Origin of the sequence: Dyadobacter bucti (assembly GCF_005869225.1) — a bacterium.
Taxonomy (GTDB): Bacteria; Bacteroidota; Bacteroidia; order Cytophagales; family Spirosomataceae; genus Dyadobacter; species Dyadobacter bucti.
Genome location: NZ_SWFP01000019.1, coordinates 1 through 49,367, shown reverse-complemented (window position 1 = coordinate 49,367; position 49,367 = coordinate 1). Strand labels below are relative to the sequence as shown.

Genomic DNA, 49,367 nt, shown 5'->3' with positions numbered 1-49,367 from the left:
ATTCCTCTTTGAACTATTTAAATCCAGCAGCTTTTGAAGCCGAATATTACCGACAAACTGGATAAGAATTGAAGTTTTTAAATATTTACTAACCCGCAAAAGTGTAAACCAAAAGGGAACCACGTCATAGTGAGGTTTTGAGGGGGCCAGCAATTAAAAATTCAGACAATGTAATCATACCTAAAGGATATATTGAAACAAAAGAATATGGAAGTTTAAGGGTCAAAAAGTTTATAGGAAAGGAGAGAAATTTATATCCCGAGACATTGGTCAAAAGGATGGATGAAGTCATAATGGAGGTGTATGGAAATTGCTAAAAAGGGTTGGAAATAGGCTAGAACGAACCGGAACATGGATAAAAATCTTAACAGGATAAAAGACTAACATCATGAATAAGGCCGAATTTATCAAAAACTATAAAGCACAATTTACTAAAAACAAAGTATTCCAACTAAAATTCGAAATGGGTGGTAGTATAAAAATAAAAAATAAAAGAGTCGCGCAAGTATTAAATAGATTTGAAGAGGTTTCCAATACAATTTTCTTAAATGAGGAAATTTGGGTACTCCTCATTATTTGGGATGCCAAGAAGTCCAGCATATCCAAATTATTCAGCGAAGAATTTACTACAAATAACCCAAAAAAATACTACAAAGGTGAAATCAATGATGGACTTATAGAAACCAACAATTTTGATCAAGGAGCATTTGACGAAGCCGAAATATTCTATTTGCAATATAGTCAGTACTCTTTCGACAAGGTTATTAAACTTGTGTATTCAAGTGCAGGATTTGATCTAGCAATAGAAAATACCATTGGAATAACTGCTCACTACGTTTCCTTCAAAAGAGAGCCTATATTGTTAAATATATATGATGACAGAGGTATGGAATTATTATCGCCTGATAAGAATATAGTTGATTCAATAGGTGAAAAATTTAGTCAGTATTTATTATAAGAAATGTCTATTTTAAATAAACACTCCCCTATAAAACGCCACAGTAGAGATATGGGAAACGATTTCAAGCTATTCGTTTACTTTGAACAATCCGATCAATCTGATTGATCCGGACGGAATGGATGTGACAAACATCGACGGAGGAGTGAGACTCACAGGTATCGATGCTCAGCAGGAGCTTTCAAAATTACAAGAACAAGACGAACGAAAAAGGGACAACGAGGCAAATGAAAAGAATAACAACATTACCCCATGGGAAGTAGGTTGGGAATGGCTAAGTGGTTTGGGACCGAGGCACAGGGATTTTAAAGATGATGATGCCTTTACTAAAATACTCAAACAACATGAACACGTTGAACAAACACGAGCAATTATTAGAGCAGCAATATTAAAGGGAGGTAGATTGGAGCACAATAGGAATTATTCACTTGCTGGCCTCGGCGGTATCGGCAAATACATTCAGGATTAATCAACGCTTGCGACGGGCGGTTTAACGGGAAACCTTGCGGTCACATACCTTGGGTCATATAACTTATCCTATAAGGTTACTAACATCCAAAATAACACGGCAACTGTCGTATTTAAAGTAGATAATTCCTCCACCATACAATCAGCAACCCACCCTCCGGTAGTTGGATATACTAATTGGTGGACCAACAATATAGGAAGTTATTTAGATAAAACTTTTGAAACCGGACCATTATCAAAAACAACTCAAACGATAACATGGTCTGAACAAATCAAAATAAGATGAGAAAATTAAAACATTGTCTGTTATTTATAATGATGGGTTGTACGTCAACTGACCCAGTGAAGGAAGACTTTGAGGGCACTTGGTCGAATGCTTCTGGTGCCACCTTACAAATATTACAAGACGGAACTTTCTGTGGAAAAGATTTACCGACAAGGCTTCTAAGTACATTTGACACTTCTCGAACACGATTATCTGGACAAGGTGAATGGAGACTGATTGAAGATCAATCCCGATGGATTCTCAAACTAGGGTTTGACTCAACAAACGCTCGAGGTAATTATAGCTTCGGAACCACTCTTGAGATATCTGGAAGCGGCATATTAGAAAATAGGCGTCCATTTTATTTATTTCTCTGGGAAGGCGAGGAAGGAGCTAGTTATAGATTTTCGTTTTCAAAGAAAAATGAAAGATATGTTCCGCTAAACAAAATTTCCAAACAGGCTCCTAAACCACAGTTATAGGCATAGGTCCATATACCTACGGCAATGACAATCCGCTTATATTTATTGATCCGGACGGGATGTCATCCTGGCATTTTGAAGGAAAGCCTGCGGAGGAAATGTTCCGGGAAGTGCAGCGGGAGCAGGAGGAACGAGACAGGAAGCAGGGCTCGTCTAATTCGCCGAACGTTCGGGCGGCGGAGGCGAAAGCACTAGCAAACGACACTTTCGATCCGTCAAAGCCAAGGGCCGCGGACAAAATTGAAAATGACTATACACTTGAATCTTTCGCAATTCCGCTGGAAAGAGGCATTCGGACGTAACAAATCCCAAGACAGGGAAAAAAGTTAAAGAAATCGACTTTGAAAATAATCAAATCTGGCCGGACGGAGCCAAAAATAAAAACAAACGATGAAATCAAAACACGCATACACAGAATTAGAAAATACTCAATTATGGAAAGTAATTGAAGACAGCTTGAATGATCTGATTGAGAATCAGGACATAGCGTTAACAACGCGTAAAGAAAATGTCATAGGGTATATCTGCAAGAATCTTAAAAGCAATTTCAAATCATTTAAAGAATAGCTACGCCCATCCCCCTTTGAATCTCATTAAATATTGTTGGGCAAATGTATTAAAATGAAATTCAACGATTTGTACCATAAAACTGTTAATTGCTACCCATCTGAAATCGATGTTTCAGATGGACGATTTTTTGAGGAGACAAATGTATTTTTATCTAACAATTTGTCCAACGCGTGGAATAGAGCTAGGACATCTTTTGAAAATGAATGGAAAGAGCTTCTCATTTGGAACATTAATCAGATGCTTCATAGTAAAGCAAAGTCGCTTTACAAAAGCAACGAACCGAAGCTAATGATAGCCGATGCTGCCATAAATTTATCTGCTCTAGAAAAAGAGTATTTAGAGGCTTTGCATGTAGAAGGTTGCGAAGATATGTCAGAGGAGTACTTAAAGTAAATGATAACCGCTCCGAGCTTCGGAGCGGTTATTTATACGGCATACTGTCGTTTAGCTCTAAAATCCCTGATAAAGGCATCTAGCAGGGCAAAAACTGTTTTTTTTATCTTTGGGTAATTGTTCGATGGCTTGCAGCCGCTGAACATTTTTTTGTCAAGGGAAGCACTTTGTCCTTCACCTACCATGTAATCCAGCGTCACGCTCAAAGCGTCGGCGATACGCTTTGCAAATCCGTAGTTTACCAATAGCAGCAAATAGGCACTTCTGTCAGCCGTTCTTTGATGTTTTAACATTACTGTCCCTTCAGCCAGCTCACATCAACCGCGACAACACCCCGCCACAAGTCCAGAACTGGGTCAACAGGTATTTGTACAATGGAAAGGAATTGCAGGTCGGGTCATGGTATCTGGATTATGTGGCCAGGATGTTTATGGCCGAAATTGGGAGTGGTGGATGCGTTGGTGGAGAAAAACAACGACATGTCTGTCTATTTCTATGCTGTCAACCATCCCATCACTGACCCCTTCGGCCTGGATACATCCAGTGCCAACGCATCCCGTAAGTGTAAGTATCCCATCTCACAGTTTTCAAAAAAGCTGCTTTCATATCGCCGCTAAAACTTATTTTTACAAAGTTTTTAATCAAATTAGGGTGAAGTATCGTTTCTGTACTGAAACTCGCACGGCAGAGAAGAATGAACCCAATAAAGCGTTTGAGAAGAATTTACTTTCCTGCCATCCTTATCTTCATTACAGGCATCGCCTACGCTCAGCAAACTGCTGTCGACAGCAGCAAATCTGTCGTGATCGGAGAAGTGAAGGTAGAAGGCAATCACCGTACACATACCGGGATCATTTTAAGGGAAATGGCAGTCAAGTCCGGCGATACACTGAACATCAGGAGCTTACCCGAAAAATTAGAAATCGACCGGCGGAAAATCGTTAACACCAATTTGTTCGTAACCGTAGATTTGTTCCCAACCATAAATGAAGATTCCGTACGGACGGACATCAGGGTTGTGGTGAAGGAAAGGTGGTATTTTATTGCCCTTCCGGTTTTTCAGCTTGCCGACCGCAATTTCAATGAATGGTGGTACGAACGAAAACGAGATCTCCGCAGAACCACTTACGGCGTTTACCTGAGCTATGGAAATGTGACCGGGCGGGCGGACAAGCTCCGGTTTCTGGCTGAATTTGGCTTTATTCCCAAATTTGAGATCGCCTACTCCATGCCGTACATTGATAAGGCCAAGAAAACCGGGGTCACCGTCGGTACTTCGTATTCTATTAATAAATCGACTGCTTTCAGGACCTGGCGGGATAAACTGGACTACCTGAGCAGCGAGGACATCAACCGCAGGCGCTCTGTGACTTACGTCACGCTTACGCGTCGCAACAAATATTATACATTTCACTCCGCCGATCTCCGGTACAGCTATGCAAGCATCTCGGATACAATTGCTTACCTCAATCCTAATTATCTCCTGAACAGCCGGACGGCCCAGCGTTTTTTTCAGCTGACATACACATTCAGCTATGACAAACGGGACAATGTGCAATATGCACTTCTTGGGGAAAGTATCGGACTTCAGCTTTCGAAAATCGGGCTGCTGCCTGCGGATGACATCAACCAGATCTATTTTTATGGATCATACCGCAAATACCTGTCGCTTGGGAAAAACTGGTACTTCAACACAGGAGTCAGGGCCAGGCTTTCATTACCCAAAAAGCAACCGTACCTTCAGACTGTCGGCCTCGGATACAGAAATGACCTAGTAAGGGGATATGAGTTGTATGTAGTTGACGGTCAGGATTATGGATTGATCAAAAATGAACTTAAATACAGGCTCTTTTCATTCAGGAAACATTTTTCGTTTATTCCTGTCAAACAGTTCAACACAATTCCCATGGCCGCCTATATCAATACTTTTGCCGATGCGGGGTATGTTAAAAACAGTTATCCCGAATTCAGCAATACCCAACTTGGGAATTCTCTTCTCTACGGCGCCGGGGCCGGACTGGACGTGGTCACATTCTATAATATCCTGGCCCGTTTTAACCTCACGTTCAATGCAAAAGGAGAACAAAGGTTCTTTTTCAATGTGTCCAGGGAATTCTGAAATCAATTAAAAACATCAAATTATGGCTAAATTGCACCCCAGATGCACATTTCGACAACAAAGGCATAACTATTTTATAACCAATCATACCAGATGAAAATAACTTTTACACGCATGAAACTCTTGAAAATTGGGGCCTCGCTGGCTTTGGCCCTGACTGTGATGATGGGATGTGACACCAAGACTAATGAAAAAACAGAGCAGGTGCCCGACACCGTGGCCATACCTGCACCGGAAGAGGCTGATCTGAACAGCGACCAGTCGGCCCTGCTACAGAATATCCTGGGCACTTCTTATGGTGAGAACGCGAACGGGACTATTTTAAGAGGTGTTGCCTTCGGCGATCCGGTCTCGAAAGTGAAGGCATCGGAAACTTTTGAAATGTTTGAAGAAACACCCGACCACCTTGGCTACACCTCGGAAACCGCCAAGCTCGAAACAATAGATGTCCAGTACTTTTTGACTGCTGACAAAAAAGTGAACAAAATAACCGTCGATGTTTATCTCAATAGCCCGGAGGCGACAAAACAGCTTTGGAATGCGGGAAAACAGTATTTCAGTGAAAATTATGATGCCCCGAAAGAAGAACCGAAAAAGATTACTTGGAATAAAAAATCAGTCAGAATAAATATGGAGGATGTTTCGGTCGGAAAAGACTACGGCTTAAAATTCCAGTTTTTCCCGACCGATAAAAACGTACTCGCGTCAAATTAAAATGTATGAAAAAGAAAAGATCAGTAATCCTGGCCATCCTGTGCCTGTTTTCGTTAAATATCTCAGCTCAGAAAAAATCGAATAAAGACGAAGTGGTCACCATTACCACGAACCAGGGCACGATGAGGTTTATATTGTTTGATGAAGTGCCGAAGCATAAAGCAAATTTCATAAAACTGGCCAAGGACAAATTTTATGACGGGCTGCTTTTTCACAGGGTGATCGACGACTTTATGATCCAGGGAGGAGATCCTAACTCACGAAACGCGAAACCGGACGAAATGCTGGGAAAGGGCGATAATGGTTACAAGATCACGGCCGAGTTCAGCCCCAAGCTTTTTCACCAGAAAGGTGCTTTGGCGGCAGCCCGTGACAACAACCCGGCCAAGGAATCAAGCGGCTGCCAGTTTTACATCGTTCAGGGAAGAAAATGGAGCAAGCCGGACCTGGAAAAACAGGCGACCCGCGCAGCCCGGAAACTGACGGATGATCAGAAGAAAGTATATGAAACTCTTGGTGGTACTCCCCACCTGGACGGGTCCTATTCTGTTTTCGGACAATTGATCGACGGCATGGATGTGATCGATAAAATCGGTTCCGTGGAGCGTGATGAACGTGACCGGCCCGAAAAGGATGTGGCGATGAAGGTTTCTGTCAAAAAAATGAAGAAAAAGAAAATCACGCGCAAGTACGGGTGGAATTATGAGGCTTAATTCAAGATTCAGTTGAAAACGAAGAAAATCCTCATTACCGGTTCCAATGGTCTGCTCGGACAAAAGCTGGTAGAGCTTCTGGTCCGGAACCCGGCTATTGAAACAGTGGCAACGGCAAAAGGAGCAAACCGTCTTCCATTCCAAAATGGCTACTCCTATCTTGAAATGGACATTACCAATGCAGAGGAGGTTGACATGGTCGTTGGCAAAGTACTTCCCGATGTGATCATTCATTCGGCCGCGATGACCAATGTAGACCAGTGTGAATCGGAGAAAGACAACTGCTGGAAACTCAATGTCACCGCGGTAGAGACTCTGATCTCAGCCTGCAGAAAGTACGGTGTGTTTCTGGAACATCTCTCCACAGACTTCGTTTTTGACGGCACTTCCGGCCCGTATAAAGAAGAAGACCTTCCTAATCCCATCAGTTTTTACGGGTGGAGCAAGTATGCGGCCGAAAAGGCTGTGATGAGTTCCGATATCAACTGGGCAATTACCAGGACCGTGCTAGTTTACGGCATCGCGCATGATATGAGCCGGAGCAATATTATTCTTTGGGTGAAAAAATCGCTTGAAGAAGGAAAAGCTATCAAAGTGGTTACGGATCAGTTTCGCACTCCTACTCTGGCCGAAGATCTGGCCCAAGGGTGTTTTCTGATCGCAGATCATAAAGCCCAGGGCATTTTTCATATTTCAGGTAAGGATTTCCTGACACCCTATGAGATGGCGCTGATGACAGCTGATTATTTTTCGCTGGACAAGTCCCTTATTTCGCCTACCGACGCTTCCGCCTTTTCACAACCTGCCCGCCGGCCGCCACGTACCGGTTTTGACCTTAAAAAATCCCGGGACATACTTGGTTACGAACCGCATACATTCCGGGAAGGTATCGCTTTGCTGGCGGAGCAAAGCCAACTGTAAAAGACTACTTTTCAATCGCTGATAAATCAAGGACAAAGCCTGGGAACAACGGCTCACCGTTCAATTGAATATCTAGACTGTCAAACTCAATGATATTTTTGTTGGTTTGATAAACATATACTTTTTGATCAAACCGGTCGATCAGCCAGCCCAGCTGACATCCGTTTTCCATATATTCATCCATCTTATCTCTAAGATATTTCAGGTCATCGGATTTGGAACGTACTTCAATCACAAAGTCGGGACAAACGGGCGCGAACCTCTCTTTGTCTTCATTGGAAAGCAGGTCCCATTTCTCTTTCGCGACCCACGAAACATCGGGCGAGCGCACAGCGCCATTTGGTAAAGTAAAACCAGTTGAGGAATCAAACAACTTCCCTCCTACTTTGTGGCTATGCATCCAGATACCGATTTCGATCAGGATATCCGAGTTAAAACTGCCTGTAAAACTTCCTGTCGGCGACATAAAAATTATATTTCCGTCACTATCCCGTTCAAAGTCAAGCATTTCATTCATCCGGCAAAACCGGAAGAATTCATCTTCACTCATGATATCCCCAACTTTAATGGTTACAGGCGTATTCATCAATATTTATTGTTTGAGTAAGTTTTTCACGAAAGCAATTTAACCAATAAACGCTTCAATCTAAAATTGCCAATGTTCAGTGTTAATACAACTTCTCATAATATTCCCGCGCCATGCGGTCTGAGTTGAAATCTACATTTACATCGTTCATGCTGTTCAGCACCATTTGCTGCCACTTTTTCTGATCTGAATAATAAGTAGGAATAACGGTGTTTTCCAGCTTTTCCATCAGGTTGTCGCAGTCCTGTTTGTTGATATCTTCACCCTTTGCAACAGGCAGGATAAACGAGTTCTCGCCATCTTTTGCAAATTCACAGATCCACCCATCGAAAGTAGAAAGGTTCAGCGAGGCATTCATGGCCGCAGTCATCCCGCTGGTGCCGGAAGCTTCCCGGGTTACTACGGGATTATTCAGCCAGACATCCGAGCCGTCTTTCAACAATTTGGACAATGCGAGTTCATAGCCTGTGAGTACCGCCATATTGGGAAAAAGATGGCTGAGATAAAAAAGATGATTGAATGTATTCACAGCACCCTCATCTTTGGGGTACGGCTTTCCGGCCCATATCATCTGAACAGGACGGTCGGCATCGGCCATCATTCTGGCAAAGCGTTCCATATTCCAGACCAGCATATCGGCACGTTTATAGGCTGCAAAACGGCGCGCCCATACAATCGTAAGTACATCAGGATCAAATATTTTCCCACACTGATCCGCCACCGTTTTAAACAGAACGGCTTTCAGCTCCTTTTTCCGGACTGCTATCTTTTCAAGTTCCTTGTCTAGGCGGAATTGCTCCAGTTGTTTGTCGACCCAGTAAGCATTGTTCTGGGCATTGGTGATATGGTCAATTTCAGCGATCTGGGGATGCGCTTTCCACATATTACGGGAAACTTCCCCATGCAGCTTCGAGACCCCGTTAGCTTTCCTGCTCAAACTCAGCGCTGCGAGGGAATGATTAAATGTGTCATCTTTGATCCCACTGATTTTCCTGACGGTTTCCAAAGGCAGTCCGGAAAAGAAACCCAGGTTTTCAAGAAAATGAATATCGTGTTTTTCATTACCCGCCTCCTCAGGTGTGTGCGTAGTAAACACCACACGCTTCTTTACCTCCGGCACTTTTTTATATTTTTTGAACAAATGAAATATGGCTGATACCGCATGCGCTTCGTTGAAATGATAAACCTGCGGCTCGTAGCCCAGCTCTTCCAGAAGTCTGGCCCCGCCGATACCCAGGATCATACACTGAGCCGCCTTGTAGGTCACATCCGAATCGTAAAGATTGTAACTGATCGCCCTGGCAGATTCATCATTCCCGTCGGTATCTGTGGTAAGCAAAAACAAAGGGGCAGAATGGAAAACATCTGGCGGAAGATAGTATGCCGCTACCCAAACCTGTTTTCCAAGCAGGGGGATTTGAAAACGGATCTTCGTATCCACCAGAAACGAATACATCTTTTCATGAAATTCCGGCTGCATACTGCCATCCTTTTTCCGTCCCTGATCGTAATATCCATATTTCCATAGCATACCGATCCCGATCAGGTTCTGTTTCAGTGCGTAAACGCTTCTCATATGGGACCCCGCCAGAAAGCCCAGGCCACCCGAATAAATCTTAAGCGCCTGGTCCACGGCAAATTCCATGGAAAAGTATGCTACTGATTTCTGAAACTTTTTATCCGCCTTAAAGGGATGTTTGAAAGGAATGGAGAAGGTTTGCTGAGACATCAATGATGAAATTAAGTGAATAAAAACCGGCTGCGGGTTCGGCCCCTTGGCCTGACAGCTTTTTTAATTACAAAGTTGTGCCACTTCGATATGCTAATTATATAAAAAAGAAGCGTCCGCCCAAATCAACAGGCAGACGCTTCATATTATTTTTTGATTAAAATCTATTATTTGCCGAATAACCTGGCCCAGAAACCTTTTGCTTTGGTCTTGGTCTCTTCTATTTTTTCAGAAGCAGTTTCTTTCAGCTCAGCGAGTTCTTCCGTTGCTTTGGCTTTGAGCTCTGCGGCTTTGGCCTGAGCCTCCGCGAGTTTTTCCGCTGCCACTTCTTTTGCCTCTTCAAATGCTTCCGCAGCATCTTCCCTGAGGTCTTCAAACTTTTCGGCTGCCGCTTCTTTCAGGTCCTCTGCTTTTTCGCTGAGATCAGCGACAATTTCCTGCGCTTTGACTTTTCCGGCTGCGATATTCAGCTCAACTTCGTTTTGCAGCTGTCCCGCTTTTTCCGTGAATGCCGCTTTAATTTCGTCGACCTTATCAATTGCTTCTTCTTTGACTTCTTCCACCTTGGCCGTTGCTTCCTCTTTTACATCAGCAGCAGCTTCCTTCACCTCAGCAACTTTTTCTTCGGCCGCCACCGCTGCATCTTCGGCCTTCGCCTCCACGGTATCAGCCACATCAGCCACAGCTTCCTTTACATCTTCTACCTTTTCTTCCGCGGCAGCTTCTACTTCAACAGCTTTTTCCTCCGCAGCAGCTTTCACCTCAACAGCTTTTTCGGTAACCGTTTCCTTCACTTCTGAAACAGTTTCTTTGGCTTCTTCTATTTTTTCGTCAGCTTTCGTCTCAAGCTCTTCTGCTTTTGCTTCCGCTAACACTTCGGCCTCATCCTTAACCTCCACCGCTTTGTCCACAATCTCGTCTTTGGCTTCGGCGGCAGTAGCTTTCAGATCTTCTGTCTTGTTTTCCAGCGATTCTTTTGCATCCTCTGGGGTAGGTTTTTCATTATCGGCCATCAGGAATCAAGGTTTAAGGTAAAAAATAAAATGTTGAGATGATTTCGAAAGCTACAAAGGAGTTGGCAACGTTCCAAGCAATTTACGCACCTTTTCTTCACTCTAACCTTCTTATCATCAATTTTTTAACCAACTCATAAAAGGGCTCGGGCATCAGCGTGCGCCAGTTATTGAGCTGCAGTGTACCGCCAAAATTAATATAGTAATCCAGCCTGAACCGTTTCCATTGTTCCTCCACATGCTCCCGAAAGTTCACAGCCGCAATCCACCCGTCCTCAATGTCGTCAAACCACTCGGCGTAATAATCATCATCACCTCCATGAAAATCGAGGACATTTTCTCCCAGCAGAATAAACTGATTGATACCTTGTTCCACCAGCGGGTCCACTACCTGGCGTTTCAGGAACATGATATCATTGTGCAGGGCATCATTCCATTCTCCAAACATCTCAATGATCACAAAATGCCTGGCATAATCCGCAAACAGGATTTTTACATAAAGCGTCTCCGAGCCTATCTCGTCCCACATAGGATGTATATAGTACCCGTAAATTGCATTTTCGAAGTAGTCCAGATTGTACGTCCGGCGGTAAAATGGCGACCGTTCATCGTGACTGGCAACATAATGCTTTTCCCAGTTGTAATAAGGTTCAATTTCCTGCATGGTCAGCAATTACCGAAAAAATAATACTATTGACTAAGATATCGATTTCTTAAAAAAGAAAGGCCTAAACGGTCTATTACACCATTTAAGCCTTTAAAATATTATACCTGAATAAAATCCGGCCGCTTACAATTCGCGGATCCAGACATTTCTGAAACTGGTCGTATTGTTATGATCCTGCAATTTGATCGGCCCTTTTCCATGTGGCTCGATCACCGGCTGGCCGACGTACGGTGTGGTTCCCTGTATCATGGTGTGGTTTTGTACCAACACACCATTGTGGATCACGGTAATGTAAGGAGGGATGAGCATTTGTCCGTCTTTATTGAAATGCGGTGCAGTGTAAACTACATCATAAGTCTGCCACTCGCCCGGCCCAACGGATGCATTCACCAAAGGCATAGTTTGCTTGTAGATAGACCCGGCCTGTCCGTTTGAATAGGTAGGGTTATTGTAGCTGTCCAGCACCTGAAGCTCATAAATCCCCTGCATGAAAATACCGCTGTTCCCTCTTCCCTGGCTGCTGCCTTCCACTTTGGCAGGCGTGCGCCACTCGATATGAAGCTGATAGTCTCCGAAAGTCTGTTTGGTCTGAATATCACCGGATTTAGGCTTAACAGTCATAATCCCGTCCGCAACTGTCCACGGAGCAGGCGAATTGCCATCCTTGCCGGAAACCCAGCTGTCGAGGTTTTTCCCGTCAAATAAAACGATTGCATCAGAAGGTGCAGTGAACCCCGAAACAGATGGTGAATTTTTACCAGGCGTTACCACCCGTGGTACCGGACTCCACATTTCGCTAGACTCAGGAGTTTGTTTAGCGGGTTGCAACTGTGCATTTGCTGCAAAGGCCGTTGCAATGCTGAACGCGGTAAGAATTAGTTTTTTCATTTTAGGAAGTAACTGTTTTTGGTCTGATAACTCGTGAAATAATATCAAAATACAACATTAAGTAAAAGCAATAACAAAAACGATTCTCATCTAATTAAATGTAATTTTCCCAATTCTTATATCGTAATTTGTATCGTGCCAACAACCAGGCATTTAATCTAAAACCGACTAAGCTTACTTCTGGTATGTTTAAATTTAAAAGTACTTTTTTAAAACTTATGGCTTGCAGCCTTGCAGGATTTGCCATGCAATCTGCTTACGCACAGCAAGCTATCCCTCTTAACGATCTCAGTGCATTTACGACCAAATCCGACAACTGGAAGATTGTAGGTAATGCATCAGCTGACATTTCGAAAGAAAACACATTGACCACTACACCCGGGAAAGGGGTGTTGGCATGCATCCACGAAAAAGGCAAATACGGCAATGAGTACGAGCTTATTTCAAAGCTGAAGCACGGGGACCTGGACATTGAACTGGACTTCATGCTGAGCAAAGGATCGAATTCTGGTATTTACCTGCAGGGGAACTACGAAGTCCAGCTTTTTGACAGCTGGGGTAAAAAATCTGCCAAGTATAATGACTGCGGCGGGATTTACGAACGCTGGAACGACTCCAAGCCCGAAGGTGAAAAAGGATACGAGGGATATGCGCCCCGTTTCAATGTAGCCAAAGCTCCCGGCTTGTGGCAGAACATCAAAATCTCTTACCAGGCTCCCCGTTTTGATGCCAATGGCAAGAAAATCTCCAATGCAGTATTTTTATCTGTAGTGCTGAATGGCATTACGATCCACGAAAATGTGGAAGTAAGCGGCCCTACCCGCGGATCATTGACTACCGAAGATGTGGCTATGGGCCCGCTTCGTTTTCAGGGCGACCACGGATCTCTGGCGATCAAAAATATCACCATCAACAATTTTGACAAAAAACCGGGCACATTGTCAGGTCTGACTTACAAGACTTATTATGGCGGACTCCTCGAAACCGAGGACCTTTCGAAACATACGCCGGCAGAAACAGGGAAATCGGAAGCACTTACCTGGGAAATACTGAGAGAAAACAACAATTATTCTTATGTATATACGGGTAAATACAATGCCCCGACAGCCGGAGACTATAATTTCAAATTGCAGGCTTCCGGAAATTCGTATCTGAAAATCGACGGCAAGTTCGTCATAGACGCTCAGTGGAAAACCAATAATGATTACCGCACGGGATCTGTGAACCTGAAAGCAGGTGACCATACCATCGAAATTTTTACCAATAAAAGAGATGGCTGGATGAAGCCGGTATTGGGATTATGGGTAAACGGTCCCGGTTTCAGGGAAGTGGCTTATCATACCAAAAGCTCAGCACTGCCAGGCGGTTCCAATGATCCGATCCTGATCTCAGCGGGAACAAATACCATCACAAGAAGTTTCATGGATTTCAAAAAGGGTAACGCCCAGAAAAGTCAGCGGATTGTCCATGCCGTATCAGTAGGAAGCCCTACCAACCTGCACTACACGTATGACCTGGACAAAGGCACTGTACTTCAGGTTTGGCGCGGAGAGTTTCTGGATGCAACGCCGATGTGGCATGACCGTGGCGACGGTTCGTCCCGTCCACGCGGAAGTGTAACTATTCTGGGCGACGATATGCTGCTTGGAAAAGCAAACGCCGGCTCAAAATGGGCCGCAGATACCACCGGAAGCGGATATCGCCCAAAAGGATATGTACTGGATGATACGGACGTACCGACTTTCCAGTATCAGGCGTTTGGCTCCAATGTTACCGACTACATCTCGGTTGTTAACAATCAGTATTTCGAGCGGATCGTAAAAGTGAATAACCCTGTAAAGGACCTGGTGGCCAGACTTGCGGACGGCAGCTCCATTGAAAAAATATCAGACGGGCTTTATGCGGTGGATAACAAGTCGTACTACATCCAGCTCTCCGATAAAAATTTAAAACCTGAGATCAGAAGCGCAAACGGTCAGCAGGAACTGCTGGTACCTGTTAGCAACGGCGAAATTAAGTACTCCATCCTGTTCTGATTTTATTCTCTATCATACTATTGTATAAAATGAAAAAAATTGCTCACATAGCATTTGCCCTTTTGGCTACCCTGACCATGCTCAAAGCTCAGGAGTCCCCGAAAGAAGAAGATTTCTACAAGATTATCACCCCGCCGATCCCGGAAGGAATTATCCTTGAAGTAGGCGGGCTGACAACGATGCCGAACGGTTCCCTTGCCATTTCTACCAGACGCGGTGAAGTATGGATCGTCGACAACCCTACCAGCCGCACGCCTTATTTCAGAAAGTTCGCGACAGGGCTTCATGAGATTCTGGGCCTTGCCTACAAAGAAGGTGCCTTGTACTGCGCACAGCGCGGCGAGCTTACCAAGCTGATCGACAAGAATGGCGACGGAAAAGCGGATATCTACGAAACGGTTTACGCATGGCCATTGTCCGGGCATTACCATGAATATTCTTTCGGGCCAAAACTGGCTCCGGATGGCAGCTTTTTCGTGAGTGGAAACGTGGCATTTGGAGATGAGGAATGGTGGAGAGGTGAAAGCCGCGTCCCTGGCCGTGGATGGATTTTCCATATTACCAACGACGGTAAATATGAGCCATACGCAACCGGAGTTCGTTCCCCAGCGGGTATCAGCATGCTGAACGGAGAGCTTTTTTACACTGACAACCAGGGTGACTGGATGGGAACCGGCGGGATTTTTCAGGTTAAAAAAGGAGCTTTCATGGGCCACCCCGCAGGATTACGCTGGGCCGGCTTACCAAATTCACCAGTTAAACTAACTGAAAAACAATTCTTTGCAGAGCGTGACAACCGCCAGCACAAAGACGCTCAGGGACGTGCGATCAAACCTGAAAATACCGGAAATGAAACTCCCCAGTTCCTTTACCAGCTGAAAGAAAAGTACGATATGGTGCAGCTGCCTGCTGTATGGTTGCCTTATGGGGTCCACGGGGTATCTACCGCAGAATTGATCCTGGATGATACCAAAGGCGGCTTCGGGCCTTTTACCGGACAGGTGTTTGTGGGAGACCAGGGACAGAGCAACATCATGCGTGTAGTACTTGAAAAGGTGAAAGGAGAGTATCAGGGTGCCAGTATCGGTTTCCGGAGCGGCTTCCAGTCGGGGGTGTTACGGATGGCTTTTGACAAGGACGGTTCTATGTTCGTGGGAGAAACAAACCGCGGATGGGGCTCTGCCGGCGATGCCAACCAGGGATTGCAACGTCTGGTGTGGAATGGCAAAATGCCTTTTGAAATGTACACAGTTAAAGCAATGCCCGACGGCTTTGAAATTGAGTTCACCATGCCTGTTGACCGCAAATCTGCCGAAGACCTTGATTCTTATAAAGTGAGCAGCTACCTGTACAAACATTACCCTGTTTACGGAAGTCCTGCTATCAATATGGAGGACGTGAAAATAAAAGGTGTAAAACTATCCGACGATGCCAAGAAGGTAAGGATCGTATTGGATGGAATGCGCCAGTATTATGTGCACAAAATTCAGCTGGAAGGTGTCAGAGCTGCGACAAACAGCTGGTCACTGGTACATACCGATGCTTACTATACTTTGAACAATATTCCTGATGGCGAAAAACTGAAAGTCTCCGACCTTAAAACAACGAGATCAGGAAATGCTGTTGGCTCATCTTCCACGGCACCCGCCAAAGAACACGTTTCTCCTGACGGTGCCGGTAAAGCAGCTGCGGGAGTAGCCTCTAAAACACCGACCTGGGAAGAGGTAAAACCACTTTTATCTAAAAATACCTGCCTGGCCTGCCATGCTTCCGACAAAAAGGTAGTTGGTCCTTCTTATGTAGATGTAGCCAAAAGAAAATACACCAACGAACAGATCGTGGATCTGATCTACAATCCTAAGCCTGAAAACTGGCCGGACTATGCGACGCCGATGGCTCCGATGCCCCAGGTGTCAAAAGCAGATGCCGCAAAAATCGCTGCGTGGATCAATTCACTTGCGAAATAACTGAACGGATCTTACCGAGCTTCGGATTTCGGAATTCTTAAAATGCCTGAGCGGCTGCCGGTTGATACGGCAGCCGCTCGTGTTTACTGGGAAATCGCTTCTACCTTAGCCTTTTATCCATTATCTTCACATAATGAACGCTGCTCACCGCACCACACTGCACATTTCATGCGGGCTGTTTCGTTAATTGACACTGACCATTTTTCGTCCAATATGCCAACTCTGCGTGACCCTTCATTTTTAAAGTCTGTTAAAGGCAAAGTCTTGCTGGGCTTTTTCATTGCTGCGGTTGCCCTGAGCGCATCCTGGTACATCAGCAAGCATGCATTCGGCAACATGCTTGACCAGATTGAAGTCTTGTCCACCCCCAATGACAAGCTCAGGCTTGTTAATAAGATTTTCAAAAACTTACTCGAACTGGATCATTTGCAAAACGCGAATACCGTCGGGAGTGACGATAAAAGAAAGCAGTTCTTTGCACAATCCGCCCAGCTTATCGCTACGCTTGACTCGCTCAGTAACTTGAATATGGATGATGCGATGCAGATCATCAGGATCGATTCAATGAAAAATATTCTCAAGGAGCGGGAAAAGATCTACGGTGATTATGTAAAAGTGCGGTCCAAACTCGTCAATAACCAGGCACTTTCCGAGGAAGTCAAGACTATTTCCGGACTGATCACAACAAAACTAAAACCTGACAGCACTGTTGTGAAAACAGAAAAGAGGACCACCACCACTACGGTGTATACTGCGGAAATCCCGGACACCACAACTTCCCCTGCCCAAACTGCATCAAAAAAAGGTTTTTTCAACCGGATGTTTGGCTCAAAAAAGGTAAAGAAGGTGGCCCCTCTTCCGGCTAAGGTATTTCAGAAGCAGGAGGTCAATTTACAAGTTGATACCATCACTGTCACCAAGGAGGATAGTACCATTGAAAAAGTGGGAGAGGCGGTTAATGCGATCGAGAAATCACAAAGAATACGGACAACCAGTTTTGTAGACCGTGAGCAGGAGCTCGCCACCGCAGGAAATTCGCTGGTAAGACAGCTCTCTAGGGTTATGCAGGAAATTGAAAAGGATGTTCTTAAGCAAGCCAACAAGAACGAGCGTAAAACCAAACGGGTAGTGGCAACCACCATAACCCAGATAGAATGGGTGATACTCAGTTTCTTTTTTCTGACGGCCCTCCTTGCCTATCTGATCTTTACAGACATTACAAAAAGTAACGAATACCGCAGCCAGCTGGAAGACGCAAAGGAAGAGGCTGAATACCATAGCATGGCAAAACAGCGGTTTCTGGCTAATATGAGCCATGAAATTCGTACGCCCCTGCAATCCATTATCGGATATACCGAGGCATTAAAAAATGATGTAACCCCGAAACGACAGGACCTGGATACGCTACATTCCGCTTCCGAGCATTTATTGTACCTGGTAAATGACGTCCTGGATTACAGCCGCATTATTTCCGATCAGTTCAGCTTTGAGGAACGTACTTTCGCCTTCGGCCCGCTCCTGAACGAGGTTGTGCAAATGCTTCGCCCCACAGCCACTTCCAAAGGGCTTGTTTTGCTGCTGGAAAACAATGTGGCACCCAACATTTTCCTGAGCGGTGATCCTTTCCGTCTGCGCCAGATACTCTACAATCTCCTCACGAATGCTATTAAATTTACCGAAAAGGGTGAAGTAATCCTAAAAGTGACCGGGATAGAGTACGACGAGGAGATCGATATCAATTATCAGGTCTCGGATACCGGGATCGGTCTTTCACAGGAGCAGCTGCAGCGCGTTTTCAACCAATTTGAGCAGGCTGACCCTTCCATTTCGCGACGCTATGGCGGAACAGGACTTGGCCTCAGCATTGTAAAGGCGTTGGTAGAGTGCATGAGAGGATCTATCACTGTTCAAAGCAGTCTGGGGCAAGGCACGACTTTTTCTGTTCAAACCAGAATGAAAAAGGCAGAAAAATCTGAAATCACACTGGCCGAACCACAGGAGAAGGATTATCATGTTTCGGGTAAGGTATGGCTTGTAGACGATGATGCATTTATCCTGAAGTGGTGCTCATCTCTTCTCGAAAAAAATGGCATTGTCCATACCTGCTTCTCGTCAGCAGAGGAGGTATTAAGCCGGCCATGGGACGAAAATGTGAAATTTGTCCTGACCGATATGCGTATGTCCGGCATGAACGGCGCGAGCCTGTGCCAGCGGCTGAGAAAGACGGTAGGGAAAGACGTGAAGTTTTACGTGCTGACGGCACAGGCCCTACCGGAAGAGCGGGCTAACCTCCTAAAAATGGGCTTTGACGGGATCTTAATGAAGCCGTTTCATTCGAATGAGCTGCTAGCATTGCTGGAACCTTCGGGGAGCGAATCGAAAACTTTCGCACCGGAACTCGATTTTTCAATCCTTAATGAGATGACTTTCGGGGACGAAAGCTTGCTCAGGGATGTTCTGGAGCAGTTTGTAAAAGATTCAAAAGCGGATCTTGAAAAGATTCAATCCGGAATCGAGAACAGGGCTTTCGACAAAATTACCGAAGTAATGCACCGCATGGCGGGACGCACCGGGCAGATCGGGGCGAAAGAACTTTCTGCGCGGTTTCGCTCTTTTGAACTAGCCCTACGCCAAAACGAGTCAAAGGTATCGATAGAGGAAATCATCGAAGTGACTGAAAACGCCAGGGCGGTGATCGAACAGGTAGAAGAAAGAGCCCTGTCTCATTCAATATGATACTTTTCTATTTTATAATAAAGCGTCTTCCTGTCGATATTCAATAGCTTTGCAGCCTTGCTTTTATTGTAGCGCACCTCCTGCAATACTTTTTCTATCATTTCTTTCTCATGTGTTTCCTGAAGCGCCTTTAAGTCGGACCCGGAAGGTTTCTGCTGATCTTCCATGGCAGTGATCATTTCAGCAGGCAGGGCACTCAGGGTAGCGACCTCTTCTTTGGAGAGCAACACCAGTCGTTTGATGACATTGTTCAGTTCGCGGAGATTGCCCGGCCAGTCGTACTTGTTAAACACGTCCATCACCTCTTTGGAAAGCTCACGCACATTCCTGCCCAACTCCTGGTTCGCTTTTTCTACAAAATGCTGTATAAAAATCCCTATGTCCTCCCCTCTTCTTCTGAGTGGCGGAACTTCTATTTTGAATTCATTGAGACGGTGATAAAGATCTTCCCTGAAATCCCCGTTTGCAGCACTTGTCATAAGGTCCTCATTTGTAGCAGCGATAAGCCGTACATCCACCTTTACCTGCTGCGTACTACCGATCGGAACAATAATCCGCTCCTGCAAAGCCCGGAGCAGCTTTATCTGAACATCATAACCAAGGTTTCCTATTTCATCCAGAAACAGGGTACCGCCGTCTGCGGCCTCAAACTGACCAATCTTATCTTGCAAGGCACCTGTAAAAGCACCCTTTTTATGCCCAAAAAGCTCGCTGGCCGCTAGTTCCTTGGATAATGAGCCGCAGTCTATCGCAACAAACGGGCCATTGCTCCGCTTGCTCAAACGGTGGATGGATTTTGCCACATGTTCCTTACCCGTACCACTTTCACCCTGAATAATCACGGACATATCGGTCGGTGAAACCAACCTCACATACTCATAGAGCTGTTTGGATATAGCACTTTTTCCCTCAATAAATTCCAGAGCCTGCTTTTCCATTTTTGCGTTGACCTTGGTCTTTTGCTCAACCTTTATCTCGCTCACTTCCTCACCCCTGTTCAATGCCTCCCTCAGAACCATCAGAAGTTCTTCCGGGTTTACGGGTTTTGTTATGTAGTCAAAAGCGCCGATCTGCATGGCGGTAACCGCGGTCCGTACATCATGAAAACTGGTCATAATGAAAGCAGGAATTCGGATTCCTTCATTTCTGATAATTTTTAAAAAGTCAACCGAATTACCGTCCGGCAAACGATAGTCCAGCATCAGTACTTCATAAGGGCCGTCAGAATTGTTTTTGCCGCTAAGCGCTTCTTTGGCATCTTTTATATTTGTGCATACTTTCACCTGATGCCCATGCTTACCCAGGAAATTACTGAGCAATTTGGAAAATGTACTATCGTCTTCTACAAGGAGGAGGTGAGCCATGGGAAAAAATCAATTTTCGAAAAATAAATACAATTTAACGATTGGATAAAATGTAAAATTATAAAAACAAACGCCAAAAGCCGGAGAATTCTCCGGCTTTTAAATGTACTCATTTCCGAAATGTATCCTATACGGGTTAATCGACTTTCTTTCCGTCTTTATCTAAATTAATTGTAGCCATTTCTTCCCCTTTTTTTATCGAAATCTCGAAAAACTGAGAATTATCCGCCTTGGTAATCAGAAAGGCACTGGTAACCTGCCAGCCCGCGTAGCTATCTCCCGAAAGTACTGTTTTGACAGCTTCCGGCAAGTCTTCCTCACGGACAGCGACCTTCTCCTGTTTTGCATTGATCGCTGTTTGTTCATTTTGGGCATAACTTACTTCAACTTGTGTCATTGCAATCATTGACAATGAAACCAAAAAGAAAATGACCTTTTTCATGGTTATGGGAGTTTATGGTTGCTCAAACAAAATTCACAGGCAAAAAGCCTGCCATTTGGTGGGAGCGGCTCACCTATCGCCTTCGAAGATCCATTATTTTGGTATGGAATTTCCCGGAGGTAAACCGTAACGTATCGGGCAGGGTATGATCAGCGCCTTCGCGTTCAAGCACAAAAGTCAATTGAAAAGCCCCCTTTATTTCCTTTGATTTGGCATTATAGTCATCGATCTGCAAAAAGTTGTCTGCACTGTCCAAAATTTTGTATCCATCACCAGAAACACAGCCGTCATCAATCATAGTATAAAAAATCCCATAAACCGAATCATTGTCGCTACAGTAACCAAGCATAGAGGGTCGTACTTTATATTTACCCTTAGCAAGAGGCACTTTCGCCAAACTGAGACTCTGCCTAATGAATCCTTGATCTGTGTATAGTTCCGTATTGAGATAATACAGCTCGTCTATGCAAAGAGCCTCGCTGCCTGGTGTCTCTGTTATCCCCTGAACAACCTGATACCCTTTTCGATAGGTTTGATTCCACTCCTCTCCGTTCATTTTTGCGGTCAGATAGCCCCAGGAAGGATTCTTGGGTCTGACATCATATTTTAAACTACATGCGAAATTCAAAACTATCAGGAATATATTTAGTACGATTCTGTTCATATCTCTGATTTGTTTACAAGAATACGTTTGATCATGGTCTCTGTTCCGGTGCGCACTCTACACAGATACACACCTGCAGGAACGTTCCGGGTATTCCAATCTCTGGTGTAACTGCCCGCCTCCAAAGGTTTCTGATCATCAACTATTGATTGAATATTTTTGCCCGCCTGATCCAGAATATCAATCTCCACCTTTGAAGACTTGATAATGCTAAACTGTATTTTCACAATCGTTCCGGTCGGATTGGGATATGTTTCAAAACTTTGATTTTCCAGAGTAATTGGTTCGGAAGCACCTGAGCGATTAAAATTTGGTATCTGAGCATCGACGGTCATAAAAGACGGGTAGGACTTTCCGTTCACCGTTATCGTACCTTTCAAATACAAGGTTTGACTTTGATAGAAATACCAATCCAGTGTTTCACTATTTGACCCGGTAGCATAGTAATTAATACCGTCTGAGCTGTATTCCCAGCTAAAACTATAAGATCCAGAACCACATTTGTACACCATTTCATAGGTTCGTTGACCTTCCGATGCTACATAACTTGGCCCTTCCAGATACACGTTAAATGCTCCGGGAGGATTGGGTTGAAAATTACCCACGATTGAATGAGTCTCGTTCATCCTCCTGGCATTGTTATGATCTAATGTACCCGTCGCTTTTCCTCCAACCTTGATATTTGGATTTGAAAAATTGAGAAGCCTGTTGCTACCATTTGCAGTATGGGTACTCATCATCGTGCGGTCCACAATGAACAGCCCGTTTGAGATGTTGTGCCCCTGGGCATAGGACGGCGAACCAGCGTGCCCATCATGACGACAGCCAAATAAATGACCGACTTCATGAGGAAAAGTTTTGTTTGCCGTAGCAGCCCATATCTCGACAATCGCAAACGATTTTTCATTTTGCAGAGTGACTGATCCTGCCGCACCCCGAACATCGCCTCCTGAATAATCGCCGTCGGTAAACAATACCACCAAATCTGCGGCAAAAATATTTCGAAGCAAAAACGCGCCCCCGCTGGCAATCAACGTGTCGAGGTCTTTACTTATCGACGATTTTTCTACCAGGCCGATAGGCGCAACTCCCGCTAACGATAATATGGCGCCGCTTTGAACACCGCTGTTATTGACAGTAGAGTTAAATTGAGTAATACCCATCGCGGCTACATTTTCAACCACCGATACATTACCACCGGCCAAAGCGAGTGCTTTGGCCGTATACAAAACCAAAACCCTCGGATTGGTCTGTGAATTACATGGATCCATTCTTTGTCCTGATGGCTGGAAACCTTCTTTTATAGGCTTATCCGAAGACTTTTCTCTACCAACTTTTGCCGCAAAATCCACACAACCTACATCATCCATTCGCAAGTTTTCAATTTCTTGTAATGTGTACAGTCCGTCCGCGGGGGCTGGTAAGATTTCGTAAACACCATCTGGAGTGGAAATATGTCCTTGAATCAGGCCTTTATTTGCCAATAATATGACGGTTCCACGATCTTCGTCCGTTTTACCGATCCACTCATAGTCCTTCTCCGAAAAATATTTTATGCTCTTGCCCTTCGCTGTTATTACCTTCTCCGTCCCCGGTATACGTAACTCCAGATATCCCTCCTTTTGCGACCGCGCCAAGCTTCCAATTTTGACATAAGTGAAGTTTTTTACATTTCCATGTCGTCGTATGTTCTGTTCATAACTTATTAATGCATCGTTTCTCACAATCTCTCCTACTGGAATTTCTGTGATGAAATCATCCGTTTGCGCGAAAGACAACAACGCTGAAAGGCAGCAAACACAAATCATCAATGGGCGTCTGCAGCGAAATTTAACAAATTGTTCAGGGCTCATATTCATATTGATTGTTAGGTGAATTACCTCACAAATCAACAGGATTACTTCGCAGATCCTTTTGCAAAAACCGCATGAGATCTTGCACTTTCCGCAAGACTTTTTTAAAGGATTATTTAACGGTATTTCAGATAAGAATTGAATTATTTATAAATTTTCAAAACAGGATTATACAAATCCCGCCCAAGGAACTCTGCTACAAACTGAGGAAATTAACCGCATTATCGACTTCGCTTGCAGAACCTTTATTTTCTATAAACCCCTGACATTGTGGAATTTAAAAAAAATATAAATTTTTTAGCGCTAACAGTTGTTCAGTAACAAATTCTATTATATTTTCGTAGAAATATTTTTTCATACATTTGTAGAAAGTAGGCTACAACACTAACAAATGATCTAACGCTATACATTCATATTTTTTTGAGTATATGTTTCGGCATTATTACTCAACGTTATTTTCCCCCCTATTCATCGGTTAGTCTGAAAGCATCAGGAGTCTAGAAATAGACTCCTTTTTGTTTTTCTCCATTTTTTTTAAACTTTTTATACAATTTTTTCACGGTTAAATTTAAACAGTATACGTGACAGTATGTATACTACCTATTAATCAATAAGTTACATCAGAAAAACACCATTGATGCTCTATATTTTTTCTGATGTCCGGGCGATCTCAAAACGTCGTTTTCGGCCCATATCAATTCCAATCCTTCGGTCTGTTCTGATCTAAAGTAAATGCATCGGCGTAGGTCTGTCAAACAATCCTTCGACGGACGAACGGAAATTCAGTAATCCTTTATTGCTATGAACAGAACAATGAAATCAGACAACAACACTGACAACCAAGAGAGGAAAAATACGTCAGCGGTCAACAGACGCTTGTTTTTGCGCTCTGCTGGACTAGCAACTTCCATAGGCGCTTTCGCGCTGAGTTGCAAAGACGATGATCCGGACCCGATGAACCCCGGTACAGACACAGTGGATCTGGGAAGCGGCGACACGGGAGTTCTTAATTATGCTTACGCACTCGAACAGCTGGAAGCTGCATTCTACACACAGGTCATTGCAACACCCTATGCAGGCATGACTGATGCGGAAAAGACTATATTAACTGATATCCGCGACCACGAGATTATACACGCTGAATTTTTCAAAAAAGCACTAGGCGCGAATGCAATCAAAGGTCTGACACCGAATTTTGCATCAATCGATTTCACCAAAAGGGATGCAGTACTGGGAGCTGCAAAATTGTTTGAAGATACTGGCGTTGCCGCTTACAACGGTGCGGGAAAACTCATTAAAGACGGAGGCATCTTGTTACTGGCAGGGAAAATTGTTTCGGTAGAGGCAAGACATGCCGCAGTAATCCGCGATCTCCTTACACCAAAAACAGCTGGATTTGCAGGAGACGACATCGTTGACGCAAACGGATTCGACAAAGCTGTCGCACCGGCAGATATCCTCGCTGCTGTGAAAGGCTATGTGAAGGACACGATCAATGGAGCCAACGTAGGTAAATAATTCCCAACACTAATCAGACCTGAAAAAATGGATATTTTCAAAATAATAGATGAATTTCAGAAATTCGATGGTGACGCAGTAGGCCGCCTGGAGCATGCCACACGTCGTCACTTTATGAACCGCGTAAGCAGTAAACTTGCGGCCGTAGCAGTTCCAACCGTATTTGCTTCCGTAGTCAACAAAGCCTATGCGCAATCAGCAGCGGCAGTGGATGTCTTAAATTATGCGCTGACCCTGGAATACCTGGAAGACGAATTTTACAAAGCCGGTAACGCGGCTGCCAACCTGATACCTGCAGCTGACAAAGCCATATTTACCCAAATCGGCAAGCACGAAACACAGCACGTTGCATTTCTTGTAAAGGCCTTGGGGGCCAAGGCGATTGCGAAACCAACATTCGATTTGTTCTACGGTGGTGCTTTTGGTGATGTACTGACCAACTACGCAACTTTCGTAACTGTCTCCAGCGCGCTGGAAGATACTGGAGTACGTGCATACAAAGGACAGGCTGGCGCATTGATTGCTGATCCCCAGATCCTTGAATATGCATTGCAAGTACACTCGGTGGAGGCACGCCACGCGGCGGTTGTTCGTCGGCTTGCGGCCACTGTTACAGGAAACGCAGCCATGAAAGGCTGGATCACTGGGAAAGCAGGGGCGGTTGCAGCTATTTATGCGGGTGAAGACAATATGACTCAGGGTGGAGTAGATTTAACAGGACTTGCTTCCAAATCTCCTGCCGCGATCACGGAGGCGTTTGATGAGCCATTGAGTAAAGAAGCTGTACTGGCAATAGCTGGGCCATTTTTCAAAAAATAAATGTAGACTTCCTCTACGGGCACAGACACATTTTGATGTGACTATATCGTCCAAAATGTAGCAACACACTACTTTGACTCAAACAGGTTACCAGATCGGTAACCTGTTTTTTCGTTTTAATGTCATTGATAAGGGTAAGTTTACATTATGCGGTGTTTAACAAATATGGTTTGTTTAAATTTGGCCGTTGATATTATAAATTCCCTAACACCGAAATGAACCCTGCATTTAACAGACGACATTTTTTAAAAACTACCAGCCTCTCCGCATTGGCAGCGAGCCTGGGTACAGAAATCGTTTTTGCCGATAAACTTCCAAAAGGCTATGTACCGATCCTGTTTGATGAAAATGATGCATTGAAAGGTAAAAATCCTGACATGATCGTACAGGGAGACAAGCCTTGGAACGTAGAATCACCTGTTCATCTGCTCGACGACCGCATTACACCTGTGGATAAAATGTTCATCAGGAACAACGGACTGGTCCCGGATAAAACAGATGTGAAAAACTGGACTCTGACCATTGACGGGGAATCTGCGAAGTCAAAAAGAACTTATACCCTCGATGAGCTGAAAAAGCGTTTCAAACATTATACTTATCAGCTGGTACTCGAATGTGGCGGAAACGGTCGCTCAGGATTCCAGCCTCCCGCCTCGGGTAATCAATGGGGACAAGGAGCCGTTCACTGCGCGCAGTGGACAGGCATCCGTTTGAAAGATGTATTAGCAGATGTCGGCATAAAAAACGATGCTGTATATATTGGTTACCATGGCAGTGACATCCACCTCAGCCGGGACCCGAAAAAAGAGCCGATCTCGAGAGGAGTCCCGATTGCAAAAGCCCTGGAAGATGAAACGCTCATTGCATGGCAACTGAATGGAAAAGATATTCCCGAATTCCACGGCTACCCGTTACGGCTGGTGATAGGAGGCTGGCCGGCTTCGGTTTCCGGCAAATGGCTGAACCGGATTTCCGTAAGAAACAAGGTACATGACGGCGCCAAAATGGACGGCCATAGCTATAAAATGCCTAAAAGCCCCGTAGCTCCGGGCGAAGATGTTCCGCAAACAGATGAATATTTCCGGATCATTGAATCCATGCCTGTAAAATCGCTGATTACTTATCCAAAATCAGGTGCGATGATTTCACAGGATACCGAGCTCTCGCTACGCGGCCACGCCTGGGCGGGTGACCACGCTGTTAAAAAAGTGGAGGTTTCCATCGATTTTGGAGCGACCTGGCAAACCTGCAAGACAGAAGCTCCTGTAAACAGGCTTGCCTGGCAACACTGGAGCACCAAGGTGAAATTCCCGGTCAAAGGCTATTATGAAGTGTGGGCACGCGCCACAGATGACAGAGGAAATTCACAGCCGATGGTCATGCCCGCCTGGAACCCGGGTGGTTATCTGAACAATGCATGCGAAAGGATAGCTGTAAAAGTAGGTTAGTTAGGGAAAATCAAGTTAATATGTCAAGTATGAGAGTTTTATTGGTCCTCGTGACTGGTTTGGCGTTGATGTCCGGCACTTTCTATAAAAAAGATGTTGCTGTAACTTCCGGATATACTGCTACAGCGAATGCAGATACGATCAAAAAGGACGCCGAAACCGGATTGATCGTAGATCCGAACCTGTATATGGTCAAAGCGCAATGTACCAGTTGCCACTCGTCTAAGCTTATCATGCAAAACCGCTTTACCCGGGATGGCTGGAAACAAAAAATACGCTGGATGCAGGCAAATCATAATTTATGGGAACTTGGAGAAACGGAAAAGCAAGTGCTTGACTATCTGGAAAAGAACTATGCACCATCTGCAACTGTCGCGCGCAGAGCTCCGCTGAAGGACATCAAATGGTACAAGCTAAATGAAAAGTGACGGGAAACTATCTCTATATTTAACGTTTAAAACCGTTATGAATCCGTTCTCGTGCATCTTTTGAATACTCCCGCTTTAAGAAAAATTGCATATTACCTTTTTATCCTGACTTTAACTTTTGGGTCTGCTTCTTTCCAGATTATCCCGAATCAAAAAAAGGGGCTGATCCAGGGAAGTGCCGAATTACCAAATCCGTTAAGAGCAGAAGTAATCGGAATACAGGATGGGGACACGATTGAATTAAAATATATTTATTCCGGAAGAAAAGCCGGACGGCGGGCAGGCAAGCCAGTAAGAATCCGTCTCCTGCATATCAATTGCCCGGAACGCGGACGACCATTTTACCAGTCGGCGAAGCAGTATACTTCCCAAAAATGTTTCCGGCAAACTGTCCGGATCAGACATACCGGCGAATTTGATAAATATGGCCGGCTATTGGGAGAAGTAATCCTTTCGAACGGTCAAAATTTAAATAAGGAGTTGGTTAAAAGGGGCCTGGCGGTTCATTTTAAAAAATATTCCCGCAACACTGAATATGCCAATCTGGAAGTTCAGGCAAAGAAAAAGAAACTGGGTATATGGAGCCAGTCGGGAAGTGTGTTCGGACAGGTCTTTAACTAAATACTTTTTTACTAACAAAATCCATGAGCTCTTCTCCGGCATTTTTTCAGATCATGTACCAGAACGAAACGCTGTTTCATCTGGAAGAAAAAGCAGTGGAGACAGTTAACGCGCCGGAACCCAAGTCACCAGAACAAAAAGAACCTGAAACTCCCTCCATTTCAGCTGTAAAGCAGCAACCACCTGTTATAGTCAGAGAACGCGCCCCGGTTACGGACGTTTTTCCTTTGCTTAAGCATAAGATTCTGATATTGACCGACGAGCCTAAAAAACAGGATCTGATCACCTCCGAAGCCATATTTTTGGATAATATCCTGAAAGCGGTCGGCTCCTCCATTGAAAATTCGGACATCCTGAATTTCAGTTTTCTGCCGGGTCACGACGCCCGGAAAGTCCTTTCAGATAAAAAGACCAGTTACTTCATTACATTTGGCGTTCCCCTCATTAAGCTGAAATTGGACCTTTTACTGGTTCCTTACACACCAAAGTCCATTGATGGAATCTGGTTTCTTCTTGCCGATCCGCTGGCTGTGATTGAAGCTGACAGAAACCTCAAGAAAAAACTTTGGCAGGCCCTACAAAAAATGTTTGAAATGCCTAGCTAAGAGCATTTTAACTTTTTTAATGTCCGGTCATCACAATAATGTTGTTAAATTCACTGTTTTCATGGAAAATCGCAGGCTAATCCATATCTGACTATGGCCAAATTGACTGAGTACCTTACCAACTGGTTCCGTCCCAGAGAGTCCGACGAGAACCAATATTATGATGATGAGCCGGTAACAGAACAGGAAACTGCGACACAACCTACCGGCAACCCACTTCCCTCCTCTTTAAATGTTGACAACCGGCAAAATGCAATGTCAGCGACTGACCCGTTAAAAATGCAGCCATCAGAAAACCCAAAAATTGAAGTCCCTATCCCCTACTGGCTACAGGACGAGGATACATTACGGGATGAAGGCGTCTTATTCGGACTTTCCGAGTCAGACTCCAGCGAAAAAACCGATATCATTCACAAGTATTTTTCCACCCTCGCAGCCGGGTATATCGGCAGGATTGAGCAGCATAATGAGCACATACAGGAACTGAACCTTTTTATCGGACAAAAAAGCAACAGGATCGAAGAACTGCAGGAAAAACTTAAAAATCCAGCTATTCCGGCCTCGAACGGACATCATTTGCCCAGAACGCTGATCGGTATCACACTTTGTGTAGCCATGTGTCTCGGCAATTTTTTTCTGATCAAGGAATCGTTGAAGCCCGCTTTTGCTGATAACTCCTGGATTTCGCTGGGTGTTTTTCTGGCTGGTATGTTCAGCCTTTTTGGCCGCATATCTTTATTCCATGATTCTGAGTCGCGCGTGAACTGGAAAACACTTCTGGAAGAGATCGGGCTGCCTTTTGCAGCAGCTTTGTTTGTGTTCGCCAACGTAATTTCCTACCAGAGCTGGTGGCAGGCTTTTGCACTTTTTGTATTTGTTTTCTTCCTCTTCCTCTTCGCAGGAAAGTTGTTGCTGAGCAACATCACCGTTCTTCGCAACGATCTGCAATCCTGGCTCATGACCCGCAATGACCGTCGCGAATCACTGGACAACACTTACAACCGGGAGGCGGAATGTGTGACCCTTCAGGAAGAGCTGGATGAGCTTCGTGTAAAAAAATGGCAGATCCTGCGTGAGCAAAATGCGGATGAAACAGAGCGTGACCGGCTTTATGCAAAAAGGGATATGCTGATCAAGCTTTTTGAAAGTGAGTTTTACCTTGCCCGCCGTATGAAAAATGAGCTGACGGGCAAACAACTCAATCTGATCCAGAAAAGCGGAGAGTAAGAAATCATTCAATTTCGATCAATCAAAATATTTAAGGTCATGAACGAACAGGATCCAAACCAAAGCGGAGATTACCAGCACGGGTATTCCAGCGGGATTGAAGGTGTCGACCGCCAGGTTTATGAAACATTTTTGTCCAGCAATGTAAACCATGTGTGGCTTCAGGAAAGACTGGAATCAAAAAAAGAAGACCTGCAATCCGTCCGGAACAGATATCAGGACACGATCCAACGCCAGAAAACTGCGTTCGATAAGCTTCAGAATGAGATAACAGGCCTCAACAATGCCACCAAACAAATCAATGACCTGGAAATTTCGGTAGCGGACATTGATTCGACCACAGAGGAATTAAAAGACAAACGCGCAGAAAAATCACCTACTTATTCGCTGATCGCAGGATTGATCTTTCTGGCAGCAGGTATATCTTTTGTAGCGGGTGACCTCATTATTTCGCATGAAATTGTTGCCTACGCGCTCAACATCCGGAACCCGAATGAAGCCTGGGCTTTTGCGATCGGTCTGGCGATGCTGTCTATTTTACTAAAACCTGCCTACGACCGGCTTGTAGAAGAACCTTATCACAACGAGGCCGCTCCGAAAGGGAAATCGAGGTATGCAGGCTTTAAGCTGACGTTATCCATTTTTGCGATCGTTACCCTGATCATTTTGGGCTGGTTCCGCTATGAAGCTTACAGAACGGATAAATTGAAAGAGGCTATCAATAAATCTGTAAAAAACTTACAGCTAAACGCAGTTGACCCATTAACGGGCGCGCCGGTAAATAGTCCTGAACTAACCAACAAGATCGAAGAAGCACTCAGAAATTCAGATCAGCTGAACCTTGATCTGGTGAACAGTCCATGGGCACTTCTTTCATTTGTTCTGAGCGGTGTACTCTTTGCCGTGGCCGGTGCCGTTTCATTGGGTATGGCGTTGCCTGTATTGCAGGGATTTTGGTACAGATGGTTACAAGTCGATCCTAAATTGTGGCGATTGAGAAGAAGAAGGAAAAGAATTTTGAAACAAATGGAGCCTTTGCAAAAATCGCTTGCAAGCCACCTGTCGCAAAAAAATATTCTGGAAAATGATATTGCCGTAATGCCAAAATGGGAAGACCTCAAAGAGGAAGAAACCCGTATCCGCGCCGAAATCGAAGCTCTCGAACTGGAACGCAAAATGGCACTTACCTCCAGCCGGATTCAGTCATTTGGTGACGGGTATGCGCATGGCCAGGTAACCCGCGATGTAATGAGTGAAGAAGAATATGATACGTGGAAAAACAGTCATCTGACAATATCCAATCTGGCACTACGCGCTAAGTCCAATTCTACTTCAGACCGGGCCGTTCCACGTACCAAAAGCTCGGGCATGCGCCCTCATCAGGCCATTCGCAAAGCGATTACAGACCGCTTTGACGAGAACAACTCATAATAGTTTCTTACATTGGGGGCTGATTTCAGATTAATATGATTGAAACCCCCCATTTAAGAATTGTTCCCTGCGACGATACCCTCTACGACGCAATCCGTATGGGAAATAATACCCTGGCTAAGGTGATGGGTGTCAATGTCCCTAAAAAGTGGACAGAATTCCGCGACACTTTCACCCCTTCCTACCATCGCTGGAAAGCGCATCCGCCACTCAGAGACTGGTGGGTTTACCTCATTATTCATATTCCCGACAATCAGCTGATAGGCTCCTGTGGCTACAAAGGTGAGCCTGACCCAAATGGCGTGGTCGAGATTGGCTATGAAATAATGCCTTCGCACCGCATGAAAGGACTTGGATTTGAAACTGCCCAGGGCTTGCTGTTACATGCTTTCAACCATAGTTCTGTAAGAAAAGTGATCGCACATACCGTAGCTGAGGAGAATGCTTCTGCCCATATCCTCGAAAAACTGGGTTTTGTACAGACCGAAGATGTGAATGATGCCGAGGAGGGTTTGCTCTGGCGTTGGGAAATCTCCCGTAAATAGTTCTGAATTTTCTTGGGTGACAACATACAACTGGTGCAGTATTTTACAAAAAAAATTGCACCTGCTTGATAAAATTTTGTCTTAATTGATTATCTTAAATTTTTCAGATATTAGTTTTTCGTACCTAAGCTCTCAAACTCATGATCGCGATATCAAAGGACAGCTATCCATGGCTTAAAAACTATCCCGAAGGAATTCCCTACGAGATAAATCCTGACGCCTATTCGTCTCTTGTGGAAATGATGGAAATCAGCTTCCGGGAAAACGCGGATAAGCCAGCCTATAATAACATGAACAAGGCGCTCACGTTTGCGAAACTGGACGAATTATCGAGAAACTTTGCAGCTTACCTGCAAAGTCTTGGATTGCACCAGGGTGACCGCATTGCTATTCAAATGCCGAATTTGCTGCAATATCCTATCGCGATGATGGGTGCGCTACGCGCCGGCCTGGTGATCGTGAATACAAATCCATTGTATACACCCCGTGAAATGCAGCATCAGTTTAAAGATTCGGGTGCGAAAGCGATCGTAATACTTGCAAATTTTGCCGCAAATCTGGAAAAAATAATTGCCCACACGGATATAGAACATGTGATTGTTACCGAGATCGGCGATCTGCTTGGATTCCCCAAAAAGCTGATTGTCAATGCAGTGGTAAAATACATCAAGAAAATGGTGCCGGCTTACCATCTGCCCAAAGCGGTTACTTTCGCAGACGCCCTGGCCACAGGCTCCGAAGCAACGTACAAGCGCCCATATCTCACTGGCCTCGACCTTGCCTTTATACAATATACAGGCGGCACGACGGGTGTTTCGAAAGGTGCCATGCTCACCCATCGCAACCTGATCGCCAATGTAGAAGGGATCAATGAATGGCTTATGTCCAAAATGAGAAAATCAGAAACGCGGGGCCAGCTAACACTGGTTGGCGCGCTTCCGCTTTACCACGTTTTTGCACTCACGATCAACGGCCTCTGCGGCATCAAATGGGGCGCTTTGAATGTATTGATCACTAATCCCAAGGACATACCGGCATTTGTAAAGGAACTCAAAAACTTCCGTTTTAACATTTTCCCCGGCCTGAACACACTTTTCAACGGGTTACTCAATAATCCTGATTTCGGCAGTATTGATTTCAGCGATTTAAAAATAACCATTGCAGGCGGTATGGCATTACAGAAAATCGTAGCAGACCGTTGGGAAAAAGCGACCGGTTGCCCATTGGTGGAAGGTTACGGCCTGTCCGAAACTTCACCTGTACTTTCAGTGAACCCTTTGGACGGCAAACATAAAGCAGGGACAATCGGACTTCCTTTCCCCAGTACCGAAATGCGGATCCTCAAAGATGATGATACCTGGGCGGATTTGAATGAAAAAGGCGAGATATGTGCAAAGGGCCCGCAGATTATGCTTGGCTATTACAACCGCACCGATGAAACTGCCAAAGTTATGTTTGAAGACAGTCATGGAAAATGGTTCAGGACGGGCGATATCGGGTATGAGGATGCAGATGGGTTCTTCAAGATCGTCGACCGGAAAAAGGATATGATACTGGTTTCGGGTTTCAACGTATACCCCAATGAAGTCGAGGAAGTAGTATCCCAATGCCCAGGAGTGCTTGAAGTAGCATGTGTTGGCATTCCCGATGAACGATCGGGAGAACTGGTGAAAATCTTCGTGGTAAAAAAAGACCCCGGACTCACCGAGGAAAAAGTAAAGGCATATTGCAAGGAGAACCTCACCAACTATAAGTGCCCGAAACAAGTAGAATTCAGAACCGAGTTGCCAAAAACGAATGTTGGAAAAATCCTCCGGAGAGCACTGCGCGAGGAAGAAACGGCAAAGTCAGCAAAATAAAAAACAGTGTATCCGAATGGTAACCTCCGGTTATAAACGTTTGGTTTTTTAGAAATCAAATGAGGCCAAAAGGCGAAAATAGAGCTAGGTTTATGTATATTTAACCAAACAAGTTCTCAACCTTGAAGCTTTTCTTTATGAATCTACACCGGAAAACATTGGTATTACTACACGGACATGGGATAGACGATACGATCTGGGACAGTCTTGATGCCGCACTCAACGAGTATTATACGATAGTCAGGCCCAACATATCGCTGTTTACCTTTTGCCAGTCCGTTGAAGATTATGCAGATGAACTGTACCGTTTTCTTACGACTGCTACCATTACAAAGTTTACGCTGATCGGGCATTCCATGGGTGGGTATATCGCTTTGGCATTTGCCGAAAAATATCCTGAACTGCTCGAAGGCTTTGGCTTATTTAATTCGACCGCGTATGCAGACGATGAAGCCAAAAAACACCAGCGCAATCAGACTATCGAGCTCCTCCGCAACCATGGTACTGAAACATTTATAAAAAACACAGCCGGAAATTTATTCGGCGACCGCTATAAGGAGCTGTATCCTGACAGAATCAAAGCCCATATCGAATATTTTGGAAAACTTCCGGCAGACGCGCTGATCGCGGGTATTGTAGCCATGCGCAACCGTCCGGACAGAACAGCCGTTCTGGCTGCGATGCCATTTCCTGTTTTGTTCATCATAGGTATGCAGGACAAGCTTATTCCTTTTGAAAGTTGTATCAGTTTGTCTGAATATCCGAAACAAAGTTACCCGTTTATTCTCGCTGAGGCGGGGCATCTGGGAATGGTCGAACGTCCGGATGCTACTGCCCGGATGATCAACTGGTATATGGGTAGAATTTAAGTTTACCAAACCAATATATTATTGACCAAAATCAGGCCGGTGTTCGTTACTTGTAAAGTGAACACCGACCTGTTTCTTTTAAGCTATGAAAAAAATTATCCCTGCTCTTCATTTTTCCAAGTATGCCCTCCTGTTCTGGGTGTTGCTTTTGCTCAATGCCTGTAATAATGATTCTCCGGTAAATCCCGATGTTGAGGAGAACCAGTATCTTCAGGAAACCGCGGCACTGACCAATTTAACAAAAGAACAGGTCGCACAAGAGGCCTCTGAAATCAGCCCATTATTGGTAGGTTATGTAAAAACGGGAATAAAAGTTTATAAGATCACTTATAAAACCAAGAATACCGACGGTGCAGAAATTACTGCCTCAGGTGCTTTGATCGTTCCGGTTACAGACCAGCCGGCGTCGCTGATCAGTGTTCAACATGGCACCATACGGGAAGATGCGTCTGCACCGTCCAACTTCGGTGAAGGTTCCGAAGCAGCCACTTTTGGCGCATTATTTGGCTCGATGGGCTACATCATTGCTTATCCTGACTACATTGGATATGGTGCATCAAAAAATCTTCCGCATCCTTATGAACACAGAGCCAGCCTTGCTTCGGCTTCTCTGGATATGTTGCGGGCCTCAAAAGAGTTCTTAAAAAGCCAGAGTGATGTAAAATGGGATGAAAAACTATATCTGGCGGGTTATTCGGAGGGAGGCTATGCCACAATGTCTCTGCAAAAAATGATCGAAGAGCAGGCTTCGTCGGAATTCGATTTGAGAGCTTCCAGCTGCGGGGCCGGCGCGTATGACAAAACCGCCTTCATGAAATATGTCATCAACAGCAATACGCATGGAATTTCATCTTACAATCAGCTTTATCTCTGGGTATTGCTGACTTACGACCGGATTTACAAACTGAACAAACCTGCATCTTATTACTTCAAAGAGCCATATGCCTCACAAATTTCACAATCAGGGGCTGCTACGGCTATAAACACGAGTTTCAATACAATCCTGAACGACTCTTTCAAAAAAAATCTGAACGACGGAACGGACAAAGGGTTTATTGACGCAATAGGTGACAATGATGTGTACAACTGGAAGCCAAAAACACCGACGAGGCTGTTCCATGGCAATGAAGACAAGCTTGTCTTTTATTTCAATTCCGAAAATGCCTACAACGCTATGAAAGCGGCGGGAGCTACCGACGTTCAACTTGTTCCAATTACGAACGGTGATCATGCTTCGTCAATTGTGTGGTATTTAGCTGGCACCAAAGGCTTTTTTGAAGAGACGAAATGAATTTTAAAGTATATTTGCAATCTATCATATTAATAGAGCAAATATGCTTTTGCGTAAAACTTCGATTTTTTACCCTACAATTTGCCCGGACATGGCAACCCCAGTACGATTACGATGTTGTAAACAAACAGCTGTTATCAGCTGAAAAACGCTGGCACTATCAGCATTATAAAATTGTTCTGCATACATCACGAATTTAATCACTCTAATGTCCTCACTTCTTGATCTCGTCGGAAATACCCCTCTTGTCGAGCTAAAAAAAATAAACCCCAACCCGAAAGTAAAAATTTACGGAAAGCTGGAAGGCAATAACCCAGGTGGCAGCGTGAAGGACCGTGCAGCGTTCAGCATGATAAAAGGAGCCCTGAGCCGTGGTGAAATCAGGCCCGGAGTGAAACTTATAGAAGCGACCAGCGGAAATACAGGAATAGCCCTTGCCATGATTGCCAGGCTGTTTGATCTGGAAATTGAGCTGATCATGCCGCAGAGTTCTACGCGGGAGCGGGTCCTCACAATGGAAGCTTTCGGTGCAAAGGTAGTGCTGACCGAAACCATGGAAAGTGCGCGGGATTTTGCAGATGAGAAGGCCGCAAGCGACGAATATTTCATGCTGAACCAGTTTGCAAACCCGGACAACTGGAAAGCACATTACAACAGCACGGGGCCGGAAATATACAAAGACACTGAACAGAGCATAACCCATTTCGTGTCTTCGATGGGAACGACCGGCACCATTATGGGTGTGTCGAGATTCCTCAAAGAGCAGAATGATAACATACAGATCGTAGGATGCCAGCCCACCGACGGGTCAAGTATACCGGGAATCCGCAAGTGGCCGGTAGAATATTTACCAAAAATTTTCGATCGCAGCCGCGTAGATAAGATTATAGAGGTAACTCAGGATGATGCAGTAAAAATGACCCGTAAATTGGCAAAGGAAGAAGCTGTTTTTGCAGGTATGAGCAGCGGCGGAGCGACCTGGGCAGCTGTTGAGCTGGCGAAGGAAATAAATGAAGGTGTGATTGTCTGCATTATTTGCGACCGGGGAGACCGCTATCTTTCGAGTGATTTGTTTGGCTAAAAAACCGACATCCGACCTGAATAGTAACTCAAGTCGGATGTTATGTGGCCTCATGATTGTCAGAACCAGGCAGAACCCAGGTTTCTGAATGGCCAGGGAATAGCGACCAGAATAATAATAAGCGCCATGGCATAGAAATATAAAATCGTCCTGTGCTTGTCTGCGCCGGCGAGCTTTTTGGACCGTACCCTTCCTATTGTAATCAGGACGATGGCTATTACCATCATAAACACGTGTTCGATCGAATAAAATCGAAAAACCTTCTCCGATATCAGGCTAAAATCAACTTTCGGGCTCATCGTATATAGGATTAGTCCGATCAGAAGCTGGGTATGTGTGGCTATAAGGGCAAACAGATAAACCTTGCTGTCGCCATCTTTGGATTTCTGCCAGTTGGAATAAGCAATAAAAATCGCTGCGATTAAAAGTCCTAACACTACATAACGGAGGCCCGAGTGGGCGCGTATAAGAATATTCATGTGAAAACAGGTTATGGTGAATCTTGTATAAGTATACAAATGTAACGCTCAACCGAGCATCCCACAACTTTTACAGATCCTGACTTTCCTGCATCTGCAAACAATTTTGAATTTTAACCATCATCTTTGTACGTTATCTTAAACAGAAAAATTAAGCATTATGATCATTTACAATATCACTGTCAATATCAGCTATGACGCTGAAAAGGACTGGCTGCATTACATGAAAACCATTCATATACCTCAAATACAGGCAACCGGCGTGCCTTTGGAATGCAAACTATTAAGATTGCTTACGGAAATTGAAAACGAAGGATCGACTTATACAAACCAGTTTACGTTCAGGACAATGGAGGATTTCCTGGCTTATCAGACCCATCATCAATCGCGGTTTCAGGAGCAGCATCATGAATTGTTCAACGGTCAATATGTTTCCTTCAGGACACTTTTGGAAGAAGCATAGCTATTTTGCCAGCGTATTATGCCAACGAAAGAATTGTCACAAAACCTTCAAATTAACTTGACATTAAGGTAATATTTGACTTTATTTAAATAACGTTTGACGCTAATATATGTCGGGTTGACCAATATTTTGGCACAACTTTTACAATGAGGAAAAGTGCCGCTCCCGCCCGGCATTATGGACTGCGGAGAATGGTTAAAAATTAAGTTTTACCTTAAAACAAAGTGCTTATGAGACTGAAGATGCAAGCAATTCATTTCGACGCCGATCCCAAATTGTTGGTTTTCATCCAACAAAAGCTAGATAAACTGGATACATTTTATGACCGGATTACAAGCGGGGAGGTGTTCCTTAAGCTCGATAAAAGTGAAAATGCCAAACTACATACAAAACTTCTGGAAGTTAAATTATATGTGCCCGGTGGGACAATGTTCGTGAAGGAGCAGGGTACGACATTTGAGGAAGCGACGGATTTAGCGGTGGATACTTTAAAAATGCAAGTAAAAAAATTCAAAAATAAGCGTAACAATGCACGTGCACCGAAATTGATTGAAGGCGCGGTTGACACGGATGCAGTTACCGTCCTGGCAGAAGAAACCGAAGAATAGAGTCATATATCGTAAAACGAAAGAAGTCGTCCACCACGGGCGGCTTCTTTTGTTTTATGACATACCTGAAAACCATTCAGTGAACGCCTTGCCAGACTGATGAAATTGCTCTTATTTTGAAAAATTTTATTCCAGAAACTAAATAATAACATGACAATAGAACCGGTAACTGATGCCACATTTGAAGAATTATTCAAATTTACCCAGGATGAAGTCGTGCGCTTCGCGGAATTGACTGGTGATAATAATCCAATTCACCTTGATGCCGAATACGCAGCCACTACCTCATTCAAGCGGCCCATTATTCATGGTATGCTCGGCGCAACCATTTTCACCAAAGTGCTGGGCACCCAGTTTCCCGGTTTCGGATCCATTTATCTGAAACAGACATTGGAATTTTTACGGCCTATGTTTGTAGAGACTGAATATAAAGCAGTTTTTACGATCAAGACCATCAATAAGGAAAAACATATTGCTGAAATCTCGACGGAGATCATTGACGCTACAACCAAAAAGGTAGTGACCAGAGGTGTTGCAACGATGATTAATCAGGAGAAATTCTAAAAAAATGGCCCAGCTTGTTTTCAAGCCGGGCCTAAACTCTTCGTGTGCCTTAAAAATTACTCGCCGGTATTCTTTTTATTCTGAACTTCTGAACGAATGTCCTGAGCCAGCGTTTTCAAATCCTGCATGCCTTTACGAACACGCGTACCTGCTGCCTGGTTACCTTTGTTGTAGAATTTATCAAAATCACCCTCAAGTGATAAGATCAAATCTTTAACTTCATCAAATCTTGCCATGTTTTCTTGTTTTTTAGTTTAAAAATGCCTCTAACAAGCTAAAAACGCGTGTTTTGCCCGAAATTTAGCAATTAAAAGTATTTTCCCAATCCAAAAAACAAAAAAAAACACCTCTAAAATGCAATTAATTCTTTGCAATTATTTAACTAATTGATTGTCAGTAATTTAACGAAAAAACATTTTGCGCTATAATTCAAAAAAAAATGAGGGCTTTTAAAAAAAAAGCCCTCAGAAAGCGAAAAACGCATATTTTGTAATTACTCAACTACTTCCTGCACATCCTCACTTTGATAAACTCTGTTCTTAAGTTTTTCAGCAAGGGTTGTAAATGCATTCAAAGTATACTCTACATCTTCAAGCGTATGAGACGCGGTAGGAATAATCCTCAGCATAATCTGTCCTTTCGGAACTACCGGATAAACAACGATAGAACAAAACACACCCATATTCTCGCGAAGGTCACGAACCATACGTGTCACCTCAGGCACACCGCCCTCACTGTGAAGGAACACGGGAGTAACCGGGGATTCAGTTTCGCCTATGTTAAAACCGCGGCTCCTTAAACCGTCCTGCATAGCTTTTACATTTTCCCAGAGCTTCGTGCGAAGTTCAGGCATGGTCTTGATCATTTCAAGACGCTTGCGGCAACCTTCGACATAAGGCATCGGAAGCGCTTTCGCATACGTCTGCGAACGCATATTATATTTCAGGAACATGATAATCTCAGGATCATCGGAAGCAATGAAAGCGCCGATCGCCGCCATGGATTTGGCAAAAGTTGAGAAATAAAGATCAACCTCTTTCTGAACGCCGAGTAGTTCGCCTACCCCTGCGCCGGTATCACCCATTGTTCCGAAACCATGCGCATCATCAACCAATAAACGGAAGCTGTATTTTTTCTTTAATTCTACAATTGCTTTAAGGTCGCCTACTTTTCCTGACATTCCGAAAACCCCTTCGGTGATAACAAGTACACCTCCTCCTTTTTCGTTCGCCAGTTTTGTAGCACGGATCAGGTTTTTTTCAAGGCTAACCATATCATTGTGGTTAAACTTGTAATATTCCCCAAGCTTTGCTTTATGTAAGCGTATGCCATCGATCAGACAAGCATGTGATTCCGCGTCATATACAATTACGTCCCTGTGATCACAAAGGCATTCAATGGCCGACATCACGCCCTGGTATCCATAATTCAGCAAAAAAGCATCTCTTTTACCTACAAATTCTGCAAGTTCTTTTTCAAAAGCTTCGTGTTGAGTAGAATTTCCGGACATCATGCGAGCTCCCATCGGATATGCCAGTCCCCATTTTGCAGCAGCTTCAGCATCCACTTTTCTCACTTCCGGATGATTGGCTAAACCTAAATAATTATTAAGACTCCAGTTCAATACATCACGACCCATAAACCGCATCCGTGGGCCCAACTCTCCTTCCAGCATCGGAAATGAAAAATAATGATGGCTATTCAACATTTTAGCCGGTGTGCCGATTGGGCCTGAGTTGTTCCTCAATTTCTCGAAAATATCCACTCTATTCTATTTTATATGGGTAACCAATTATTATAAATGTTAGATAAATGCAAATTTAAAAAAAATACTCTTACTTTAATACAAAGCTGATAGTCACGGGGACTCTAAGTTAGTAAATTAATAAAATTGCTTCTTTTAATAAGAGACATCTTTCTGACAGCATACCACTGAATCATTAATATAATATTATGCCCGCAATAAAAAAAATACTAGTTGCCAACCGTGGGGAGATTGCATTGCGCATCATGCGGACGGCAAAAGAAATGAATATTGCTACCGTTGCGGTTTACAGTGAAGCTGACAGGAAATCACCGCATGTACGGTTTGCCGACGAATCAGTGTGCATTGGACCTGCTCCTTCGTCGGAGTCATATCTGAATATCAATAATATATTAAAAGTTTGCAAAGATCTGGGTGTTGATGCGGTACATCCCGGCTACGGTTTTTTATCGGAGAATGCTGGTTTTGCAAAAAAAGTACAGGAAGAAGGATTGATTTTTATAGGCCCCTCGGCGGAAGCTATTGAAATAATGGGCAGTAAGCTGGCTGCAAAACAGGCGGCCGGAAAATACAACATCCCAATGGTGCCCGGTACAGCTACCGCGATAAGCGACCGCGAAGAGGCCAAACAAATTGCACTCGGGATCGGCTATCCAATCCTTATTAAGGCAAGCGCAGGAGGCGGAGGAAAAGGCATGCGCATAGTAGAAACTGAAACGGAATTTGATGAGCAGATGGACCGGGCCGTCAGTGAGGCATTGTCTTCATTCAACGACGGGGCCGTTTTTATCGAAAAATACATTGAATCACCGAAGCATATAGAAATTCAAATACTCGGAGATCAGCATGGCAATATCATTCATCTTTTTGAGCGTGAGTGTTCGGTACAGAGGCGTCACCAAAAGGTTATTGAAGAAGCTCCTTCTATTTCCATTACGCCCGGGATTCGGGAAGAAATGGGCAGGTGCGCGATTGACGTGGCGAAGTCCTGCGGTTATTACGGAGCTGGAACCGTGGAATTTATCATGGATGAAAAACGCAATTTTTACTTCCTTGAAATGAATACCAGATTACAGGTGGAACATCCGGTTACAGAACTGATCACGGGTGTCGACCTGGTAAAACAAATGATACGCATTGCAGAAGGCCACCCCCTGGCCTTAAAACAAGAAGAGCTGGCGATCAACGGGCATGCCATTGAGGTCAGAGTTTACGCAGAAGACGCCGCTAATAACTTTTTGCCAGATGTTGGCAGACTAAATACGTATGTAAAACCTTCTGGCAATGGCGTAAGGATAGATGACGGGTTTGAGCAAGGTATGGAAATCCCCATCTATTATGATCCTATGATTGCAAAGTTGATCACCTACGGTGCGGATCGGGAAGAAGCGATTCAAAAAATGATACGTGCCATCGATGAATATCAAATTACCGGTGTCGAAACGACCTTACCATTTTGCCGGTTTGTGATGAAACATCCCGAGTTCACGTCAGGCAACTTTGATACGAATTTTGTCAACATTCATTTCAAGCCCCGAATGCTGAATCAAGAAATTGATCACGAGTCGGCTGTTTTGGCGGCATTCATTTCCGCACAACTAATTAAAAGCGACAAATGGGATAATATAAACTGTAAAACCGTGGGTACAGGCGCGGCCGTTTCGAAATGGAAAACACGTAGGGTATAGTCCAAGCGCGCAAAGATTTTATTTGTTTTATCAACAAAAAACACTACTTTTGCGGTCTTATTTTTTTGTAATTTATAATTTCAAAATAAATATAGAATTTGGGATTACTATGCAAGTATTCCTGTTAATTAATTTTCTTTTTTACGGGATTGCTCCTATTTAATTCCAGAAAAATCCAGTAGAGTATTAGAATATCAAAGTAAAGCATCCCAATTTTCATATAAGCACTTTTGTCACACGACTTTAGAAATTCACTGATTATCCAGCTATGAAGCTATCCGAATTTAAATTTGATCTTCCCCAAAGTCTCATTGCACTTCATCCTTCCGACCGCGGCGAGTCCCGCCTCATGGTTGTTCACCGTAAAACAGGAGAAATAGAACATAAAACATTCGCTGATCTTATCAACTATTTTGATGATGGTGATGTAATGGCTATCAACGATACCAAGGTTTTTCCTGCCCGCTTATATGGTCAGAAGGAAAAAACAGGAGCCAAAATTGAAGTATTTCTTTTGCGCGAATTAAACCGTGAAATGCGCCTATGGGACGTTTTGGTTGATCCTGCGCGTAAGATCAGAGTAGGTAACAAGCTATATTTCGGAGATAGTGACCTGGTTGCTGAGGTGATTGACAACACAACTTCACGTGGTCGTACAATCCGTTTTCTTTACGACGGAGACAATGATGCATTCATGAAATTGGTGGACGAGCTTGGTGAAACACCCCTTCCTCCTGAAATTATCTCACGTCGTAAAGTTGAAAGTTCTGACCGCGAGAGATTCCAGACCATTTTTGCCGAGCATGTTGGTGCAGTAGCTGCTCCCACCGCAGGAATGCACTTTACAAAAGCAATCATGAAACGCCTGGAAATCAAAGGCGTAAATTTCGCACCGGTTACGCTTCACGTGGGGCTGGGAACTTTCCGTACCGTTGATGTTGAAGACCTTACAAAACATAAAACGGATTCGGAGAACTACAGGATCACGCAAAGCAGTGCAGATATAGTTAACGCCGCGATTGACGGCAAGAAACGCATTTGCGCAGTTGGCACCACGTCACTGAAAGCAGTTGAATCATCTGTTTCCGCAAGTGGGCATCTTAAAGCAGTAGAAGGCTGGACCGACAAATTTGTTTTTCCTCCCTATGATTTTAAAATTGCCAATGCTTTGCTGTCTAATTTCCAATTACCTGAATCCATATTACTGATGTCGGCCTGTGCATTCGGTGGATTTGATCTGGTGATGAAGGCTTATGACTTAGCGATCAAAGAGAAATATAAGTTTTTCACTTACGGCGATGCGATGCTGATCGTATAATTTTTAGATAATAAATGAAGATGGTCATTTATGGTCACGGAACGACAAAATTCCTGATGCATAAATGACCATTTTTTTAGCCATTAAGTCTGGTTAATAAAGTCATTTGTAGTCATTAGTACTCATTAATTTTCAATGAGTCATTAATTATTAGGTCATTTATGGTTAAAAGGTCATTCAATCATTCCCCGTTCCAAGGCGGATCATTCAGTCATTAACTCATTCACTTTAATTGTATGCAGGAATATGCAATAATAGTCGCGGGGGGGAGCGGCAGCCGTATGAAAAGTGAGATTCCCAAGCAATTTCTGAAAGTAAATGGCTTACCGGTTCTGGCGCATACGATTAGAGCTTTCAGAAATTATTCGCACGACCTGAATATCATCGTCGTACTTCCAAAAAACCAGTTTTTTGCGTGGCATGAATTATGCGAGTTGCATACATTCAAAGAAAAATATGATTTAATTTCAGGGGGCGAAACAAGGTTTCATTCAGTCAGGAATGGTCTGGAAAGCATCACAGCTTCCAGTGGCCTGGTTGCGGTTCACGACGGTGTACGGCCGGTAATCAGCAGAGAAATCATACAAGATTGCTTTATGAAAGCCGCCGAACATGGTACTGCCATAGTTAGCGTACCACTCAAAGATTCTATCCGTAACATCGAAAAAGGTGGTAAAAACCTGGCAGTGAACCGCGACAATTTCAGGTTGATACAGACGCCGCAGACTTTCAGGTTAGACTGGATGCGTACGGCATTTTCGAATGCCTACCAATCTACATTTACGGACTGTGCGAGTGTTTTGGAATATGCAGGCTACCCTATTCACCTGCTCGATGGATCGTACGAGAATATAAAAATCACTACGCCGGAGGACTTACTTCTGGCGGAAATATTCCTAAGAGGCTTAGGCTACTGAGAATCACTAACATTATTTAGCATTGGCCTGGAAATGAAAGTCGAAGATATACTCCATGCACGTCTGCATAATCAACTCATTTCGAATCATTCTGCTAAAACTCCTGCTGAGATCATATCCGGAATGGTGGCAATCCAGGCACAAGATTATCTCGGAGCCAAGTGGTCGATTGGTTTACGCTATCCCGGTTTAACAGATAGCGATATCGATCAGGCTATTATCTCGAAATCAATAATCCGGACTTGGCCAATGAGAGGCACTTTGCATTTCGTATCAGCAATAGACGCACGATGGATGTTACGATTGCTGACACCACGAATCATTTCAGGCTCCGCAGGTCGCCATCGTCAATTGGAACTCGATGAAGCAACTTTGAATAAAAGCATGGATTTGCTCATTCGAGCGATGGAAGGTGGGAAACAGCTCATGCGTAATGAAGTGTATCAAATTCTGGAAGATAACGGTATTCCTACGACCGGTCAAAGAGGTATACATATCATCAATTATCTTGCTCAAAAACAGATCCTGTGCCACGGGGTACATAACGAAAAACAAGCTACTTACACGTTATTCGATGAATGGATAACCGAATCGAAAAATATCGAGGGTGAAGAAGCTTTGGCTGAACTTGCATACCGATATTTTGCAGGCCATGGTCCCGCTACAATCAATGACTTCATATGGTGGACGGGGCTAAAGATCTCAGACGCAAAAAATGGCTTAAATGCGGTTAAAGACAGGCTTCAAAGTTTTGAAGTAAACAAAAAAATTTACTGGACCAGCACCAACCTTCCGGATCAGGTAAAGAAAAATTCCGCTTATCTACTCCCTGGTTTTGACGAGTATATGTTGGGCTACGCAGACCGCAGCCTGAGTCTTGACCCAATGTTTTCCAACCGTATTGTACCGGGTAACAATGGGGTATTTATGCCCACAATCGTAATCAATGGGAAGGTAGAAGGAACATGGAAAAGAATCCTGAAAACAGATAAGGTCGTAATTGAAATATTTCCATTTTATAAACTTACTGCATCAAAAATAAAATCAATTACCAAAGAAGCTAAAAAGTATGGCAGTTTTTTAGATAAAACTGTAACACTTGAAGTTCGATGACTTTCGCAATGCCTTATAGCCATTTATCGAACCACTCGAAGGCATCCTTCTGCATCTGCTGGTCAAACTTATGCGGACCATCATAAAACTTCGCAGCATACCTGTCTGAGGCTTTTGCTTTGGAATAAACCTCTCCTAAAATCACGTCTGCCTTTTTCATTTCGGACAAAGTGTACAATTCATCCTGGTTGTTATTTAAAACCAGTGTTGGCAATGGGACTCTTAAGCCCAAAATTTCAGGAAAATCGAGATACTTCGGCAACAATGGCGCATAAGTCATCCAGGTGTGCGTAAATGATTTGTGAAGAATAAGATCCTCCCAAGTTGTCATAAATCCAACACAGACAGCGCATTTAATCCGTTCATCCATTCCAGCCAAATAAACTGTTCTCAATCCACCACCCGACAAACCGCCACACCCTATACGTTTCGGATCTACCTCAGGTCTTTTACTCAAAATATCCAATGCTATCTGATCCTCGGAAAGAAAAACTCCCGGCCAGGTTGTTCCTGCACAAAATAGTGATTTGGACATTACATGTTCATGCTCCGAAGACCACTTGTTATACTCCAGAATATTTTCACTTTTTTCCGGATCCTTATCGCTTTTGTTGGTAACATCAAGGCTTCCCCAATCCAAGCCTTTCACGTCTTCGTACAAGACACGGCGGCTTCCAAAAGCAAAAGTATCATGTACCAACACGACATAGCCACGCTTCGCTATTTCATTAGCCCAGGCTTTTCCCCCATAATCCGACGTCTGATGTTCCTTCAAAATTGGATGCTGATCGTCCGAAGTTTTTACAATTTTCCGATACCCAAAATACTTCATTCCCGCATGATCATGTAACCCTAAAATTGCCGGGAGTGGCTTCTTAACTCCCAAGGGTTTCAGCAAAACGGCCTTTGTAGATCTTCCGTAAGGCAACTGCCAGGAAAGTTCCTCTATTTCCAGCCCATCATACGTGTATTTTTTTTCAATAGTTACCTTGGGTTCACTTTTTTGCGGACGGGCTATTAACTCATTGGCTTTTGAAACGGCTTTCGTTTTCCAGCTGTCAATATCGTTTTCGCCAGAGTTACGAAAAGACAAAGACGGTGTTGCCGCTACCAATGACGCAGCCCAGGAGCCATAGCCTCCTATTATGCTCTTTTCTGATGCAGTGAGTATTTGATTATCTGATTTATCCATAAAATTAAGCGCAAAAAAATCAACCTCTGATAACGTAAATGGAATTGCTGCGATGGAAATAGAAGATTTTAAAAATTCTCTTCTGGCTTGAGTGCTATCTTCTGACTTACTAAGGACTGATCCGGATTTCATATCAACATTGTTTACACCTTCACAAAAATCTTGTTACGGTACAGGAAGTACAGGAACAACCATACAAGCAGGAATCCTCCAAGTGCATTATATACTTCATGCCAGTTTTCCGGAGCATATTTGTAGAATCCTTCAAACAGCAATTTGGAAGAAGCGTTGAAGTCTACAAACCTTACAGCGAGATATATTACCAGAGAGTTCATTCCAATTACCCGAAAGAAAAATGACCACCTCTTATAGCCTTTCACATCAATAACCCAATAAAAAACAGCTAATAAAAGAAACGCCATTCCACCGGTTAGCATAATAAACGATGATGACCACAAATGTTTATTAATAGGAAATACGGAATTCCAGATCAGGCCTGATATTATTCCGACAGCCCCTAAGATAATATGCCTCTTGAGTTTTTCACCGGCAGTATGGGAAGCTAACAATATATCCCCTGCAAGAGAACCAAAAATCGTAAGACATAGAGCTGGAAACTGAGTTAGCAATGCCAGCTCGTCATATGTGCCCTGTTTCAGCTTTCCCGGCATAAAGTTTCTGTCAAACCAACCTATCAAATTCCCCTCAAATGACAAATCGCCGGCACCAAAACCTGGAACTGGAATCAAAATCAATGCGAGATAATATAAAACCAGAATTGCAACTCCCAGGTACAATCTTGTCGTCCAGGAGTAATTCATATAAAGGAGAGCACCGACAAACGTTGCCAGACCGATTCTGCCCAAAACACTCCCATATCTGATATGTGCGGGATCAAAAATATCAATAGGCGCATTTTTGTCCAAAATTCCCAGAATTATCAGAATGAGCATTCTTTTGAAAATCTTGATAGCGAGCTCCTGCTTGCCGATCCCCTTTGCCAAGCCCCCTGTCAGGCTGAATGCCATAGAAGTACCGGCTAAAAAAAGAAACAATGGGAAGATAAAATCAAAGAACGTAAAACCGTTCCATTCAGGATGTTCAAATTGAAGAGCCACCGCATCAATAAAATCAATCCCTGTCTTACCACCCAGTAAAAAAATGAACGCTCCCCCGCCTGAAATCATCAACATATCAAAGCCACGAAGCGCATCTAGCGATGCCAACCTGACAGCTTTGCTTGGTTTCTCCTTTTCAACCTGTATCGGAATAGAACGTGTCTCCATTATGTAGGTATTTGTTTTACTGTATTAAGTACATTGCATGACGCTTATAACTATGAGACTACAATAAATATAGACTGGTCCACATCGCTTACATCGAGACAATTTAGGAATGTTTTTCATAGTCATTGCCCTACTACACACCAAATATTAACGAGAACGTTATCGGATAAATGTTGTAAAAACAGATTCAGTACTTACCAATACTTCGATCTACAGCAAATCCGCGATACACTTTCAAGTAGTACCTGAAATGAAACTGAGCCGCTCTTTCACATAAGCTTATACGGCTTCTTTCGAAGTTATAAACTTAAAAGGCAATATTCTGAAGATAGCGGTGATAGCATTATGTTGCCGGGAAAATGGGATTAATGTTGCCGGTGGCTGCGGCCAGGCTCTAATGTTACTGACATACGTTACTAATCACCAAAAAAGGCCATATTTTCGGGATGATCCTAGCATTTTTGGTGTTTTGTCGGCTAATGAAGCTGTACGAGCTACTTCAACTTTTCGGAATGATCCCTGAAATAGCGGATCGAGGATATAAAATATAGAATGCGTTTAAACGCAAACAGCATCCTTTATGGGGATGCTGTTTAGGTTTTGTACTAGTATTGTGGCGGCTACCTACTTTACCAGGTTTGATCCAAGTATCATCGGCGGTCCCGGGCTTAACTTCTCTGTTCG

The 49,367-nt window shown here is 43.9% G+C and carries 47 protein-coding genes; 32 read left to right on the top strand and 15 right to left on the bottom strand.

Annotated elements, in window-relative coordinates; all coding sequences use genetic code 11:
* Positions 1-388: 388 nt before the first annotated feature.
* From FBF61_RS32900 to FBF61_RS32880, 5 genes are all read left to right on the top strand, one after another.
* Positions 389-958: a DUF3885 domain-containing protein gene (locus FBF61_RS32900; protein ID WP_138485242.1), complete on the top strand. Its 570-nt coding sequence runs from the start codon at positions 389-391 to the stop codon at positions 956-958.
* 82 nt (positions 959-1,040) lie between these two features.
* Positions 1,041-1,427, top strand: a complete 387-nt coding sequence (locus tag FBF61_RS32895) for a hypothetical protein (protein WP_138485241.1) — start codon at positions 1,041-1,043, stop codon at positions 1,425-1,427.
* Between the two features lie 281 nt (positions 1,428-1,708).
* Positions 1,709-2,173: a hypothetical protein gene (locus FBF61_RS32890; RefSeq protein WP_138485240.1), complete on the top strand. Its 465-nt coding sequence runs from the start codon at positions 1,709-1,711 to the stop codon at positions 2,171-2,173.
* A gap of 59 nt (positions 2,174-2,232) precedes the next feature.
* A complete protein-coding gene (locus tag FBF61_RS32885) occupies positions 2,233-2,475 on the top strand; it encodes a hypothetical protein (protein WP_138485239.1) in 243 nt (80 codons plus the stop codon).
* 319 nt (positions 2,476-2,794) lie between these two features.
* A complete protein-coding gene (locus FBF61_RS32880) occupies positions 2,795-3,136 on the top strand; it encodes a hypothetical protein (RefSeq protein WP_138485238.1) in 342 nt (113 codons plus the stop codon).
* A 32-nt stretch (positions 3,137-3,168) separates the two neighbouring features.
* On the opposite strand, the gene FBF61_RS32875 is transcribed toward FBF61_RS32880, so the two are convergent.
* A complete protein-coding gene (locus FBF61_RS32875) occupies positions 3,169-3,429 on the bottom strand; it encodes a hypothetical protein (protein ID WP_138485237.1) in 261 nt (86 codons plus the stop codon).
* A gap of 419 nt (positions 3,430-3,848) precedes the next feature.
* Here FBF61_RS32875 and FBF61_RS32870 point away from each other — a divergent pair, with 419 nt between their 5' ends.
* From FBF61_RS32870 to FBF61_RS32855, 4 genes are all read left to right on the top strand, one after another.
* Positions 3,849-5,255 carry a BamA/TamA family outer membrane protein gene (locus FBF61_RS32870; protein ID WP_229215335.1) on the top strand — a complete coding sequence of 469 codons (1,407 nt, stop codon included), beginning with the start codon at positions 3,849-3,851 and terminating at the stop codon, positions 5,253-5,255.
* A gap of 114 nt (positions 5,256-5,369) precedes the next feature.
* Positions 5,370-5,969, top strand: coding sequence for a hypothetical protein (locus tag FBF61_RS32865; RefSeq protein WP_138485235.1), 600 nt, complete (start codon positions 5,370-5,372; stop codon positions 5,967-5,969).
* Between the two features lie 5 nt (positions 5,970-5,974).
* Positions 5,975-6,682, top strand: coding sequence for a peptidylprolyl isomerase (locus tag FBF61_RS32860; protein WP_138485234.1), 708 nt, complete (start codon positions 5,975-5,977; stop codon positions 6,680-6,682).
* 12 nt (positions 6,683-6,694) lie between these two features.
* A complete protein-coding gene (locus FBF61_RS32855; protein ID WP_138485233.1) occupies positions 6,695-7,603 on the top strand; it encodes an SDR family oxidoreductase in 909 nt (302 codons plus the stop codon).
* A 4-nt stretch (positions 7,604-7,607) separates the two neighbouring features.
* Here the strand turns inward: FBF61_RS32855 and FBF61_RS32850 are convergent, their stop codons facing one another.
* The 5 genes from FBF61_RS32850 to FBF61_RS32830 form a co-directional block, all read right to left on the bottom strand.
* Positions 7,608-8,189: a Uma2 family endonuclease gene (locus tag FBF61_RS32850; protein WP_138485232.1), complete on the bottom strand. Its 582-nt coding sequence runs from the start codon at positions 8,187-8,189 to the stop codon at positions 7,608-7,610.
* A gap of 82 nt (positions 8,190-8,271) precedes the next feature.
* On the bottom strand, positions 8,272-9,918 hold the full coding sequence (gene glgP / locus FBF61_RS32845) for an alpha-glucan family phosphorylase (protein ID WP_138485231.1): 1,647 nt from the start codon (positions 9,916-9,918) through the stop codon (positions 8,272-8,274).
* Between the two features lie 167 nt (positions 9,919-10,085).
* On the bottom strand, positions 10,086-10,931 hold the full coding sequence (locus tag FBF61_RS32840; protein ID WP_138485230.1) for a hypothetical protein: 846 nt from the start codon (positions 10,929-10,931) through the stop codon (positions 10,086-10,088).
* A 97-nt stretch (positions 10,932-11,028) separates the two neighbouring features.
* Positions 11,029-11,595: a hypothetical protein gene (locus FBF61_RS32835; protein WP_138485229.1), complete on the bottom strand. Its 567-nt coding sequence runs from the start codon at positions 11,593-11,595 to the stop codon at positions 11,029-11,031.
* Positions 11,596-11,721: 126 nt separating this feature from the next.
* Positions 11,722-12,486, bottom strand: coding sequence for a 3-keto-disaccharide hydrolase (locus FBF61_RS32830; RefSeq protein ID WP_138485228.1), 765 nt, complete (start codon positions 12,484-12,486; stop codon positions 11,722-11,724).
* A 218-nt stretch (positions 12,487-12,704) separates the two neighbouring features.
* Here FBF61_RS32830 and FBF61_RS32825 point away from each other — a divergent pair, with 218 nt between their 5' ends.
* Genes FBF61_RS32825 through FBF61_RS32815 form a run of 3 tightly spaced genes read left to right on the top strand, consistent with a single transcriptional unit; the run spans position 12,705 to position 19,225 of the window.
* Positions 12,705-14,522, top strand: coding sequence for a 3-keto-alpha-glucoside-1,2-lyase-like domain-containing protein (locus FBF61_RS32825; protein ID WP_229215334.1), 1,818 nt, complete (start codon positions 12,705-12,707; stop codon positions 14,520-14,522).
* A gap of 29 nt (positions 14,523-14,551) precedes the next feature.
* Positions 14,552-16,489 (top strand): c-type cytochrome, encoded by a 1,938-nt coding sequence (locus tag FBF61_RS32820; RefSeq protein WP_138485227.1) that lies wholly within the window; start codon positions 14,552-14,554, stop codon positions 16,487-16,489.
* Between the two features lie 42 nt (positions 16,490-16,531).
* The gene (locus FBF61_RS32815; RefSeq protein WP_229215333.1) at positions 16,532-19,225 is read left to right on the top strand and encodes a hybrid sensor histidine kinase/response regulator; all 2,694 of its coding nucleotides are present in this window, start codon (positions 16,532-16,534) and stop codon (positions 19,223-19,225) included.
* Here FBF61_RS32815 and FBF61_RS32810 read toward each other — a convergent pair.
* The 4 genes from FBF61_RS32810 to FBF61_RS32795 form a co-directional block, all read right to left on the bottom strand.
* Positions 19,213-20,589, bottom strand: a complete 1,377-nt coding sequence (locus tag FBF61_RS32810; RefSeq protein WP_138485226.1) for a sigma-54-dependent transcriptional regulator — start codon at positions 20,587-20,589, stop codon at positions 19,213-19,215. The genes FBF61_RS32815 and FBF61_RS32810 overlap by 13 nt on opposite strands.
* Before the next feature lie 136 nt (positions 20,590-20,725).
* Entirely contained in the window at positions 20,726-21,031 is a 306-nt protein-coding gene (locus FBF61_RS32805; RefSeq protein ID WP_138485225.1) for a hypothetical protein, read from the bottom strand.
* A 73-nt stretch (positions 21,032-21,104) separates the two neighbouring features.
* Positions 21,105-21,695, bottom strand: coding sequence for a hypothetical protein (locus FBF61_RS32800; RefSeq protein WP_138485224.1), 591 nt, complete (start codon positions 21,693-21,695; stop codon positions 21,105-21,107).
* The gene (locus tag FBF61_RS32795; protein WP_166444681.1) at positions 21,692-23,548 is read right to left on the bottom strand and encodes a T9SS type A sorting domain-containing protein; all 1,857 of its coding nucleotides are present in this window, start codon (positions 23,546-23,548) and stop codon (positions 21,692-21,694) included. Before FBF61_RS32795 ends, FBF61_RS32800 begins: the two co-directional genes overlap by 4 nt.
* Positions 23,549-24,349: 801 nt before the next feature.
* Between FBF61_RS32795 and FBF61_RS32790 the strand changes: the two genes are divergently transcribed.
* The 13 genes from FBF61_RS32790 to cysM all read left to right on the top strand — a co-directional run bounded on the left by FBF61_RS32790 (position 24,350) and on the right by cysM (position 37,290).
* Positions 24,350-25,066, top strand: a complete 717-nt coding sequence (locus FBF61_RS32790) for a ferritin-like domain-containing protein (protein WP_138485222.1) — start codon at positions 24,350-24,352, stop codon at positions 25,064-25,066.
* A gap of 27 nt (positions 25,067-25,093) precedes the next feature.
* Positions 25,094-25,885: a ferritin-like domain-containing protein gene (locus tag FBF61_RS32785; RefSeq protein WP_138485221.1), complete on the top strand. Its 792-nt coding sequence runs from the start codon at positions 25,094-25,096 to the stop codon at positions 25,883-25,885.
* Between the two features lie 215 nt (positions 25,886-26,100).
* Positions 26,101-27,333 carry a sulfite oxidase gene (locus tag FBF61_RS32780; protein ID WP_138485220.1) on the top strand — a complete coding sequence of 411 codons (1,233 nt, stop codon included), beginning with the start codon at positions 26,101-26,103 and terminating at the stop codon, positions 27,331-27,333.
* 29 nt (positions 27,334-27,362) lie between these two features.
* Positions 27,363-27,761: a hypothetical protein gene (locus FBF61_RS32775; RefSeq protein WP_374756641.1), complete on the top strand. Its 399-nt coding sequence runs from the start codon at positions 27,363-27,365 to the stop codon at positions 27,759-27,761.
* 51 nt (positions 27,762-27,812) lie between these two features.
* Positions 27,813-28,382 (top strand): thermonuclease family protein, encoded by a 570-nt coding sequence (locus FBF61_RS32770; protein WP_229215332.1) that lies wholly within the window; start codon positions 27,813-27,815, stop codon positions 28,380-28,382.
* Positions 28,383-28,405: 23 nt separating this feature from the next.
* Complete coding sequence (locus FBF61_RS32765; protein WP_138485218.1) at positions 28,406-28,987, top strand: hypothetical protein; 582 nt, start codon at positions 28,406-28,408, stop codon at positions 28,985-28,987.
* 93 nt (positions 28,988-29,080) lie between these two features.
* On the top strand, positions 29,081-30,214 hold the full coding sequence (locus tag FBF61_RS32760) for a hypothetical protein (protein WP_138485217.1): 1,134 nt from the start codon (positions 29,081-29,083) through the stop codon (positions 30,212-30,214).
* A 39-nt stretch (positions 30,215-30,253) separates the two neighbouring features.
* Entirely contained in the window at positions 30,254-31,645 is a 1,392-nt protein-coding gene (locus tag FBF61_RS32755; RefSeq protein ID WP_138485216.1) for a hypothetical protein, read from the top strand.
* Positions 31,646-31,680: 35 nt separating this feature from the next.
* Positions 31,681-32,190 carry a GNAT family N-acetyltransferase gene (locus FBF61_RS32750; RefSeq protein WP_138485215.1) on the top strand — a complete coding sequence of 170 codons (510 nt, stop codon included), beginning with the start codon at positions 31,681-31,683 and terminating at the stop codon, positions 32,188-32,190.
* A 140-nt stretch (positions 32,191-32,330) separates the two neighbouring features.
* A complete protein-coding gene (locus FBF61_RS32745) occupies positions 32,331-34,049 on the top strand; it encodes an AMP-binding protein (RefSeq protein ID WP_138485214.1) in 1,719 nt (572 codons plus the stop codon).
* 137 nt (positions 34,050-34,186) lie between these two features.
* Complete coding sequence (locus FBF61_RS32740) at positions 34,187-34,918, top strand: alpha/beta fold hydrolase (protein WP_138485213.1); 732 nt, start codon at positions 34,187-34,189, stop codon at positions 34,916-34,918.
* Positions 34,919-35,003: 85 nt separating this feature from the next.
* Complete coding sequence (locus tag FBF61_RS32735; RefSeq protein WP_138485212.1) at positions 35,004-36,209, top strand: alpha/beta hydrolase family protein; 1,206 nt, start codon at positions 35,004-35,006, stop codon at positions 36,207-36,209.
* 208 nt (positions 36,210-36,417) lie between these two features.
* The gene (gene cysM / locus FBF61_RS32730) at positions 36,418-37,290 is read left to right on the top strand and encodes a cysteine synthase CysM (protein ID WP_138485211.1); all 873 of its coding nucleotides are present in this window, start codon (positions 36,418-36,420) and stop codon (positions 37,288-37,290) included.
* A gap of 59 nt (positions 37,291-37,349) precedes the next feature.
* Here the strand turns inward: cysM and FBF61_RS32725 are convergent, their stop codons facing one another.
* Complete coding sequence (locus FBF61_RS32725; protein WP_138485210.1) at positions 37,350-37,769, bottom strand: cytochrome B; 420 nt, start codon at positions 37,767-37,769, stop codon at positions 37,350-37,352.
* 160 nt (positions 37,770-37,929) lie between these two features.
* Between FBF61_RS32725 and FBF61_RS32720 the strand changes: the two genes are divergently transcribed.
* The 3 genes from FBF61_RS32720 (at position 37,930) to FBF61_RS32710 (ending at position 39,404) form a co-directional block, all read left to right on the top strand.
* Positions 37,930-38,232, top strand: a complete 303-nt coding sequence (locus FBF61_RS32720) for a DUF4286 family protein (protein WP_138485209.1) — start codon at positions 37,930-37,932, stop codon at positions 38,230-38,232.
* A gap of 230 nt (positions 38,233-38,462) precedes the next feature.
* Complete coding sequence (locus FBF61_RS32715; protein ID WP_138485208.1) at positions 38,463-38,840, top strand: HPF/RaiA family ribosome-associated protein; 378 nt, start codon at positions 38,463-38,465, stop codon at positions 38,838-38,840.
* Between the two features lie 150 nt (positions 38,841-38,990).
* Positions 38,991-39,404 (top strand): MaoC family dehydratase, encoded by a 414-nt coding sequence (locus FBF61_RS32710; RefSeq protein WP_138485207.1) that lies wholly within the window; start codon positions 38,991-38,993, stop codon positions 39,402-39,404.
* A gap of 56 nt (positions 39,405-39,460) precedes the next feature.
* Here FBF61_RS32710 and FBF61_RS32705 read toward each other — a convergent pair whose 3' ends face one another.
* Complete coding sequence (locus tag FBF61_RS32705) at positions 39,461-39,640, bottom strand: BF3379 family histone-like protein (RefSeq protein ID WP_138485206.1); 180 nt, start codon at positions 39,638-39,640, stop codon at positions 39,461-39,463.
* Between the two features lie 257 nt (positions 39,641-39,897).
* The gene (locus FBF61_RS32700; protein WP_138485205.1) at positions 39,898-41,169 is read right to left on the bottom strand and encodes an aminotransferase class I/II-fold pyridoxal phosphate-dependent enzyme; all 1,272 of its coding nucleotides are present in this window, start codon (positions 41,167-41,169) and stop codon (positions 39,898-39,900) included.
* Positions 41,170-41,357: 188 nt separating this feature from the next.
* On the opposite strand from FBF61_RS32700, the gene accC reads away from it, so the two are divergent.
* The 4 genes from accC (at position 41,358) to FBF61_RS32680 (ending at position 46,205) form a co-directional block, all read left to right on the top strand.
* Positions 41,358-42,857 (top strand): acetyl-CoA carboxylase biotin carboxylase subunit, encoded by a 1,500-nt coding sequence (accC, locus tag FBF61_RS32695; protein ID WP_138485204.1) that lies wholly within the window; start codon positions 41,358-41,360, stop codon positions 42,855-42,857.
* Between the two features lie 268 nt (positions 42,858-43,125).
* On the top strand, positions 43,126-44,175 hold the full coding sequence (gene queA, locus FBF61_RS32690) for a tRNA preQ1(34) S-adenosylmethionine ribosyltransferase-isomerase QueA (protein ID WP_138485203.1): 1,050 nt from the start codon (positions 43,126-43,128) through the stop codon (positions 44,173-44,175).
* Between the two features lie 236 nt (positions 44,176-44,411).
* Positions 44,412-45,092: a 2-C-methyl-D-erythritol 4-phosphate cytidylyltransferase gene (locus FBF61_RS32685; RefSeq protein ID WP_138485202.1), complete on the top strand. Its 681-nt coding sequence runs from the start codon at positions 44,412-44,414 to the stop codon at positions 45,090-45,092.
* A 33-nt stretch (positions 45,093-45,125) separates the two neighbouring features.
* On the top strand, positions 45,126-46,205 hold the full coding sequence (locus tag FBF61_RS32680) for a winged helix DNA-binding domain-containing protein (protein WP_138485201.1): 1,080 nt from the start codon (positions 45,126-45,128) through the stop codon (positions 46,203-46,205).
* A 13-nt stretch (positions 46,206-46,218) separates the two neighbouring features.
* Here FBF61_RS32680 and FBF61_RS32675 read toward each other — a convergent pair whose 3' ends face one another.
* Positions 46,219-47,529, bottom strand: coding sequence for an alpha/beta hydrolase family protein (locus tag FBF61_RS32675; protein ID WP_205748349.1), 1,311 nt, complete (start codon positions 47,527-47,529; stop codon positions 46,219-46,221).
* A gap of 11 nt (positions 47,530-47,540) precedes the next feature.
* Positions 47,541-48,683 carry an acyltransferase family protein gene (locus FBF61_RS32670; protein WP_138485200.1) on the bottom strand — a complete coding sequence of 381 codons (1,143 nt, stop codon included), beginning with the start codon at positions 48,681-48,683 and terminating at the stop codon, positions 47,541-47,543.
* Positions 48,684-49,367: the final 684 nt, after the last annotated feature.

Coding starts and splice junctions, on each gene's coding strand:
- FBF61_RS32900 (WP_138485242.1), top strand. CDS start 389: ATGAATAAGGCCGAATTTATCAAAAACTATAAAGCACAATTTACTAAA.
- FBF61_RS32890 (WP_138485240.1), top strand. CDS start 1,709: ATGAGAAAATTAAAACATTGTCTGTTATTTATAATGATGGGTTGTACG.
- FBF61_RS32885 (WP_138485239.1), top strand. CDS start 2,233: ATGTCATCCTGGCATTTTGAAGGAAAGCCTGCGGAGGAAATGTTCCGG.
- FBF61_RS32880 (WP_138485238.1), top strand. CDS start 2,795: ATGAAATTCAACGATTTGTACCATAAAACTGTTAATTGCTACCCATCT.
- FBF61_RS32875 (WP_138485237.1), bottom strand. CDS start 3,429: ATGTTAAAACATCAAAGAACGGCTGACAGAAGTGCCTATTTGCTGCTA.
- FBF61_RS32865 (WP_138485235.1), top strand. CDS start 5,370: ATGAAACTCTTGAAAATTGGGGCCTCGCTGGCTTTGGCCCTGACTGTG.
- FBF61_RS32860 (WP_138485234.1), top strand. CDS start 5,975: ATGAAAAAGAAAAGATCAGTAATCCTGGCCATCCTGTGCCTGTTTTCG.
- FBF61_RS32850 (WP_138485232.1), bottom strand. CDS start 8,189: ATGAATACGCCTGTAACCATTAAAGTTGGGGATATCATGAGTGAAGAT.
- glgP (WP_138485231.1), bottom strand. CDS start 9,918: ATGTCTCAGCAAACCTTCTCCATTCCTTTCAAACATCCCTTTAAGGCG.
- FBF61_RS32840 (WP_138485230.1), bottom strand. CDS start 10,931: ATGGCCGATAATGAAAAACCTACCCCAGAGGATGCAAAAGAATCGCTG.
- FBF61_RS32835 (WP_138485229.1), bottom strand. CDS start 11,595: ATGCAGGAAATTGAACCTTATTACAACTGGGAAAAGCATTATGTTGCC.
- FBF61_RS32830 (WP_138485228.1), bottom strand. CDS start 12,486: ATGAAAAAACTAATTCTTACCGCGTTCAGCATTGCAACGGCCTTTGCA.
- FBF61_RS32825 (WP_229215334.1), top strand. CDS start 12,705: ATGGCTTGCAGCCTTGCAGGATTTGCCATGCAATCTGCTTACGCACAG.
- FBF61_RS32820 (WP_138485227.1), top strand. CDS start 14,552: ATGAAAAAAATTGCTCACATAGCATTTGCCCTTTTGGCTACCCTGACC.
- FBF61_RS32815 (WP_229215333.1), top strand. CDS start 16,532: ATGCCTGAGCGGCTGCCGGTTGATACGGCAGCCGCTCGTGTTTACTGG.
- FBF61_RS32810 (WP_138485226.1), bottom strand. CDS start 20,589: ATGGCTCACCTCCTCCTTGTAGAAGACGATAGTACATTTTCCAAATTG.
- FBF61_RS32805 (WP_138485225.1), bottom strand. CDS start 21,031: ATGAAAAAGGTCATTTTCTTTTTGGTTTCATTGTCAATGATTGCAATG.
- FBF61_RS32800 (WP_138485224.1), bottom strand. CDS start 21,695: ATGAACAGAATCGTACTAAATATATTCCTGATAGTTTTGAATTTCGCA.
- FBF61_RS32795 (WP_166444681.1), bottom strand. CDS start 23,548: ATGAGCCCTGAACAATTTGTTAAATTTCGCTGCAGACGCCCATTGATG.
- FBF61_RS32790 (WP_138485222.1), top strand. CDS start 24,350: ATGAACAGAACAATGAAATCAGACAACAACACTGACAACCAAGAGAGG.
- FBF61_RS32785 (WP_138485221.1), top strand. CDS start 25,094: ATGGATATTTTCAAAATAATAGATGAATTTCAGAAATTCGATGGTGAC.
- FBF61_RS32780 (WP_138485220.1), top strand. CDS start 26,101: ATGAACCCTGCATTTAACAGACGACATTTTTTAAAAACTACCAGCCTC.
- FBF61_RS32775 (WP_374756641.1), top strand. CDS start 27,363: ATGAGAGTTTTATTGGTCCTCGTGACTGGTTTGGCGTTGATGTCCGGC.
- FBF61_RS32765 (WP_138485218.1), top strand. CDS start 28,406: ATGAGCTCTTCTCCGGCATTTTTTCAGATCATGTACCAGAACGAAACG.
- FBF61_RS32760 (WP_138485217.1), top strand. CDS start 29,081: ATGGCCAAATTGACTGAGTACCTTACCAACTGGTTCCGTCCCAGAGAG.
- FBF61_RS32755 (WP_138485216.1), top strand. CDS start 30,254: ATGAACGAACAGGATCCAAACCAAAGCGGAGATTACCAGCACGGGTAT.
- FBF61_RS32750 (WP_138485215.1), top strand. CDS start 31,681: ATGATTGAAACCCCCCATTTAAGAATTGTTCCCTGCGACGATACCCTC.
- FBF61_RS32745 (WP_138485214.1), top strand. CDS start 32,331: ATGATCGCGATATCAAAGGACAGCTATCCATGGCTTAAAAACTATCCC.
- FBF61_RS32740 (WP_138485213.1), top strand. CDS start 34,187: ATGAATCTACACCGGAAAACATTGGTATTACTACACGGACATGGGATA.
- FBF61_RS32735 (WP_138485212.1), top strand. CDS start 35,004: ATGAAAAAAATTATCCCTGCTCTTCATTTTTCCAAGTATGCCCTCCTG.
- cysM (WP_138485211.1), top strand. CDS start 36,418: ATGTCCTCACTTCTTGATCTCGTCGGAAATACCCCTCTTGTCGAGCTA.
- FBF61_RS32725 (WP_138485210.1), bottom strand. CDS start 37,769: ATGAATATTCTTATACGCGCCCACTCGGGCCTCCGTTATGTAGTGTTA.
- FBF61_RS32720 (WP_138485209.1), top strand. CDS start 37,930: ATGATCATTTACAATATCACTGTCAATATCAGCTATGACGCTGAAAAG.
- FBF61_RS32715 (WP_138485208.1), top strand. CDS start 38,463: ATGAGACTGAAGATGCAAGCAATTCATTTCGACGCCGATCCCAAATTG.
- FBF61_RS32710 (WP_138485207.1), top strand. CDS start 38,991: ATGACAATAGAACCGGTAACTGATGCCACATTTGAAGAATTATTCAAA.
- FBF61_RS32705 (WP_138485206.1), bottom strand. CDS start 39,640: ATGGCAAGATTTGATGAAGTTAAAGATTTGATCTTATCACTTGAGGGT.
- accC (WP_138485204.1), top strand. CDS start 41,358: ATGCCCGCAATAAAAAAAATACTAGTTGCCAACCGTGGGGAGATTGCA.
- queA (WP_138485203.1), top strand. CDS start 43,126: ATGAAGCTATCCGAATTTAAATTTGATCTTCCCCAAAGTCTCATTGCA.
- FBF61_RS32685 (WP_138485202.1), top strand. CDS start 44,412: ATGCAGGAATATGCAATAATAGTCGCGGGGGGGAGCGGCAGCCGTATG.
- FBF61_RS32680 (WP_138485201.1), top strand. CDS start 45,126: ATGAAAGTCGAAGATATACTCCATGCACGTCTGCATAATCAACTCATT.
- FBF61_RS32675 (WP_205748349.1), bottom strand. CDS start 47,529: ATGAAATCCGGATCAGTCCTTAGTAAGTCAGAAGATAGCACTCAAGCC.
- FBF61_RS32670 (WP_138485200.1), bottom strand. CDS start 48,683: ATGGAGACACGTTCTATTCCGATACAGGTTGAAAAGGAGAAACCAAGC.